This is a genomic window from Aurantimonas marina (assembly GCF_017183135.1).
Taxonomy (GTDB): domain Bacteria; phylum Pseudomonadota; class Alphaproteobacteria; order Rhizobiales; family Rhizobiaceae; genus Aurantimonas; species Aurantimonas marina.
Window position 1 is genome coordinate 57672 of sequence record NZ_JADDXW010000014.1, and the last position, 49523, is coordinate 107194.

Annotated in this window: 56 protein-coding genes and 3 pseudogenes (1 of these 59 only partly in view); 36 read left to right on the forward strand and 23 right to left on the reverse strand. The window is 63.4% G+C overall.

Annotated elements, in window-relative coordinates:
- The 8 genes from ING15_RS15145 to ING15_RS15180 form a co-directional block, all read left to right on the forward strand.
- Positions 1–1268, forward strand: the 3' portion of a protein-coding gene (locus tag ING15_RS15145; RefSeq protein WP_206455677.1) for a relaxase/mobilization nuclease domain-containing protein. 502 nt of this gene lie to the left of the window's left edge; only the last 1268 of its 1770 coding nucleotides appear in the window; the start codon falls outside the window, past its left edge; its stop codon occupies positions 1266–1268.
- A gap of 235 nt (positions 1269–1503) precedes the next feature.
- Entirely contained in the window at positions 1504–2712 is a 1209-nt protein-coding gene (locus ING15_RS15150) for an IS256 family transposase (RefSeq protein ID WP_206455678.1), read from the forward strand.
- 183 nt (positions 2713–2895) lie between these two features.
- Entirely contained in the window at positions 2896–3492 is a 597-nt protein-coding gene (locus ING15_RS15155; protein WP_206455679.1) for a hypothetical protein, read from the forward strand.
- Positions 3493–3665: 173 nt separating this feature from the next.
- Positions 3666–4100: a hypothetical protein gene (locus ING15_RS15160; RefSeq protein WP_206455680.1), complete on the forward strand. Its 435-nt coding sequence runs from the start codon at positions 3666–3668 to the stop codon at positions 4098–4100.
- Between the two features lie 51 nt (positions 4101–4151).
- The gene (locus tag ING15_RS15165) at positions 4152–6497 is read left to right on the forward strand and encodes a heavy metal translocating P-type ATPase (RefSeq protein WP_206455681.1); all 2346 of its coding nucleotides are present in this window, start codon (positions 4152–4154) and stop codon (positions 6495–6497) included.
- Positions 6498–6531: 34 nt separating this feature from the next.
- Entirely contained in the window at positions 6532–6840 is a 309-nt protein-coding gene (locus tag ING15_RS15170) for a TFIIB-type zinc ribbon-containing protein (RefSeq protein ID WP_232845799.1), read from the forward strand.
- A gap of 70 nt (positions 6841–6910) precedes the next feature.
- On the forward strand, positions 6911–7837 hold the full coding sequence (locus tag ING15_RS15175; protein WP_206455682.1) for a cation diffusion facilitator family transporter: 927 nt from the start codon (positions 6911–6913) through the stop codon (positions 7835–7837).
- Between the two features lie 19 nt (positions 7838–7856).
- Positions 7857–8234, forward strand: a complete 378-nt coding sequence (locus ING15_RS15180; RefSeq protein WP_232845793.1) for a hypothetical protein — start codon at positions 7857–7859, stop codon at positions 8232–8234.
- Between the two features lie 20 nt (positions 8235–8254).
- On the opposite strand, the gene lspA is transcribed toward ING15_RS15180, so the two are convergent.
- The 5 genes from lspA to ING15_RS15205 form a co-directional block, all read right to left on the reverse strand.
- Complete coding sequence (lspA, locus tag ING15_RS15185; RefSeq protein ID WP_206455683.1) at positions 8255–8734, reverse strand: signal peptidase II; 480 nt, start codon at positions 8732–8734, stop codon at positions 8255–8257.
- Positions 8731–9087: a copper chaperone PCu(A)C gene (locus ING15_RS15190; protein WP_232845800.1), complete on the reverse strand. Its 357-nt coding sequence runs from the start codon at positions 9085–9087 to the stop codon at positions 8731–8733. Before ING15_RS15190 ends, lspA begins: the two co-directional genes overlap by 4 nt.
- 221 nt (positions 9088–9308) lie before the next feature.
- On the reverse strand, positions 9309–9629 hold the full coding sequence (locus ING15_RS15195) for a hypothetical protein (RefSeq protein WP_206455685.1): 321 nt from the start codon (positions 9627–9629) through the stop codon (positions 9309–9311).
- Positions 9626–10309 (reverse strand): cytochrome c oxidase assembly protein, encoded by a 684-nt coding sequence (locus ING15_RS15200; RefSeq protein ID WP_332873841.1) that lies wholly within the window; start codon positions 10307–10309, stop codon positions 9626–9628. The genes ING15_RS15195 and ING15_RS15200 overlap by 4 nt, the downstream gene beginning before the upstream one ends.
- A gap of 167 nt (positions 10310–10476) precedes the next feature.
- Positions 10477–11475: a cytochrome c oxidase assembly protein gene (locus tag ING15_RS15205; RefSeq protein WP_206455687.1), complete on the reverse strand. Its 999-nt coding sequence runs from the start codon at positions 11473–11475 to the stop codon at positions 10477–10479.
- Positions 11476–11838: 363 nt separating this feature from the next.
- Here ING15_RS15205 and ING15_RS15210 point away from each other — a divergent pair.
- Positions 11839–12161, forward strand: a pseudogene (locus tag ING15_RS15210) (hypothetical protein); the annotation flags it as partial.
- Here the strand turns inward: ING15_RS15210 and ING15_RS15215 are convergent.
- Positions 12159–12545, reverse strand: a pseudogene (locus ING15_RS15215) (IS110 family transposase); the annotation flags it as partial. The pseudogenes ING15_RS15210 and ING15_RS15215 overlap by 3 nt on opposite strands.
- A 323-nt stretch (positions 12546–12868) precedes the next feature.
- On the opposite strand from ING15_RS15215, the gene ING15_RS15220 reads away from it, so the two are divergent.
- From ING15_RS15220 to ING15_RS15280, 13 genes are all read left to right on the forward strand, one after another.
- On the forward strand, positions 12869–14857 hold the full coding sequence (locus ING15_RS15220; protein WP_206455688.1) for a conjugal transfer protein TraG: 1989 nt from the start codon (positions 12869–12871) through the stop codon (positions 14855–14857).
- Between the two features lie 10 nt (positions 14858–14867).
- Complete coding sequence (locus ING15_RS15225) at positions 14868–15314, forward strand: ribbon-helix-helix domain-containing protein (RefSeq protein ID WP_206455689.1); 447 nt, start codon at positions 14868–14870, stop codon at positions 15312–15314.
- Positions 15315–15488: 174 nt separating this feature from the next.
- Positions 15489–16499 (forward strand): P-type conjugative transfer ATPase TrbB, encoded by a 1011-nt coding sequence (trbB, locus tag ING15_RS15230; RefSeq protein WP_206455690.1) that lies wholly within the window; start codon positions 15489–15491, stop codon positions 16497–16499.
- Positions 16496–16828 (forward strand): TrbC/VirB2 family protein, encoded by a 333-nt coding sequence (locus tag ING15_RS15235; RefSeq protein WP_206455691.1) that lies wholly within the window; start codon positions 16496–16498, stop codon positions 16826–16828. The genes trbB and ING15_RS15235 overlap by 4 nt, the downstream gene beginning before the upstream one ends.
- The gene (locus tag ING15_RS15240; RefSeq protein WP_206455692.1) at positions 16828–17106 is read left to right on the forward strand and encodes a VirB3 family type IV secretion system protein; all 279 of its coding nucleotides are present in this window, start codon (positions 16828–16830) and stop codon (positions 17104–17106) included. The genes ING15_RS15235 and ING15_RS15240 overlap by 1 nt, the downstream gene beginning before the upstream one ends.
- Positions 17107–17125: 19 nt before the next feature.
- On the forward strand, positions 17126–19645 hold the full coding sequence (gene trbE, locus ING15_RS15245; protein WP_206455693.1) for a conjugal transfer protein TrbE: 2520 nt from the start codon (positions 17126–17128) through the stop codon (positions 19643–19645).
- Positions 19642–20403: a P-type conjugative transfer protein TrbJ gene (gene trbJ, locus ING15_RS15250; protein ID WP_206455694.1), complete on the forward strand. Its 762-nt coding sequence runs from the start codon at positions 19642–19644 to the stop codon at positions 20401–20403. The genes trbE and trbJ overlap by 4 nt, the downstream gene beginning before the upstream one ends.
- Before the next feature lie 5 nt (positions 20404–20408).
- Positions 20409–20723 carry a putative entry exclusion protein TrbK-alt gene (trbK-alt, locus tag ING15_RS15255; protein WP_206455695.1) on the forward strand — a complete coding sequence of 105 codons (315 nt, stop codon included), beginning with the start codon at positions 20409–20411 and terminating at the stop codon, positions 20721–20723.
- A gap of 4 nt (positions 20724–20727) precedes the next feature.
- Positions 20728–22080, forward strand: a complete 1353-nt coding sequence (trbL, locus tag ING15_RS15260; RefSeq protein WP_206455696.1) for a P-type conjugative transfer protein TrbL — start codon at positions 20728–20730, stop codon at positions 22078–22080.
- A gap of 3 nt (positions 22081–22083) precedes the next feature.
- Complete coding sequence (gene trbF / locus ING15_RS15265) at positions 22084–22764, forward strand: conjugal transfer protein TrbF (protein WP_206455697.1); 681 nt, start codon at positions 22084–22086, stop codon at positions 22762–22764.
- Entirely contained in the window at positions 22764–23780 is a 1017-nt protein-coding gene (gene trbG, locus ING15_RS15270; protein WP_206455698.1) for a P-type conjugative transfer protein TrbG, read from the forward strand. Before trbF ends, trbG begins: the two co-directional genes overlap by 1 nt.
- 11 nt (positions 23781–23791) lie before the next feature.
- Positions 23792–24994, forward strand: coding sequence for a TrbI/VirB10 family protein (locus ING15_RS15275; RefSeq protein WP_206455699.1), 1203 nt, complete (start codon positions 23792–23794; stop codon positions 24992–24994).
- Entirely contained in the window at positions 24994–25224 is a 231-nt protein-coding gene (locus tag ING15_RS15280) for a DUF2274 domain-containing protein (protein ID WP_206455700.1), read from the forward strand. Before ING15_RS15275 ends, ING15_RS15280 begins: the two co-directional genes overlap by 1 nt.
- On the opposite strand, the gene ING15_RS15285 is transcribed toward ING15_RS15280, so the two are convergent.
- The 5 genes from ING15_RS15285 to ING15_RS15305 form a co-directional block, all read right to left on the reverse strand.
- Entirely contained in the window at positions 25221–26126 is a 906-nt protein-coding gene (locus ING15_RS15285) for a LysR family transcriptional regulator (RefSeq protein WP_206455701.1), read from the reverse strand. The genes ING15_RS15280 and ING15_RS15285 overlap by 4 nt on opposite strands.
- Before the next feature lie 111 nt (positions 26127–26237).
- Positions 26238–26603: a SpoIIAA family protein gene (locus ING15_RS15290; protein WP_206455702.1), complete on the reverse strand. Its 366-nt coding sequence runs from the start codon at positions 26601–26603 to the stop codon at positions 26238–26240.
- 21 nt (positions 26604–26624) lie between these two features.
- Positions 26625–27539: a cation diffusion facilitator family transporter gene (locus ING15_RS15295; protein WP_206455703.1), complete on the reverse strand. Its 915-nt coding sequence runs from the start codon at positions 27537–27539 to the stop codon at positions 26625–26627.
- A gap of 360 nt (positions 27540–27899) precedes the next feature.
- Positions 27900–28328 (reverse strand): MerR family transcriptional regulator, encoded by a 429-nt coding sequence (locus ING15_RS15300; RefSeq protein WP_206455704.1) that lies wholly within the window; start codon positions 28326–28328, stop codon positions 27900–27902.
- Between the two features lie 95 nt (positions 28329–28423).
- Positions 28424–29038: a class I SAM-dependent methyltransferase gene (locus ING15_RS15305; protein ID WP_232845795.1), complete on the reverse strand. Its 615-nt coding sequence runs from the start codon at positions 29036–29038 to the stop codon at positions 28424–28426.
- Between the two features lie 72 nt (positions 29039–29110).
- On the opposite strand from ING15_RS15305, the gene ING15_RS15310 reads away from it, so the two are divergent.
- A complete protein-coding gene (locus ING15_RS15310) occupies positions 29111–29467 on the forward strand; it encodes an ArsR/SmtB family transcription factor (RefSeq protein WP_232845796.1) in 357 nt (118 codons plus the stop codon).
- 127 nt (positions 29468–29594) lie between these two features.
- Here the strand turns inward: ING15_RS15310 and ING15_RS15315 are convergent, their stop codons facing one another.
- Positions 29595–30011, reverse strand: coding sequence for a YbaK/EbsC family protein (locus ING15_RS15315; protein WP_332873842.1), 417 nt, complete (start codon positions 30009–30011; stop codon positions 29595–29597).
- A 126-nt stretch (positions 30012–30137) separates the two neighbouring features.
- On the reverse strand, positions 30138–30803 hold the full coding sequence (locus tag ING15_RS15320; protein ID WP_206455707.1) for an ArsR/SmtB family transcription factor: 666 nt from the start codon (positions 30801–30803) through the stop codon (positions 30138–30140).
- Between the two features lie 179 nt (positions 30804–30982).
- On the opposite strand from ING15_RS15320, the gene ING15_RS15325 reads away from it, so the two are divergent.
- Complete coding sequence (locus tag ING15_RS15325; RefSeq protein WP_206455708.1) at positions 30983–32503, forward strand: multicopper oxidase family protein; 1521 nt, start codon at positions 30983–30985, stop codon at positions 32501–32503.
- Between the two features lie 495 nt (positions 32504–32998).
- On the opposite strand, the gene ING15_RS15330 is transcribed toward ING15_RS15325, so the two are convergent.
- Positions 32999–33190: a hypothetical protein gene (locus ING15_RS15330; protein ID WP_206455709.1), complete on the reverse strand. Its 192-nt coding sequence runs from the start codon at positions 33188–33190 to the stop codon at positions 32999–33001.
- Between the two features lie 124 nt (positions 33191–33314).
- Between ING15_RS15330 and ING15_RS15335 the strand changes: the two are divergent.
- Positions 33315–34308, forward strand: a pseudogene (locus ING15_RS15335) (ISAs1 family transposase).
- Between the two features lie 48 nt (positions 34309–34356).
- Here the strand turns inward: ING15_RS15335 and ING15_RS15340 are convergent.
- A complete protein-coding gene (locus ING15_RS15340) occupies positions 34357–34566 on the reverse strand; it encodes a hypothetical protein (RefSeq protein WP_206455734.1) in 210 nt (69 codons plus the stop codon).
- On the opposite strand from ING15_RS15340, the gene ING15_RS15345 reads away from it, so the two are divergent.
- The 7 genes from ING15_RS15345 to ING15_RS15375 all read left to right on the forward strand — a co-directional run bounded on the left by ING15_RS15345 (position 34565) and on the right by ING15_RS15375 (position 39663).
- The gene (locus ING15_RS15345) at positions 34565–35155 is read left to right on the forward strand and encodes a cytochrome c oxidase assembly protein (protein ID WP_232845797.1); all 591 of its coding nucleotides are present in this window, start codon (positions 34565–34567) and stop codon (positions 35153–35155) included. The two genes, ING15_RS15340 and ING15_RS15345, sit on opposite strands and share 2 nt — an antisense overlap.
- A 9-nt stretch (positions 35156–35164) precedes the next feature.
- Positions 35165–35629: a copper chaperone PCu(A)C gene (locus tag ING15_RS15350; RefSeq protein ID WP_206455711.1), complete on the forward strand. Its 465-nt coding sequence runs from the start codon at positions 35165–35167 to the stop codon at positions 35627–35629.
- Between the two features lie 243 nt (positions 35630–35872).
- Positions 35873–36343, forward strand: coding sequence for a DUF411 domain-containing protein (locus tag ING15_RS15355; protein ID WP_206455712.1), 471 nt, complete (start codon positions 35873–35875; stop codon positions 36341–36343).
- A gap of 20 nt (positions 36344–36363) precedes the next feature.
- Positions 36364–36825 (forward strand): copper chaperone PCu(A)C, encoded by a 462-nt coding sequence (locus ING15_RS15360; RefSeq protein ID WP_232845802.1) that lies wholly within the window; start codon positions 36364–36366, stop codon positions 36823–36825.
- Entirely contained in the window at positions 36822–37445 is a 624-nt protein-coding gene (locus ING15_RS15365; protein ID WP_206455714.1) for an SCO family protein, read from the forward strand. Before ING15_RS15360 ends, ING15_RS15365 begins: the two co-directional genes overlap by 4 nt.
- 309 nt (positions 37446–37754) lie before the next feature.
- Positions 37755–38231, forward strand: a complete 477-nt coding sequence (locus ING15_RS15370; protein WP_206455715.1) for a copper chaperone PCu(A)C — start codon at positions 37755–37757, stop codon at positions 38229–38231.
- 772 nt (positions 38232–39003) lie between these two features.
- Positions 39004–39663, forward strand: coding sequence for a L,D-transpeptidase (locus ING15_RS15375; RefSeq protein ID WP_232845803.1), 660 nt, complete (start codon positions 39004–39006; stop codon positions 39661–39663).
- 97 nt (positions 39664–39760) lie between these two features.
- Here ING15_RS15375 and ING15_RS15380 read toward each other — a convergent pair whose 3' ends face one another.
- Together ING15_RS15380 and ING15_RS15385 are read right to left on the reverse strand one after the other, a co-directional pair.
- Complete coding sequence (locus ING15_RS15380) at positions 39761–40006, reverse strand: hypothetical protein (protein ID WP_206455717.1); 246 nt, start codon at positions 40004–40006, stop codon at positions 39761–39763.
- A gap of 90 nt (positions 40007–40096) precedes the next feature.
- A complete protein-coding gene (locus ING15_RS15385; protein WP_206455718.1) occupies positions 40097–40531 on the reverse strand; it encodes a MerR family transcriptional regulator in 435 nt (144 codons plus the stop codon).
- Between the two features lie 47 nt (positions 40532–40578).
- On the opposite strand from ING15_RS15385, the gene ING15_RS15390 reads away from it, so the two are divergent.
- On the forward strand, positions 40579–41502 hold the full coding sequence (locus ING15_RS15390) for a heparan-alpha-glucosaminide N-acetyltransferase (protein WP_232845798.1): 924 nt from the start codon (positions 40579–40581) through the stop codon (positions 41500–41502).
- Between the two features lie 54 nt (positions 41503–41556).
- Positions 41557–42324 carry a DsbA family protein gene (locus ING15_RS15395; protein WP_332873840.1) on the forward strand — a complete coding sequence of 256 codons (768 nt, stop codon included), beginning with the start codon at positions 41557–41559 and terminating at the stop codon, positions 42322–42324.
- Positions 42325–42482: 158 nt separating this feature from the next.
- Here the strand turns inward: ING15_RS15395 and ING15_RS15400 are convergent, their stop codons facing one another.
- On the reverse strand, positions 42483–42842 hold the full coding sequence (locus ING15_RS15400; protein WP_206455719.1) for a hypothetical protein: 360 nt from the start codon (positions 42840–42842) through the stop codon (positions 42483–42485).
- Positions 42843–42955: 113 nt separating this feature from the next.
- On the opposite strand from ING15_RS15400, the gene ING15_RS15405 reads away from it, so the two are divergent.
- A complete protein-coding gene (locus ING15_RS15405; protein WP_206455720.1) occupies positions 42956–43252 on the forward strand; it encodes a helix-turn-helix transcriptional regulator in 297 nt (98 codons plus the stop codon).
- Here the strand turns inward: ING15_RS15405 and ING15_RS15410 are convergent.
- Complete coding sequence (locus ING15_RS15410; RefSeq protein ID WP_206455721.1) at positions 43206–44462, reverse strand: tyrosine-type recombinase/integrase; 1257 nt, start codon at positions 44460–44462, stop codon at positions 43206–43208. The genes ING15_RS15405 and ING15_RS15410 overlap by 47 nt on opposite strands.
- A gap of 292 nt (positions 44463–44754) precedes the next feature.
- On the reverse strand, positions 44755–46311 hold the full coding sequence (gene guaA, locus ING15_RS15415; RefSeq protein WP_206455722.1) for a glutamine-hydrolyzing GMP synthase: 1557 nt from the start codon (positions 46309–46311) through the stop codon (positions 44755–44757).
- 166 nt (positions 46312–46477) lie between these two features.
- Here guaA and ING15_RS15420 point away from each other — a divergent pair, with 166 nt between their 5' ends.
- The gene (locus tag ING15_RS15420; RefSeq protein ID WP_206455723.1) at positions 46478–46966 is read left to right on the forward strand and encodes a YciE/YciF ferroxidase family protein; all 489 of its coding nucleotides are present in this window, start codon (positions 46478–46480) and stop codon (positions 46964–46966) included.
- Positions 46967–47031: 65 nt separating this feature from the next.
- Here the strand turns inward: ING15_RS15420 and ING15_RS15425 are convergent, their stop codons facing one another.
- Genes ING15_RS15425 through ING15_RS15435 form a run of 3 tightly spaced genes read right to left on the reverse strand, consistent with a single transcriptional unit; the run spans position 47032 to position 49485 of the window.
- Positions 47032–47694 (reverse strand): 5'-methylthioadenosine/S-adenosylhomocysteine nucleosidase, encoded by a 663-nt coding sequence (locus ING15_RS15425; protein ID WP_206455724.1) that lies wholly within the window; start codon positions 47692–47694, stop codon positions 47032–47034.
- A gap of 43 nt (positions 47695–47737) precedes the next feature.
- Positions 47738–48190, reverse strand: coding sequence for a TspO/MBR family protein (locus ING15_RS15430; RefSeq protein WP_206455725.1), 453 nt, complete (start codon positions 48188–48190; stop codon positions 47738–47740).
- Positions 48187–49485 carry an RsmB/NOP family class I SAM-dependent RNA methyltransferase gene (locus ING15_RS15435; RefSeq protein ID WP_206455726.1) on the reverse strand — a complete coding sequence of 433 codons (1299 nt, stop codon included), beginning with the start codon at positions 49483–49485 and terminating at the stop codon, positions 48187–48189. Before ING15_RS15435 ends, ING15_RS15430 begins: the two co-directional genes overlap by 4 nt.
- Positions 49486–49523: the final 38 nt, after the last annotated feature.

The following is a 49523-nucleotide window of genomic DNA, read 5'->3' on the forward strand; positions in this document are numbered from 1 at the left end:
AGCAGATGGAAGCCGATCTCGGCTCGCGGCTCGACTGGGTGGCCCTCGATCACTGGAATACCGACAACCCTCACATCCATCTGTTGGTGCGCGGCGTCGACGACGCCGGTGCGGATCTCGTGATCTCGCGCGACTATATCAGCCGTGGGCTGCGCTCACGCGCCGAGGAGTTGGTGTCGATCGAGCTCGGCCCCCGACCCGAGCGCGATGTCCGCAACGCGCTGGAGATGGAGATCAGCGCCGAGCGCTGGACGCGGCTCGATGTGGAGATCCGCATCGCCGCCGACGAGACGGGCTACATCGACCTGCGCCCCGAGGCGACCGGCGCCGCCGATCCCGAATCTCGCCGGCTGATGATCGGGCGGGTCCAGCATCTGGAGAAAATGGGTCTCGCCGCCCCCGCCGGTCCCGGCGAATGGATGGTCGGCCTGGAAGCTGAGCGCTCGCTCCGCGAGCTCGGCATGCGCAGCGACATCATCAAGACGATGCACCGCGCCTTCACCGAGCATGGACAAGATCGCGGCATCGCCGACTATGTGATCGACGTAGATGCGGCAGGCGCGCCCATCATCGGGCGGCTAGTCGACAAGGGCCTTCAGAACGAGCTGACGGGCGAGGCCTATGCCGTCATCAATGGTACCGACGGCCGCGCGCACCATTTCCGCTTCCGCGGCATCGAGGCGTTCGAGCATGCACCACCGATCGGCGGCATCGTCGAGGTCCGCCGCTTCGGCGGACCCGAGGACGAACGGCCAACGCTCGTGCTCGCTAATCGCTCGGACTTCGACCTGAACCACCAGATCACGGCGCCGGGCGCGACCTGGCTCGATCATCGACTGGTCGAACGTGAGCCAACGCCGCTCGCGATGGGCGGGTTCGGTCGCGAAGTTCGCGAAGCGATGTCCGCCCGCGCGGATCACCTCGCCGAGGAGGGTCTTGCCCGCCGGCAAGGCCAGCGCGTGATCCTTCAGCGCGATCTCCTGAACACTCTGCGCCGCCGCGAATTGGACGCGAGCGCGGCGCGACTCTCGGCCGACACCGGACTGCCGCATCTGAAGACGGCCGCAGGCGAGCATGTCTCGGGCACCTACCGGCAGCGTCTAACCCTCACGTCCGGTCGCTTCGCGATGGTCGACAACGGCCTCGGCTTCCAGCTCGTGCCGTGGTCGCCGCCGCTCGAGAAAAAACTCGGCCAGCACATCACCGGCGTCGTCAACGATGGCGGCATCGAATGGAGCCTCGGCCGCAAACGAGGACTGGCACTGTAAGTGCCCAGTGTCGCGAAGGGGTCAGAAGAGTCCATCGGCGGAGATCCGCTCGGCGCCAGGAGGGGAAGTTCGGTAGCCTCTCTCTGAAGACAGCAACTGCGCCCGAGCGGATCTTCGCAAGGGTAGTGTCCGCGCTGGTGGTGGAAAATCGGACGTCAGAAGGTGTGACGGAGGTGGCCACCGGAATGGCCGGCTAAGGTGGAGTTGCGAGACTTCAACCTGACCGGAGCACCCGATGACCGAGGACAGACTACCGCTAGCCGAGCTTTTGGCGAAAGCCGGAGACGGCGATTTCCTGAGGACGATTGCCGAGAGCGTGATGCAGCTTCTCATGGAGGCCGACGTGGAGGGCATGATCGGCGCCGGGCGTCATGAACGCACCCTTGAGCGGGCGACCTATCGCAACGGCTATCGCGACCGCTCGCTCGACACGCGGCTCGGCTCGTTGCAGCTTCGCATTCCCAAGCTTCGGCAGGGCAGCTACTTCCCGCCGTTTCTGGAGCCGAGGAAGCTCTCGGAAAAGGCGCTTGTCGCCGTCATCCAAGAGGCTTGGATCAGTGGCGTTTCCACGCGTCGGGTCGACGATCTGGTGCAGGCCATGGGACTATCGGGGATCGGCAAGAGCACGGTGTCGAAGCTGTGCAAGGACATCGACGAGCGCGTCGGTGGCTTTCTCGATCGCCCTCTCACCGGCGACTGGCCCTATCTCTGGCTGGACGCGACCTACCTCAAGCAGCGCGAGGGCGGGCGCATCGTCTCGGTCGCGGCTATAATCGCCGTGGCGGTCAACACGGACGGCAAGCGCGAGATCGTGGGCCTCCACATCGGGCCCTCGGAAGCGGAGACCTTCTGGTCGACCTTCCTCAAGAGCCTCGTGCGCCGGGGCCTTTCGGGCGTGAAGCTCGTGATCTCGGATGCTCACGAAGGGCTGAAGGCGGCCATTCGCCGGGTGTTCAGCGCTTCCTGGCAGCGCTGCCGCGTCCATTGGATGCGCAACGCCTTGTCCTATGTCCCGAAGGCGCAGCAGAGCATGGCGGCAGCGGCCCTGCGCCAGGCCTTCATCCAGCCCGATCGCGCCGGCGCCGCCCAAGCGTTGCGCCACGTCGCCGACCAGCTCCGGGCAAAGTGTCCCAAGCTCGGCACTTTCATCGACGACAGCGAGACCGACGTGCTGGCGCATCTGGACTTCCCCAGCCAGCACCGGACCCGGATTCATTCGACGAATTCCTTGGAGCGCCTGAACAAGGAGGTGAAGCGACGCGCCGATGTCGTCGGCATCTTCCCGAACGAGGGCTCCATCATCCGCCTCATCGGCGCCGTCCTCCTCGAGGCCAACGACGAATGGCAGACGCAGAACCGCTATATGCAGACCGAACCCATGGCCGAACTCATGGCCACCGACACCAAGCCAGAAACCGTCCGCATTTCCACCGCAGCCGCCTGAAACGGAGCCGCTTCAGTTACACCCCAATTTCCACCACGTTGACGGACGCGACCTTCGCAAGTTGGACGGCATCAAATGCCTTCTGACAAGAAATCACATCCGTGAGCCAGCTTCGACAGGCCCAGCTCTTAACCGTAGTCGGACTACGCATCATATTGGCGTAGTCCGACTACGAAGCAGGTTATGGTGGACCGAACGGTCGTTGCCCGGGTGAAGCGTCAGCGCGAGTACCGTGCGGCAGAAGGCTGGGAACAGGTAACCGTATGGGTGCCGACCGAAGCCGATGCCGAAGACATTCGAAAACTCGCCCGGGAGAGGCGAGAACGCGCCGAAGCGCTCCAAGGGCTCAGTCAGGAGGTAAAGATAGTGAGTCCCGAAACAGAAGCCCGCATCGCAGCGGCGATCGCGGAACACGGGTCGGCGGCCTACAACACACCTTCAGGAGCAGTGCTCGACCTGATGACCCAGCTTGCCGCTGAGGATGATCTGCCAAGTTTTTCGCGAGCAGTTATTATCCTCGCCCGGGCAAAGCCGGCAAACGCGGCCTTTGTCACGGCCGCTGTCCCGCCGAAAGTCTCGAACTTCCTTATCCGCCACCGTAGCATCAGTCCTGCGGCCCTGATGACGTGGACGAACGAGCACTCCGGCTGGGCGGATGAGTTGAAAGAAGCCGTTCGAAAGCCAGATCAGTTCGAACGTGTCGTTGAGGCTATGGTGGAGGCCATCAAGCGCGAAACCTCAAACATTGATGCCACAATGGAGGTGTCTGAACCTAATTAAGCGCTCTGCCGTGCAGGCTGGCGCTTTTTTTGCCATCAGAGGGATCGATGTTAGCATTTATCGATCTAATCCGAGACTGAGCAGGCATGTCCCGTTCAGAGCTTGTTTCGACTACTGGCGCGGGCTTAGGCTTCCTTGGTGGAGTTCTTCTCGCATATGCTGATTCCCGAGAGATGACGCAGGCCGAGAACCTGAACGCGCTGCCAGATGCGACCGACATGGTGATGGCGCTCGACCGGCTGCAGGCGATAGCCCCGGCGGTCGAACGCGTCAACCTCGTCGTCGCCTGGTTCCCGGCTCGGGAGACCGCCTTCGCAACTGAGTCCCCGCCTGCACGTGAAGTGCTGGCCGACAGCCGCACAGTGAAGGGCGGCGGAGCGGCCGGTGTCGCGACGCTGGGCGCGGCGGGCGTCGAGCTGGCGCAGAATATCCTCACCGAGACGCTGTCAGCCGGTCTGCCGCTCGTGCCCTATCTCGACACGCTCCGATGGGTGTTCGTCGCCGTCGCGCTCGCGGGCATCGCCGTGACGATCCACGCCCGCCTCGATGACTGGCGGCGGGGGCAGCGGCCGGGCGATTTTTTTTCGAGGATCCTCTTGAAGCTCTAGTTGCTGTAGCTCGCATGTTTCCGCACACAGACTGATTCTGGAGAGAAACCGATGGCGCAGGACGGACACGATCACACGCACGGGCACGACTCGCCCGGGGCGTGCTGCGGGTCGGACGGCGAGGCGATGTGCGGCGACGTCGGGCCGGTGGGCAACGTGAATGCCGCGGGCCGCAGTTTTCTGGTCAACGGGCTGGATTGCGCCGAAGAGGTGTCGATCCTGAACAAGGCGCTCGGCCCCGAGGTCGGCGGCACCGAGCATCTGGCCTTCGACGTGATCAACGGGCGGATGACGGTACTCGACAGCGCCAGGTCTCTTCCCGACGACCGTATCATCGCATTGATCGGCAAGATCGGGATGTCGGCATCGGTCTGGGATGCGGGCCGCGCCGAGGTCGACCGCGAGGTGCATCTGAAGCGGCAGAAGTTCTTCACCTCACTTTCGGGTGGCTTCTGGGCAGGCGGGTTTCTTTGGCACGCCGTGGAAACCGGCCCGGCCGGAGCCCTGCAGATATTTTCCGATCATGGGTCGACGGCGATGCCGTTCGTCGAGATCGCGGCGTTCCTGCTGGCGATCGTGTTCGGCGCCTGGCTGGTGGCCCCCAAGGCCTGGTCTTCGGCGCGGCGTCTGGCGCCAGACATGAACCTTCTGATGATTGTCGCGGTCGCCGGGGCCATCGGCCTTGGCGCCTATTTCGAGGCGGCGACGGTCGCCTTCTTCTTCTCGCTCTCGCTTTATCTGGAAAGCTGGAGCGTCGGACGGGCGCGCAATGCCGTGGCGGCGCTTCTTGACCTGGCGCCACCCACCGCGCGGGTGATCCGTGACGACGGAACCGAGGCTGACGTGCCCGCCGCCCAGGTCGTTGTTGGCGATAAATTCATCGTGCGTGGCGGCGACCGGATCGCGCTGGACGGCCAGGTCGTCGCGGGCGCCGGCGGGGTCGATCAGGCGCCGATCACCGGCGAAAGCGCTCTGGTGGCGAAAGAGCCGGGTGACGAGGTTTATGCCGGCACGATCAACGGCGAGGGCACGCTGACCGTGCGCACGACCAAACTGGCCAGCAACACGGTGTTGTCGAAGATCATCCGCATGGTCGGCGACGCCCATTCGCGCCGCGCCGATGTCGAACAATGGGTGGCAAAGTTCGCCCGTATCTATACGCCGATCGTGATGGTGCTCGCCATCCTGATCGCATTCGTGCCGCCGCTCGCCTTTGGCGGGGCCTGGGCGTTCTGGATTTACAACGCGCTGGTGCTGCTGGTTATCGCCTGCCCCTGCGCGTTGGTCATTTCGACGCCGGTGTCCATTGTCGCGGCGCTGGCCTCGTCGGCGCGTAACGGCGTGCTGATCAAGGGCGGCGCCTATGTCGAGGCACCGGCGCGGCTGACTGCGCTGGCGATGGACAAGACCGGCACCATCACCATGGGCGAACCCGAGGTAGCGAGCGTCCATCCCTTGGGCGGCACGTCCGCGCGTGATCTGATCGCGGCGGCGGCAGCACTCGAGGTGCGCTCGTCGCATCCGCTGGCGCGCGCGATCCTAGCGCGGGCCGAACGCGACGGCATCGCGGCGCAGGCCGCCGAGGGCACCCGCACCGTGCCGGGGCGCGGCGTCGAAGGAAACCATGATGGCCGGACGATCTGGCTCGGTTCGGACCGGTTCGCCACCGAGAAGAAGCTGGATGCTGCGATGCCCCGCGACGTCGTGGACCGGATCGAGGGCGCCGGCAGTACGCTGGTCGCGGTTGGCGACGACAACGGTCTTCTGGGCCTGATCGAACTGCGCGACCGGATCCGCCCCGATGCTAGGGGGGTCGTCGCCAAACTGCACGCACAGGGTGTGAAGACCATCGTCATGCTGACCGGTGACAACGAACGCACGGCGCGCGCGGTGGCCGCCGAGGTTGGCATCGACGAGGTGCGAGCCGGGCTTCTGCCCGAGGACAAGGTCGAGGCCATCGAGGAACTGGTGAACCGCCACGACATGGTGGCGATGATCGGTGACGGGGTGAATGATGCGCCAGCGATGGCACGGGCGCATTTCGCCATCGCCATGGGCGCGGTTGGCTCGGACGCGGCGATCGAGACGGCGGACATCGCGCTGATGACCGACGATATCGGCAAGGTGCCGTGGCTGATCGGTCATTCGCGGCGCACGATGTGGATCATCCGCCAGAACATCGGCCTGTCGCTGGCGACCAAGGCCGCCTTTGTCGGCCTAACCGCATTTGGCATGGCGACGATGTGGGGCGCGATCGCTGCGGACGTAGGCGTTTCGCTGATCGTGGTCGCCAATGCGCTGCGGCTCCTGCGGGCGCCGGGCGATGGCGCCGCGCCCAAGGGCGGAGAGGAGGTAGGCGAGCGAATGGCTCAGGGAGCGCTGGCGCATGGTCATTGAACTGAAGGAACCCGGAAAGGAGCCCGAGAGGAAGATGCCGGACAAGCTGACATCCATGCTCTGCCCGGTGTGCAAGGTGGCCCTGACGATGTCGGACCGCCAAGGGGTCGAGATCGACTATTGCCCGCAATGCCGGGGCGTCTGGCTGGACCGGGGCGAACTGGACAAGATCTTCGAGCGCAGCGCCGCCGAGACGGTTCCGGCGCAGCCGACACCTGGCCCCGACCGCCGCGATTATGACGATGAGAACTATCGCGGTCGCGGCGAACACGGCAAACATGGCGGGTATCGCAAGTACGGCGGCTATCGCCGCAAGTCCTGGCTGCAGGAACTGTTCGATTGATGCGGGTGCCGGCACTGCAGGATCAGGCGCTGTCAACCGATAATAGCCGGAGCTCAACGGAGGCTTGACGATGAGCGCGGGAGATACGGACGCATTGCCCGGCCCTGCCGGCACCGCCGCCGGACGGCACAGCAGCGGGCTGAAATGGGCGCTGGCGATGACCTCGACCTTTCTGGTGGTCGAGGTCGTGGGCGGGCTCTGGACCGGCAGTCTGGCGCTGATCGCCGATGCGGCCCACATGCTGACCGATGTCGGCGGGCTTTTGCTGGCGCTGGTCGCGATCCGGTTCGCGGCACGTCCCGCGACGCCGGAAAAGACCTTCGGCTATGTTCGGATGGAAGTCCTGTCAGCGCTGGCCAACGCGGTCGTGCTGCTGCTCCTGACGGTCTACATCCTCTACGAGGCCTATCAGCGGTTCCTTGCGCCGCCCGAAATACTGAGCGGGCCGATGCTGGTGGTCGCCGTCGTCGGCCTTGCGGTCAATCTCGTCTCGATGCGGCTGCTGCATGCGGGATCGAAGGAAAGCCTGAACCTGAAGGGCGCCTATTTCGAGGTTCTGGCCGACATGCTTGGCTCGGTCGGCGTGATCATGGCGGCACTGGTGATCATGCTGACCGGCTGGACGCTGGCCGATCCGATCATCGGCGCCGGTATCGGGCTCTTCATCGTGCCGCGCACCTGGATTTTGTTGAAGAGTGCGGTCAACATCCTGATGGAGGGCACCCCGCCCGAAGTCGATATCGGGCTTCTGGAGCGGCAGTTGGTGGACCTGCCAGGAGTTACGGCGGTGCACGATCTGCATGTCTGGACCCTGACCTCGGGCCTCGATTCGATGAGCTGTCATCTCGTCGTCGATGACATCGAGACCCGGCGCGACGTGCTCATCGCCGCGCAGAAGGCAATGCGCGAGGGCTTCGGCATCACCCATACCACGATCCAGATCGAGGATGCGGCACTGCGCGAGGCCGAGGGCGAGACGCATCGCCGAGCGAAGTAGCGGAGTTACAGGAGGCGAAATGGGACATCACCGAAAGCGGCGTGGCCACGACGAGCCGTGGTATTCCAGATCTCGCGGCGGCGAGGGCTGGCTCGCCTATGATGAGGCGCCACGCCGGAAACGACTTCCTCTGGGTTTGATCGTGATCGGGTTGATTGTCTGGTCGCTTTTGGCCTGGGGCGCTTACCTGCTGGTCGACCCGGTGCTGGGCTGGTTCGCGGGCTCAGTCCGCCCGCTGGCCGATGCCGGCACTGGCGTCGCGCGCTGGTTCGGGCTGGTTCACGTCGTGGTTGAACCCGCGGTCCTCATTCTATGGGTGCTGGGCAGCCTGGCACTTCTGGCCGCTCTGTTGGTCCTGTCGCGCCTTGGCGGCGGGCGCCGGACATCCTTGCACTGAGCGGGGCCACAGACGCGCCATCAAGATTTCACGGGGCGCTGGCGCCGTGAACGCCAGAGCTCCGACAGCAGCAGAAGACCGACGCCGCCGACCACCGCAACATCGGCCAGGTTGAACGCCGGCCAGTGCCATGCGCCGGCATAGATATCCAGGAAATCCGACACCCCGCCAAAACGCAGCCGGTCCGTCACATTTCCGAGCGCGCCGCCGATGACGAGGCCGTAGGCGGCGGCATCCAGACGGCTGCCGGTCCGCGCCAGCAGGATCCCCAGCCAGACAATGATGGCGAGCGCCGGCCCGGACAAAGCCCACCATGGCGCGCCGCCCAGCATCCCGAAGGTGACGCCATCATTGCGCAGGAAGATCAGGTTGAAGCCGGGCACAACCGGAATGCCACCCGTCAGTGTGTCACTGTAGGCGGTGGCTACAGACTTGCTGATCTGGTCGGCGGCGAGGGCGAATGTGATGCAGACAGCGCCAAGCGATCTGGCTGCGGTCATGGCATTGGCCCGGTCGCATCGGGTGCGAGGATCGGCACATGGACGGTCAGATCGTTGCCGCCGTAGAACTTCAGCCGCGATGGCAGGGTTTCACCTTCGACGAGGGGGATCTCCAAATCAAGAAGCATGATATGCAGACCGCAGGGCGCGAGAACGAGGCTTTCGCCGGCCTCAATCCGCAGATTCGGCGAGGTGCTCATCCGGGTGGCGCCCTGAGCGTCCGTTTCGGTCTTGTGCAGGGTCTTGATCGACGCCCGGTCTGTCCTTACGCCAATCAGGTCGATCCGGGTCTGATCGGGGTTGCTGATCGTAAAATACACAGCTGTGGTCCTGTTGTCCGGGGTGGGGTCCAGTCATCTTTGATGACCAGATCATCGTCCGCCGACGCCAGCGCCGGCTGGGCGTAAGCGTGAATCGTCGAGAAAGCCAGCACAACACTCGTTGCGATCCCCAGTGCGATTGTTCTTCATCGAGCTGCTTTCCACCCTTCGAATGTGCCGTCCTGCCTAAGCCGGGATCAGCGGCGATGGCGGCAATCTGCAACCTCCAGCAACTGTAAGTGCAAGCAGAATTTTTATATTGCAGTGCATTCTCCGCCCTTTCCTGCATCCCTGCGCGTCAGCCAAGCGAGACAATGAAAACGCCCGTCCCGATGGCAAGGCCGAACATCGTCAGGGCGGTGAAGCCGAGGAGAAGGCCAAGCCGCCTGCTCGATGCCAACACGCGTGCGATCTCCGTTCCCTTGCCCCTCGGCCTCGGGGGCGGCATACTCCGGTCCGGAGTAGCCGTACCCCTGGCGAAGGCGCTTTTCCTCCGTCAGGTTCCAGTCGTGGATGACGATGGCAATCGCGATGATCATCATCATGCTTGCAGGCACCCAGAGGATGAATTTCACCCGCGGTCTCGTCGGTGAGCGGCACGATGCCGAAGAGCCGCCCCTCGATGTCGTAGGCGGTGTAAAGAACGGTGGTCTTGAAGACTGTGATCGCACCCAGAAGGATGTTCGTTACGATCGTCGCGAAGAGTAGCAGAATGCGCAGAAGGTGCGGACGGAACGTCGCGCCTGCCGAAGACCATTGCGAAAAATAGAAGGCCTGTGGCCAGCATCGTCAGGTGCATCGCCCAATGAATCAACGAATTGAGTAGGGCGGCGTTGTGAACCGGCGGGATCTGCCAGACATAGAGCGACAATACAAACAGGACAAAGGACACTAGCGGGCGGGTGAGTAGATTGTATGCGGATGACAGGGCGCCGCTCTTCATCAGGGGAGCAGCCACTCGGCGACGCACACGTTTCGGCAGGCCTGCGACAGGCGCGCCCTGCGGGCGCGCCAGAACGACCAGCATCGGCCCTATCATGCGCAAGATCAGATGCTGGATCTGATGCGCCAAGAACAGCCGCTCGCCCATCGGGTCGATCGGCGATTGCAACGACAGAAAGAGTGTCAGCATGCCCATCATGAACAGGACGTGCCGGATGACCGACACCGGCCGCCTCACCGACCGCCGCCGAAACGCGCCGCGCGCGTAGACCGCCAGAATCAGCAGAATCGGGCCGCTGATTTCGGGCGTCAGGCTCCAGGCAAACCAGGCGGCACCAGCGTCATGCCTTCGCCGCCATGGGCAAGCGCGGCTTCAGGAGCCCGCGCGGCTGCCGCAAATGCGAGAGCGCCCCGCAACCGGCGAGGTGGCGGCATTCCGCCGGGAGGAGTTGAAGCGGCTCTCACGTCGAAATCCTGCGGTTAAAGCGCGTAAACGATCGTGGAAACAGTGATCATCACGGTTGCGAACATCGCCGCCGAAATCAGCGCCAGTGTCCATCCCATGCGGCGGTTGGGATCGGCGACCTTGAGGCGCAGTTCACATGCGGTTTCGGGAAACTCGAGCATTGCGGCGTTCGATCCGGTCCAGTTGTGGCGGTCGTTCCAGCGCCGGACCTCGGCTGCGTTCCATCCGTTAAAAACCAGCATGATCGCGGCGACGATGACCATCGACGAGGGTACCCAGATCGTATAGCCGCCCGCCATTTCGTCGGTCAGTGGCGCAAAATCCCAAAGCCGCCCGGCAATATCATAGCCGGAATAGAGCACGACCTCTTTCAACGTCGTAAGCGAGCCGAGCAGGATGTTCGACAGGATGACACCCACGAGCGCCAGTAGCCGCAGGCTCTGGGTCGCGCCCTCGGGCGCGTCGCGCCGGTCGAGCACGACGGCGAAGAAGAGCAGCCCCGCCAGCACCATGCCCATATGCGCCAACAGCGCCAGCGGCGGCGCTGCAAGGGCGGCGTTGTGCAGCACGGGCACCTGCCAGAGATAGAGCGAGGTGACCAGCAGAGCGAAACTGACGTCGAGGCGGGTCAGTACGCGCACCGCCCATCGGACGGCTGGGCGGTCGCCGAACCGCGTCAACCCGCGCCGAAAACCGTCAGGAAGCCCTGCGCGCAGGGCCGGCCAAGGGTAAGCCAGAATGATGAGCATCGGTCCGAGCAGCCGGATCAGGAGGTGCTGCACCTGATGCGCAAAAAACAGGGCATGCCCGGCGGTCGCCAGCGGGTCGTCGAAGGCAAACACCAGAAACGCCGCCCCGGCCGCGAACAGGGTATGCCGGACTACGCCGACGCGCTCGCGCATCAGCCTCGGACGGGCCGCACCGCGCAGATACAGCCAGATCGACCCGGCGAGTGTCGCCAGGACGACCGGCGAGAGCGCCGGACCGAAGGGATCGAAACTTGCCGCGGTCATGGCGCCTCCTGAATGGGGTTTCGAACGATCTTGGCAACATGCACTTCGCCACGCGCGATCGCCAGCCCGGGACCGGAAGTCGTGAGACTCCAGTCCCGGCTTCGGTCAATTGACCGAGATGATGAGCGAGGGCTTCGGCATCGCCCATACCACGATCCAGATCGAGGATGCGGCACTGCGCGAAGCCGAGGGCGAGACGCATAGCTGAGGGGAGCAGCCGAGGCGAGAGAGCTATGGTGGAATCTAGGTGATGGAGGTTTGAGAAGGGCGGCGTATCGAGGCGGGTGACGAGCCTGCCAGACCCTCCAGAAGGAGATGGTGTGGTTGCCGCCCTTCTTGAGGCGGCAACGCAATGTGCCATTGTTGTGGTATCATGAACATCAGTCGGAGGACGACAACCATGACAAAGATACGACGATCGGTGTCGATCTTGCCAAGAACGTTTTTCAACTCCACGGCGCTTCGATGAATGGAGATCTGCGGTTCCGCAAAAGGCTTTCCCGTCGGCAATTCTGGGACTTCATGACTGGACAGCGGCCTGCGGTGGTGGCGATGGAAGCCAGCGGCAGCGCCAATTTCTGGGCGCGAGAGTTGGCCAAGCCGGTCACGAGGTGAAGCTGATCCCACCTCATTATGTGAAGCCATTCGTCAAGCGGCAAAAGAACGATGCCGCCGATGCAGACGCGTGCCGTGACCAGCGTGCGGATCAGCATGCTGTCGAAGCCCTTCACTCGGACTTCCCGGAAGAAGCCGATCTCGGCCAGATGCGACAGGCCGTCGGCATCGTTCGCATCGGTCTTGTTCGGCGCCATGTCGAGCGCGGCTTTGGCGTGGCGCGCATCGATGCAGATCGCGGGCACACCTTCCGCCATCAGGGCGTGATAAAACCAAACCGACTACGGCCCCGTCTCGAACACGACACGTTCGGCATGGGGAGCGCGCTTGCGGATCAACGCCGCAAGAAGCCGAGGGTCGGAGGCGCACTTGCCGCGCCAGACCCTCTTGCCGTCCTGCCGGATTGAGACCGCGGTCTCTTTCATGGAAACGTCGAGACAAATATACTGCTGCATGGCTGTCCTCCGTTCGATGACTGGGCCCGGTGCCAATCGTGAGCCCGTTTCTTCATCCTATCGGGGGACAGCCAACCAGACATTCGAACAGTGCCGCAGAGCCAACTTCCGCTGGCTGTCGCTCCCGCGATTACATCAAGCTCGTTCTTCGTACGCCTCACGGCGCCGGAAACCCTTCCTGAAAGCAGCCGCCACCATCTCATACGCTTTCCCCTGTGTTTGTCCTCCAATCTCGCCGGGGCTACGACCCGCGATGGGGACGCCTTGTAATTATCAGCCCTGACCACCGACCTTGATGGCATTTGCTATCAAGGAGCCACGACGTGTCCGCCACGAAAATCCTCTGGGGCCAGATCACCATCGTCGTCCTGATCGTGCTCGCCACGACTTGGGCGGCGACCCAGTGGACGGCTTGGAGACTCGGTTTCCAAACGCAGCTCGGTGCGCCCTGGTTCGAGTTGGCAAGCGTGCCGATCTACCATCCGCCGGCCTTCTTCTGGTGGTGGTACTTTTACGACGCCTATGCGCAGGAGATCTTCGTCGAGGGGGCGTTCATCGCAGCCTCGGGCGGATTCATTTCCGTGGCCGTGGCAATCGGCATGTCGGTCTGGCGGGCGCGCGAGGCCAAGAACGTCGAGACCTACGGCTCGGCACGCTGGGCAAAGCCCGGTGAGGTCAAAGCCGCCGGCCTGCTCGTCCCGGATGGGGTGGTGCTCGGCAAGCTCGATCGCGATTATCTCCGTCATGATGGACCTGAGCACGTGCTCTGCTTCGCCCCGACACGATCCGGCAAGGGGATCGGCCTCGTCGTGCCGACCCTGCTGACCTGGTCTGGCTCGGCGATCGTCCACGACATCAAGGGCGAGAACTGGCAGCTCACGGCAGGCTTTCGCGCCAGGCACGGGCGGGTGCTGCTGTTCGATCCGACAAACGCGAAGTCCTCCGCCTACAACCCGCTGCTGGAAGTGCGACGTGGCGAATGGGAAGTGCGGGACGTCCAGAATGTCGCCGACGTGCTGGTCGACCCCGAGGGCTCGCTGGAAAAGCGGAATCATTGGGAGAAGACCAGCCACTCACTCCTCGTCGGCGCGATCCTGCATGTCCTCTACGCCGAGGACGACAAGACGCTCGCCGGCGTCGCCGGATTCCTGTCGGACCCGAAGCGGCCGATCGAGACCACGCTCGCGGCAATGATGACGACGCCGCATCTCGGCAAGGCGGGACCGCATCCCGTCGTCGCCTCGACGGCCCGCGAGCTCCTGAACAAATCCGACAACGAGCGCTCCGGCGTGCTCTCCACCGCGATGTCGTTTCTCGGACTCTATCGCGATCCCGTCGTCGCGGAGGTGACGCGACGCTGCGACTGGCGGATCGCTGACCTGACCGCCGAGCGCCGACCGGCAACGCTCTATTTGGTCGTGCCGCCTTCCGACATCTCGCGCACGAAGCCGCTCATCCGGCTGGTGCTCAACCAGATCGGCCGCCGCCTGACCGAAGATCTTCATGCGAAGGACCGCCGCCACCGCGTCCTGATGATGCTCGACGAGTTCCCGGCGCTCGGGCGGCTCGACTTCTTCGAGAGTGCCTTGGCCTTCATGGCGGGATACGGATTGAAGGCCTTCCTCATCGCGCAATCGCTCAATCAGATCGAGAAGGCGTACGGCCCAAACAACGCAATCCTCGACAACTGCCATGTCCGCGTGAGCTTCGCCACGAATGACGAGAGGACGGCCAAGCGCGTTTCGGACGCCCTCGGCACCGCAACCGAGATGAAGGCGATGAAGAACTATGCGGGGCATCGGCTGTCGCCGTGGCTGGGGCACCTCATGGTCTCGCGCTCGGAAACGGCGCGGCCTTTGCTCACGCCCGGCGAGGTGATGCAGCTCCCGCCCAGCGACGAGATCGTCATGCTGTCCGGCACGCCGCCGATCCGGGCGAAGAAAGCCCGCTATTACGAAGACGGGCGGTTCAAGGAGCGCGTCCTGCCGCCGCCCGATCCATCGAAGAGCGGCCGGTCGTCGCGCCAGGACAACTGGTCGGCGCTCTGCTCTCAAAAACCTTCGCCGGCGGCCCTCACCGTGGCCGGAAGGACAGGGCAGGACGCAGCCAATAGTGGCCTGCGCCGCGAACCCGAGTTGCCCGATCACGTCGCCGTCGCCAAGGAGATCGACCAACCGAAGCCGACGCAAGAATTCGCGATGGTCGACGACGAGCCGGAGGACGCCGCCCGCCAGGGCCGCATCCTGCGCCAACAGATGCGCGGGGTTGCACGCCAGGTCGCGCTCGACCCCAACGACGGCATCGAGATGTGAGGCAGGACCCATGCGCGACCGGATGAATGTCTATTTTCCACCCGAGATGCTGAAGCAGATCGCCGAGCTTGCCGATCGCAAGAAGCTCTCGCGTTCGGCGATCGTCGAGGCGGCGGTCGCCTCCTTCCTGTCGCCAGACGGCGCCGACCGGCGCGAGGCGGCTTTCACCCGCCGCCTCGATCGGCTCTCACGACAGGTGCAGCGCATGGAGCGCGATCTCGGTGTCACCGCGGAAACGCTGGCGCTGTTCGTCCGCTTCTGGCTGACCATCACGCCACCCCTGCCCAACGACGCCCAGGCCGCCGCTCAGATCAAGGGCCGCGAGCGGTTTGAGGGGTTCATCGAGGTGCTGGGCCGGCGCCTGCAGAAGGGACAGAGCTTTCTGAGGGAAATCCCCGACGATATCGGTGGCATCGCCTCGACCGAAGAGCCTGACGAATCGCCTAAAAACGGCTGAGCCGTCTTCCAAAGGCCGGTCGGAAGCGTTCCTGCGTTCCGTCCTTTCCCTCTATTTGTACGCCACGGTGCGACGACCCCCTTGAACTTGTTGCCAGGCCCCATTTTCTGCCCCTTCTAATCATCCGCGATCCAGGGCCGCCCATCGCGCGGTCCCGCAAAGGACGGGGACGACGTGGCGACATCTCACCAGCAATCCGAGGCGATCTCACGCGGCGCGCGCATGCTGCGCACGGCGCTCGGCCCCGCCATCGCTGGGTTCCTGGAAGATCCGCAGATCGTCGAGGTGATGCTCAACCCCGATGGGCGGCTCTGGATCGACCATCTCTCCGAAGGGCTCGCTGATACGGGTGAACGGCTGTCGCCGGCCGATGGCGAGCGGATCGTCCGCTTGGTCGCCCACCATGTCGGCGCCGAGGTCCATCCCGGTTCACCGCGGGTCTCGGCGGAGCTGCCCGAGACGGGGGAGCGGTTCGAGGGCCTATTGCCGCCGGTGGTGGCCGCCCCGGCCTTCGCTATCCGCAAGCCCGCCGTCGCCGTCTTCTCCCTCGGCGACTACGTCGCCGCCGGCATCATGACCGACGGTCAGGCCGAGGCGCTGCGTGCGTCCGTCGCCGCGCGAAAGAACATCCTCGTCGCCGGCGGCACTTCGACCGGCAAGACGACCCTGACCAATGCGCTTCTTGCCGAAGTCGCCAGGACAAGCGACCGCGTCGTGCTGATCGAGGATACGCGCGAGCTGCAATGCGCCTCGCCGAACCTCGTGGCGCTGCGCACCAAGGATGGCGTCGCGTCGCTGTCCGAACTGGTGCGCTCGTCGCTCCGCCTTCGCCCTGACCGCATCCCGATCGGCGAAGTGCGCGGCAGCGAGGCGCTGGATCTTCTGAAGGCGTGGGGCACGGGGCACCCTGGCGGCGTCGGCACCATCCATTCCGGGTCGGCGATCGGCGCGCTACGCCGGATGGAACAGCTGATCCAGGAAGCCGTCGTCACCGTGCCACGCGCCCTGATCGCCGAGACCATCGATGTCATCGCCGTCTTAGCCGGACGCGGCTCCATGCGCCGCCTCGTCGAGCTCGCCGCAGTCGATGGCGTCGGGCCGTCCGGCGACTACCGCGTCGGCCCGGTCGCAACGCCCGACGCCACCCTCTTCGACAACCAGATCCTCGCAGGAGATCCGTCATGATCCAAAACGCTTCAACCATCCGCCGTCGCATCGCGACCGCGGCCGTGGTGACCTTCGTCACCTTGTCCCTCTCACCCGCCGCCCAAGCCGCCGGCTCGTCCATGCCATGGGAGGCGCCGCTTCAGTCGATCCTGGAGTCGATCGAGGGGCCCGTCGCCAAGATCATCGCGGTGATGATCATCATCATCACCGGCCTGACGCTGGCCTTCGGCGACAGCAGCGGCGGGGCTCGCAAGCTCATCCAGATCGTGTTCGGCCTGTCGATCGCCTTCGCCGCCAGCTCCTTCTTCCTGTCGTTCTTCTCGTTCGGCGGCGGGGTGCTCGTCTGATGTCGGACTTCGCCTCGGAAGCGCCCGTCGGCGGGTTCTTCGCGCCCGTCCATCGCGCTCTGACCGAGCCGATCCTGCTCGGCGGCGCGCCGCGTTCGATCGCCATCCTCAACGGCACGCTGGCGGCGGCGCTCGGCCTCGGTCTGCGCCTCTGGCTGGTCGGCCTGGCGCTCTGGGCAGTCGGCCACTTCGCCGCGGTCTGGGCGGCCAAGCGCGATCCGCTGTTCGTCGATGTGGTGCGCCGGCATCTGCGCATCCCCGGCCATCTGAACGTCTGAGGCCAGGGAGAACCGCGCCATGATGAACCTTGCAGAATACCGCCGCACCTCGACCCGCCTCGCGGACTTCCTGCCCTGGGTCGCCCTCGCCGGCCAGGGCGTCGTCCTGAACAAGGACGGCTCGTTCCAGCGCACCGTCCACTTCCGAGGCCCCGACCTCGACAGCGCCGTGCCCGCCGAGCTGGTCGGCGTCGCCGGGCGCCTCAACAACGCTTTCCGCCGCCTCGGCTGCGGCTGGGCAATCTTCGTCGAAGCCCAGCGCCATCGCGCCGGCGCCTATCCGACCAGCACCTTCGCCGAGGCCGCGTCGGCCCTCGTCGATGCCGAACGGAAGGCTGACTTCGAGGAGGAAGGCGCGCATTTCGAGTCGAGCTATTTCCTCACGCTTCTCTATCTGCCGGCTGCCGAGGACGTCGCCCGAGCCGAGAGCTGGCTGTACGAGGGCAAGGCGCAGAGCGGCGTTGACGCGCGCGAACTCCTGCGCGGCTTCGTCGACCGAACCGACCGCCTGCTCCAGCTTATCGAGGGCTTCATGCCCGAATGCGCATGGCTGGATGACGCCGAGACGCTAACCTACCTGCATTCGACCATCTCGACGAAGCGGAACCGCGTCCGCCTCCCCGAGATCCCGATGTATCTCGACGCGTTGCTGGCCGACCAGCCACTCACCGGCGGGCTCGAACCGCGGCTGGGCAGCGCGCATCTCCGAATCCTCACCATCATCGGCTTCCCGACAGCGACGACGCCCGGAATCCTGGACGAGCTGAACCGGCTCGCCTTTCCCTATCGCTGGTCGACCCGCGCCGTGATGCTCGACAAGACCGAGGCGACGCGCCTGCTGACCAGGATCCGCCGGCAGTGGTTCGCCAAGCGGAAGTCGGTCGCCGCCATCCTGAAAGAAGTGATGACCAACGAGGCGTCAACGCTCGTCGACAGCGACGCCGCCAACAAGGCGGCGGATGCCGATCTGGCGCTGCAGGAACTCGGCTCCGACCTGATCGGCCAGGCCTATGTCACGGCGACCGTCACGGTCTGGGATGAGAACCCGGCTATCGCCGACGAGAAGCTGCGACTCGTCGAGAAGGTGATCCAGGGCCGTGACTTCACCGCGATGACCGAGACCATCAACGCAGCGGATGCCTGGCTCGGCAGTCTGCCGGGCCATGTCTACGCCAATGTCCGGCAGCCGCCGGTCTCCACCCTCAATCTCGCCCATATGATCCCGCTGTCGGCGGTCTGGGCGGGTGAGGTGCGGGACGAGCATTTAGCAGCGCCCCCTCTCCTCTTCGGACGGACCGAAGGCTCGACACCCTTCCGTTTTTCCCTGCATGTCGGTGATGTCGGCCATACCCTCGTCGTCGGCCCGACCGGCGCCGGCAAGTCGGTTCTGCTGGCACTGATGGCCTTGCAATTCCGCCGCTATCAGAACTCGCAGGTCTTCGCCTTCGACTTCGGCGGCTCGATCCGCGCCGCCGCTCTCGCTTGTGGTGGCGACTGGCACGATCTCGGCGGCGAACTGACCGATGGTGCGGCCGCCTCGGTCTCGCTCCAGCCGCTGGCCCGCATTCACGAGACGCCCGAGCGCGCCTGGGCCGCCGACTGGATCGTCGCCATCCTGATGCGCGAGGGCGTCACCATCACGCCGGACGTAAAGGAGTTGCTCTGGTCGGCGCTGACCTCGCTGGCGTCGGCACCACTCGCGGAGAGGACGCTCACCGGCCTCTCCGTCCTCCTGCAATCCTCGGCCCTGAAGCAGGCGTTGAAGCCCTATTGCGTCGGTGGGCCCTATGGCCGGCTGCTCGATTCCGAAGCCGAACGGCTCGGCGAGGCATCGGTCCAGGTCTACGAGACCGAGGGACTGATCGGCACGGGGGCGGCGCCTGCCGTCCTGGCCTACCTGTTCCACCGCATCGAGGACCGTCTCGACGGGCGGCCGACCCTCTTGATCGTGGACGAGGGCTGGCTGGCGCTCGACGACCAGGGTTTCGCCGGCCAGCTCCGCGAGTGGCTGAAGACGCTGAGGAAGAAGAACGCCTCTGTCGTGTTCGCGACGCAGTCGCTCTCCGACATCGACAGTTCGGTGATTGCGCCGGCGATCATCGAGAGCTGTCAGACCCGTCTGCTGCTGCCGAACGAGCGCGCCATCGAGCCGCAGATCACCGCCATCTATCGCCGTTTCGGCCTCAACGACCGGCAGATCGAGATCCTCGCGCGGGCAACGCCGAAGCGCGACTATTACTGCCAGTCCCGGCGCGGCAACCGGCTCTTCGAGCTCGGCCTCGGCGAGGTCGCGCTGGCGCTCTGCGCCACCTCCTCGAAATCCGACCAGGCCGCCATCGAGCGGATCCTCGCAAGCCAAGGCCGCGACGGCTTCCTCCCCGCGTGGCTGCGCAAGCGCGACGTCGCCTGGGCGGCCGACCTCATCCCCGATCTCATCAATCTCGACAGGGCGGAACCGCCCTCCGAGCGCAAAGAGCCGATCGGACCGAGCGCCACGACCGACCCGACGCCACCCACGGAAAAGGAGACGTCCCGATGACCCGTAAACCCTTGTCGAAGCTGAGCTTCGCCGCGCTGATGCTGGCGACCCCTGTCGCGATCTCGCCGATCCTGACCGAGCCAGCCCATGCCTGGCGCATCGTCTACGATCCGAGCAATTACGCGCAGAACGTCATCCAGGCGGCCCGGGCGCTCGAACAGATCAACAACCAGATCACCTCGCTCCAGAACGAAGCCCAGGAGCTGATCAACCAGGCCCGCAACCTCGCGAGCCTGCCCACCTCCTCGCTGCAGCAGCTGCAGCAGTCTGTGCAGCGGACGCAAGCGCTGCTCTCCGAGGCCCAGAACATCGCCTTCGATGTCGGCGACGTGGATCGTGCGTTCCAGACCACCTATGGCGACACTCCGATCTCGGCCTCAGACCAGGACTTGATCGCCAGTGCGCGCGAGCGCTGGCGGAATACGCTCAGTGGGCTGCGGGACGCCCTGCGCGTGCAGGCCGGTGTCGTCGGCAACATCGACAGGACCCAGGCCGAGATGTCGGCGCTGGTGGAGGCAAGCCAGGGCGCCGTCGGCGCGCTTCAGGCAACGCAGGCGGGCAACCAGCTCCTCGCTCTTCAGGCGCAGCAGCTCGCCGACCTTACCGCGGTCGTGGCGGCGAACGGGCGAGCTGACGCCTTGTCCGCGGCGGAACAGACCGCTGCCGCCGAACAGGGTCGAGAGCAGCGTCGCCGGTTCCTCACTCCGGGCGCCGGCTACCAGCCGGGCAACGCCCGCATGTTCCCGAACGGGAACTGAGAACGATGGACGGAAAGATACTCGCCCGGCTCGCGGCCGTGATCGTCGTTGCCGTCGCATTGACGGCAACGGCGGTCGAGATGGCCCGCGAAGAAGAGCCGGTAATCCCGGCGTCCTCGGTGAGACCCGCGGAGCATTTGGCGTTCGGTCCCCTGCGGATCGAGCTGACCCGCTGCCAGGCGCTGGGCGAGGCGGCGGCGCGCGAGCCCATGTGCCTTAGCGCCTGGGCCGAGAACCGCCGCCGCTTTCTCGGCATCGAGACCGGACCGACCGCGCGCCGACCCGACGCATCAGTCATGCCGACGACGGAGGCGCGTTAGAACCATGAGCGGCACCGGCGTCATCGACCGCTTCCTCGAGGTCTTCACTCGCTACATCGATTCCGGCTTCGGCCTGCTCGGCGGCGAGATCGCCTTCATCGCGACCACGCTGATCGTCATCGACGTGACGCTCGCGGCGCTGTTCTGGTCCTGGGGCGCCGATGACGACATCGTCGCCCGGCTGGTGAAGAAGACCCTGTTCGTCGGCGTCTTCGCCTACCTCATCTCGAACTGGAACAACCTCGCCCGGATCATCTTCGAGAGCTTCGCCGGCCTCGGGCTCCAGGCGAGCGGCACCGGCTTCACCACGGCCGATCTCATGCGTCCGGGCCGCGTCGCTCAGACGGGGCTCGATGCCGGACGCCCGCTGCTGGAATCGATCTCCGGCCTGATGGGCTATATCTCGTTCTTCGAGAACTTCATCCAGATCGCCTGCCTGTTCCTTGCCTGGGCGCTGGTGCTGCTCGCCTTCTTCATCCTCGCCGTCCAGCTCTTTGTCACGCTGATCGAGTTCAAGCTGACGACGCTCGCCGGCTTCGTCCTCATCCCCTTCGGACTGTTCGGCAAGTCCGCCTTCATGGCCGAGCGGGTCCTTGGCAACGTCATCTCGTCGGGCATCAAGGTCCTGATGCTCGCCGTCATCATCGGCATCGGCTCCACCCTGTTCGGCGAGTTCACCGCCGGCTTCGGCGATGCGGAGCCGACCATCGACGATGCGATGGCGATCGTGCTCGCCGCGCTGTCTCTCCTCGGCCTCGGCATCTTCGGTCCGGGGATCGCCGGCGGCATCGTCTCGGGCGGTCCGCAACTTGGCGCCGGCGCGGCCGTCGGCACGGGACTTGCCGCCGGTGGAATGGTGATGGCGGGTGGCGCCGGCGCGGGCCTCGCCGCAAAGGGCGGAGCGGCGGCGCTCTCCGGCGGAGCAGCCGCCTTTCGGGGCGGCGCGGCCGTCGCCGGTGGCGCCTCGACCGCCTACGGCCTCGCCTCGGCCGGACAATCCGGCGCCGCCGGCGTGGCATCGGGCCTTGGCGGCGTCGCCCGCGCCGGCGGGAGCGCGGCGATGTCACCGCTCCGCCGGGCTGCGTCGGGCGCGACCGGAAGCCTGAGGAACAGCTTCGCCGCCGGCGGCAGGGCCGCATCCGAGTCGACCGGCGGCGCATCATCTATGGGCTCGCCCAGCAGCGGAGCCGCCGAGATCGCCGGCTCGCCATCTTCCGATACCCCGCCGGCGTGGGCCCGGCGCATGAAGCGCTCCCAGACACTCAGCCATGGCGCCACGGCCGTCGGCCATGCCGTCCGCTCCGGCGACGCGCATGGCGGCGGCTCCTCCGTCAACCTCTCCGAAAGCGACCGCTGACCCATGTTCAAAAGAACGTCGACCCACTACGGAAAGACCCCCGAGCCCGAGACGCCCTACCAACGGGCCGCGCAGGTCTGGGACGAGCGCATCGGCTCGGCCCGCGTTCAGGCCAAGAACTGGCGGCTGATGGCTTTCGGCTCGCTCCTCCTTGCCGGTGGCTTCGCCTCGGCCCTCGTCTGGCAGTCGGCGCGCGGCACGATCGTGCCGTGGGTGGTGCAGGTCGACCAACTCGGCCAGGCCCAGGCCGTCGAGCCGGCCGTCGCCGACTACAGACCGACCGATCCGCAGATCGCCTTTCACCTGGCGCGCTTCATCGAGCAGGTCCGCTCGATACCGGTCGATCCCATCATCGTCCGCCAGAACTGGCTCCGCGCCTACGACTTCACGACGGACCGCGGCGCAACGGCGCTGAATGAACATGCCCGCGCCAACGACCCGTTCGGGCGCGTCGGCAAGGTCCAGGTCTCGGTCGAGGTGTCGAGCGTGATCCGGGCGTCCCCCGACAGCTTCCGGGTCGCCTGGACCGAGCGGCGCTACCAGGACGGCAGTCTCGCCGCGACCGAGCGCTGGACGGCCATCCTCACCATCGCGGTGCGGCCGCCGCGTGACGCCGAGCGGCTGCGCGAGAACCCGCTCGGCATCTTCGTCAATGCCATCAGCTGGTCGCGGGAGCTTGGCTGATGGCACGACGCCCCTCCACCTCCGCCCTCCCGGCGCTCATCGTCACGACATCTCTTCTCGCTGGCTGCGCGACCGTCAAGCCGCCGGAGATCGCCTACGACAGCGACGTTCCGCCACTGCCGGCGGCGCCGACGGCCGTGATCGATGAACGGTCGCGCCCGCTGCACACGCCGCCGGCCTGGACGCCCAGTCACGGTGGTGCTGCCAATGCGCGGCAGCCGACAGCGCGTGTCGAGAACGCCAACGCGGCGGCCCGGGTCGAGCCACGGCGCGAAGGCTACTACAACGCCATCCAGATCTATCCCTACAGCGAGGGCGCGCTCTATCAGGTCTATGCCGCGCCCGGCCAGATCACCAATATCGCCCTCGAGGCCGGTGAGCGCCTGACGGACACCGGACCGATCGCGGCCGGCGACACCGCCCGCTGGATCATCGGCGACACGACGAGTGGGGCCGGCGATACCGCCCAGGTCCATGTCCTCGTGAAGCCGACCCGGCCGGACATCTCGACAAACCTCGTCATCAACACCGATCGCCGCACCTACCTCGTCGAGGTGAGGTCGGGCGAAACGCCCTACATGCCCTCGATCGCCTGGTCCTATCCGCAGAGGCGGGCGACGCGGATGCAGGCCGTGCCAGCGGCTCCGATCATCCCGCCGGCGGCGCAGCGGAACCATCGCTATGCCCTCGAAGGTGACCGCCCACCGTGGCGGCCGGTCTCCGTCTACGACGACGGCAGGCGGGTCTATGTCGAATTCCCGCGCGGCATCGTCCAGGGCGAGATGCCGCCGCTCTTCGTCATCGGCTCCGACGGCGAGCCCGAGCTCGTCAACAGCCGCGTCCATGGGAACATCCTGATCGTCGACCGCCTGTTCGCGGCCGCGGAGCTCCGTCTCGGAGCCAAGGACCAGCAGCGGGTGCGGATCATCCGAACCGATGGGATGAGGCGTGGTCCCCTTCAGCGGATGCGAAGCCCCGGTGGAGCTTTCGCAAGCAACGAACGCCCAGAGCCATAGCGGAGGCAGCGATGAGCGACACCTCGCACAGTGACGGCCGCGACGGAGAGGTGCGGGATGACCGCCGGTCACCAGGCCCGGCGGAGGCGTTGCGCCTGCGGCCCGCGCCGCCGCGCGTCACCCGACTCTCGCGCAAGGTGCTGGCGGGCCTCGGCGTCGCCGCCGGCCTCGGCATCGGCGCCGCCCTCATCTTCAGCCTTCAGGGGCGCAACGGCGGGGACGCCCCGACGGAGCTCTTCACCACGGACAACCAGCCCACCGCGGACGGACTCCGCCGCCTGCCGTCCGACTATTCGGACGTGCCGCGCGATGTTCCAAAACTTGGCCCGGCGCTTCCGGGGGACCTCGGCCGGCCGATCGTGCGGGCGCGCGAAGAGGGTCGCCCGGTGCCGGCCCAGCCGATGCCAGGACCCGACCCGGAAGAGCAGCGGCGTCTTCAGGAACAGGAGGCCGCGCGCACCAGCGAACTGTTCTTCAGCGCGGGAACCCAGACGGCTGTGCCCGGCGCCTCGATACCTGGACAGACCTCGGCGGGTCTAGGCGGCCCCTACGGTGGCGATGGCACATCTTCGCGGGACCGCCACGCCGCGTTTCTGAACGGTCTCGTCGACCGCGGCACTGTATCGAGCGACCAGTTCGTGCCGCCGGCGAGTCCCTATGTCTTGCAGGCAGGAGCCGTCATTCCGGCGGCGCTGATCACCGGCATCCGCTCCGATCTGCCAGGGCAGATCACCGCCCAGGTCACGAGCCACGTCTATGACAGCCCCTCGGGACGCTACCTTCTCCTGCCGCAGGGGACCCGGCTGATCGGCCAGTACGACAGCGGCGTCGCGTTCGGACAGCGGCGGGTGCTGCTTGTCTGGAACCGCCTGATCCTGCCGAACGGGCGATCGATCGTGCTGGAGCGCCAGCCGGGCGCCGATCGACAAGGCTTCGCCGGTCTCGAGGACGGCGTCGACTACCATTGGTGGGATCTCGCCAAGGCCGCCGCGCTGTCGACCCTGCTCGGTGTCGGCGCCGAGCTTGCCGCCGATGATGAGGATCGACTGATCCGCGCCATTCGCGGCGGCGCCCAGGACACCGTCAACGACGCCGGCCAGCAGATCGCCAAGCGGCAGCTCGATGTGGAGCCGACGCTCACGATCCGGCCGGGGTTTCCGGTGCGGGTCATCGTGACGCGCGACCTCATTCTCGAACCCTACGGAGCCCACTGATGACGAAGCTGAAACTCGGAGCGATCGCCGACGACAAGCCGGTGAAACTAACAATCGAGCTGCCGGCCTCGCTTCATCGCGACCTCGTTGCCTATGCCGAGGTGCTGGGACGTGAAACCGGCCAGCCGGTCGGCGAGCCGTCGCGCTTGGTCACGCCGATGCTGGAGCGGTTCATGGCGACCGACCGCGCCTTCTCCAGAGCCCGCAGAGCACGAGGCGGTTCGATCTAATCGACGGGCGGCGGCGGTTGACCGGACGCCATCGCCCTCATCACCGACAGAAACCTGCGCAGTACCGGATTATCCCTGTCGGGCGACCAGGCAACCGAGAATGGCAGGATGTCGTCCGGATCGCCGACCGGCCTGAAGACGACATTGGGATAGGCAACACCAACGCCGGCCCGGCTGACGACGCTTAACCCAAAGCCTAGACCCACCAGGACGAAAAGCGTCTCTCGCGCCACAGCGTACCGTACGATCCTTGTCCGTTCGCCGAGCCCGCCGAGGCGGGCAACCAGCCAATCGTGGATCTCCGGACCGGGCTCTTGCAGGCTGACGATGAAGCGCTCGTCGCGCAACTCCGACCATTGCAACCGCTCCGCATGTGCCGCTGGATGATCTTTAGCGAGCGCGAGAGCGACGGCTTCCCACCACAAGGTCTCGCAGTCGAGATCCCGCAGATCGCAGTCGCCGGTCACGAAAGCGACATCAAGCTTGCGCTCCCGGATGCCGCGCAGCAGCACATTCGGCTCGCCTTCGGTCACATCGATCTCGACGCCTGGGTACTGCGACCGAAACAGCCGGATGGCCGCATAAGAAAAGCCGCTAGCGATCGAGGCAAAGATGCCGATCTGAAGGTTACCGCTGGCTCCCTTCGATGCCGCACGTGCCCGTCTCAGTCCGAACTCAAGATCGCGAATGGCGTTCGACGCGGTATCGAAGAAATCGCGACCGGCTCGGGTGAGCCTCACGCCCGAAGCGTGGCGCTCGAACACCGACACGCCCAGTTCACCTTCGATCCTCGCGATGCGCCGGCTCAGCGTCGACGGTCGCACGCCGGCAGCCATCGCGGCGCGCCGTATGTTGAGCCTCTCCGCAACGTCAACGAAGGATCTCAGGTCAGACAGCTCCATGGCGTCACCTAGCCCTCCGTGGGACAGCGCGCGTTGCCTGCGCTCTCGATCGCGCGATCAGCGCCGTAGTTGGACGACAAAAATTGCCAGATTCAGCTGCGGCGCGCAGACCTACGATCCTCCGCGCGCCCAACGCAGAGCCGCGTCGCGATCACCGGGGTCGAACGACTTCAAGTCAGCGCCTGTGAACAAGTCGGCCAACGATGTTCCCCATTTCAACCAAACCTTGTTGGCGACAACAGCTACGCGAGCCAGGTCGTCGTGGTGCTTCATGTCGATTCGTACATCCGCCAAAACGGCCGACGCATCTTCGTAACTCTCAAAGTCCTCCATGAAGATGACGAGCGACGGCTTGTGCATCCGCTCCAGCTTGACGTCGAGAACAGCATGCAAGCCCTCCAGATCGGCTTTCGTCAACGTGCCGCTGCACTCGAAGCCGATGACGTTTTCGCCTTCGACGGGAACTTCCTTGAACATGTGCCTTCTCCTTTCATGGTGTCAGCCATGGCCATACACCTCCGCATCCTGGTGAGCGTGATCCGAGTGCTCAAATTCCAAGGTCGAGTGCCGGATGCCGAACTGCCCTTCCAGGACGTCCTTGATCGCGCGCTTGATCTGCTCCAGCCGGCCCCACGCCGCCTTCTCGATCACGACATGGGTGTCGAGCGCCGCCTGATGCTCTTCCATCTGCCAGAAATGAACGTGATGAACATCGGCGACGCCATCGACCTCGGCCACGGCCGCGATCACCGCATCGGTGTCGATGCCCGGTGGGCTGCCCAGCATTAGGGTGCGAATCGTGCCGCCAATCTCGCTGAAGGCGAGATAAAGGATGTAGACGGCGATTCCGATCGTGATCGCCGGATCAACCCAGCGGATGTCGTAGAGGAGGATCAGCGCGCCGCCGACGATCACCGCGACGGAGGCCAAAGCATCGGAGAGATTGTGCACGAAGAGCGCGCGGATGTTCACACTGCCCTTCTGCATCGAATAGGTCAGCAACGCCGTTGCCGTGTCCACTACCAGCGCGATGCCGCCCAGCCAGACCACCCACCAACCCTTTACCTCTGGCGGATCGATGAAGCGCATCCCACCCTCGTAGATTAGGTAGAGGCCGATCACGATCAGCGTGGTGTAGTTGATCAGCGCCGCGACGATCTCGATCCGACCGTAGCCAAAGGTCATGCGCGCGTCTGCCGGACGGCGGGAGATCTTGCGTGCCCCAAACGCGATCACCAGCGATGCCATATCCGAAAAGTTATGCAGAGCGTCGGCGATTAAAGCCAGACTGCCCGCGATGATCCCTCCGACGATCTGCGCGACGGTCAGGATACCGTTCGCCCAGATAGCGATGCTGACCCGGCGATCGCCGGACTTGGCGTCTATATGGGCGTGGCCGTGGTCATGAGGCATCAGCGCCGTCCTTGTTCTTTTGAAAGGAATGAAGGCCGCTCTCGCCGCCTGTACTCGAACCGCTGCTCATCGCGGTTTCAAGGCCGGCGGATACGAGCAAAAAAGGGGGAAGCCGCCGACGAACGCCAAAGGCTAGGCGCATGTGGCGCCCGCGGCGTCATGCGCCTCTTCCAGCATGCTCTCAACCGCTGTTACGGTCAGCAGCCTTTCCGCTCCGCGCCGGTCGATGCTTGGCAAATTCGATTTCCTTCCGATCCGAATCGGAATGTAATACCTACAGGAACTATAGCTTCAAGCTGAATCTGGCGAACGCACATCGCGCGCTTTGGTACAGGATCAAGTCTGGGCCGTTTTGGCGGTCTAGGCACCGATCTCGTTATGCGCTGTCAGACACTCGGAATGATCGCGCAGGACTTCCAAGACCCGGCACTCGGCGACGCTGCCACCGGAGCATTCCGCAATCATCCGTTTTAGTTCCTTCTTGAGCGCCTGAAGCCGCAAGATTCTCTGTTCGACCTGTTTCAGTTGCCTTTGCGCGATAGAATCGGCGTCAGTGCACGACTGTTGCGGATTATCCGCCAGTTCCAGAAGTTCCCTAATTGCGCCTAGCGGAAAGCCGAGTTGCCGGGCGTGGCGGATGAAGGCCAGACGGTCAAGTTCGTCCTGGCCATATCGTCTCTGCCCGCCCTCGGTGCGCCCGGGTTCGAGCATCAGGCCGATCTGCTCGTAGTAGCGGATCGTCTGGACCTTAGTGCCCGTCTGGCGGGCCAGGGTTCCGATCGTCAGCATGGCACCTCCAAAAGCTACTGTTATCCATCATGCTCAATGCTCATTTGCTTTTCTTCCTTTCGACTCACCCGAAGCACAGGCGTCGCTCTATGGGGTTATGGCTTTCGAAATATTGCGCCGTAATGGTACGGAGGAAGCTCAACCAGGCCAGCCAATTGGAACCCTGCCGGCTCGACAACCGCTCGAACCTGCTCCGGCGACATGCGCATTTCGGTCTTGGGTCCGCGTGGCTTGTCGAGCACGGTGGTCTGCTCACGGGCGATCTGGTGCCAGTTGACAATGGCGAAGCGACCGCCTGGCCTAAGCACCTGCGCCACGCCCTCGGCCAATGCGGTCTTGTCCGGAACGCCGTGGAACGTATTGGCAATCAGGACGTAGTCGATCTCGTGAGGGATCAGTTCGGCAATGTCGCGCGCGTCAGCGCAAAACCACTCAGTAACGGACGCCCCCCGCCGCGCGACCTCTGAACGCGCCTGGCTCAGCATTTCGGGGTCGATGTCGAGGGCATAAACGTTGCCTCTTACCGACTTGGCCAGGGGCGCAGTAAAGTAACCAGCGCCACAACACAGATCCACGACCGTCATTCCGGCTTCTATCCCGAGCGTCCGAACAATGCCGTCAGGGTCGGGCCATAGAGCCGACCACCATGCGTTGTCCGGCATTGCCGTGGCCGGGAAGAACTCTTTCTGGAAGGCCGTGGGTCTATTCATTTCGATGTCCCGCCGATATCGGCCTTGACGAGGGTCAACAATATCTCATATTTTGCATGAGCTATGACACATATGAGTAATGACGCATATCAAAATGTCAAGAGGCTAGCGCCGATCTTGAAGCTGCTCGGCGAGCCGAACCGGCTACGCATCCTCTACAGCCTCGGACTTGAATGCCGTCCTGTGACTGAGGTAGTGCAAGCAACCAGCATGAGCCAGACCAATGTCTCGTTTCATCTGCGGGCTTTGCGAGAAGCTGGCCTGGTTCGCCCGGAGCGGCGCGGCCCCTTCGTGTATTACTGTCTGCCTGACCCGAAGCTCCTCGACATCCTTCACGAACTTGCCAGGTGGTTTGACGAGCAAGAACAAGAGATCTCAGATTCTGCTCTGTCTTCGGAGACTCCCGCATCACATCCGAGATCGAAGTAACTCTGAGTTTTACGAATTTGTCCGACTGGCAACTGCGTCAATCGACAACCGCTGCACTTCCAACATCTATAGTGTGAGATCGTCATTGTGTCTCGGTGGGCGATAGGCTTGTAAACGTGGAATGTGATCACTGCACCACAGCGTCGCCAGCAGCGCTGCCCAAGTCCGAGATCACAGCCTCGCGCCCACAGGAGGCGATGAAATTGAAAAGATCTGCGGGTTGAAGGCCGATGCTCTCGGTGTTGATCAGCGGATGGAAGTTCACCTGCTCCGCGTCCATCAGGCTGGCCTCGACCACCACTGTCACCAGACCGTCTTCGTCGTTCAGCAAGGCCAGAGGCGTCAGCGCGCCGGGTTCGATCCGCAGCACTCCTCGCATCTGGTCAGAAGATGCAAAGCCGAGGTGGCCGGATGCTCCTATGTGCCTGTGCAAAGTCTTGACGTCCACGGCTTTATCTTCGTGGCACACAATCAAAAATAGCCGCCCCTTCTTATCTTGCAACAGGAGATTCTTCGTGAAGATTCCCAGTATATCGCCGCGCAGAGTTTTCCCCTACTCGACCGTATGGTGGGGCGGATAGGGCACCGTGGAGGTCTCGATTCCGAGTTCCTCAAGTCGGTGAAAGAGTCGCTCGCGCGAGAGTTTCGTATTTTCAGTCTCTCTTAATCGCTAGGCGTTCGCTTCGACGGGAAGGCCAGCGGCTCGCCACTCAGGATAACCGTCCTCCAACCGGCGCACACGGAAGCCGCGGCGCCGTAGCTCGGCGACTGCCTCAAACGACAACACGCAGTATGCGCTGCGGCAATAGGCGACGATCTCATGGTCAGGGTCGAGCACGGCAAGGCGCGCCTCGAGTTCGCTTAGAGGGATGTTGACGGCGCCAGGCAGGTGGCCGACGGCGAACTCGTCCTCGGGACGGACGTCCAGAACAGTGACGAGACCGGTTCTCGAGCGTTCGAGCAGTTCCTCCCGCGACACCGGCTCCATGCTGTCACGATCTGCAAAATAGCCGCGCACGATCCGATCCACCTCGGCGACATTGCGCTCGGCTACTTGGCGTAATTCGTATAGCAGCGACAGGACAGTCTCGTCGGCAAGGCGATAAAGAACGAATTTGCCATCTCGCCGCGAGGCGACGAGGCCAGTTCTCCGTAGTTGCTGCAAGTGCTGCGAACCATTGGCGATCGAGAGGCCGACGCGCTCGGACAACGCCTCCACCCCCCGCTCGCCTTGTGCCAAGTGTTCAAGCATCTCAAGTCGATGCGGATGACCGAGCGCCCTGGCCACTGACGCGAACTCCGCGAACAGAGCCTGTTTGGGATCACCAGTTGACAAGGCAATGCACCCTTTGTATTTCATTCAATATATTAATTGAATAATGGAATGTCCATCCCGGGTCAAGATCGGAGCACGAACCTGCGGGGGTTGAGAAACTCAGCCCACTCCGGATGACCATTCCCGTTTCACGGCGCCAAAGGAGATGGCGATGACCAAGCAGCCTTGTGGAGTTTTGGATGATTTCGCGTAGATCCGCACTAACGGGATTGCTTATGGGCGGCGCTGGTCTGGCCGCAGCTGGAGTTTTGTCAAGCCGGGATGCGCGGCACTGGTTGTTTGGCGCAACGGCCTTCGCCGCGTCCCCCAAACCGCTTGCAATTCCGGAGATTATTGCGGGCGAAGTGCGCGATGGCGTGCGCACCTATGCTCTTGGCCTGCAGAAGGGCATTTCCCAATTCTTCAACGGTGTAGAGACCCCAACGCTTGGTATCAACGGCGCTTACCTAGGGCCGACCTTGAAAATGCGCGCGGGCGAGCTTGTGCGCATGAACGTCACGAACCGGATCGGCGAGCCGAGCACGCTGCATTGGCATGGGTTTCATCTGCCCGCCAGCGCCGATGGCGGCCCCCATCAAGTGATCGCTGACGGAGCAACCTGGTCGCCGCAATTTACCGTGAAGCAGCGCGCCTCCATGTTTTGGTATCACTCACACATGGTCCCGCGCACCGGCCCGCAAGTCTACCAAGGCCTGGCCGGCCTCATCTATGTGGATGACGACGAAACCGCGCGCCTCGATCTGCCGAGCGACTATGGCGTGGACGATATTCCCCTGGTCTTGCAGGACCGCGCCTTCGATAGTAACGGTTCGCTGATATACAGCACCTCCATGCCCAGCGTGATGATGGGCATGCGGGGCAATGTCCTGCTGGTCAACGGAACGGTGCGCCCCTATTTCGAGGCCCGCACGAGCAAATTGCGGTTGCGCATACTCAATGGCTCCAACGCCCGGTTCCACACCATCGGATTCGCCGACCGACGGACGTTCCAGCAAATCGGTACGGACGGCGGCCTGCTGGAGCGTCCCTTTGAAACGTCGCGCATCACGCTCGCCCCCGCTGAGCGGACGCAAATCGTCGTTGATTTGGACGATGGCCGGCCTGCCCTGCTGCGCACCTTCGCGACGCCCAATACCGGCATGATGGGTGGTGGTGGCATGATGGGCGGGATGATGGAGCGAATGATGGGCGACGACCTGTCATTTGATGTTCTCGACATCAGACCCGGCGCGCAGCGCGGCAAATCGGCGGGGCTGCCCGATCGTCTCGTCAGCTTGGACCGTCCCGACCCGTCCCGGGCGGTGGGCACACGCCGCTTTGTCCTACAAATGGGCATGGGCGGCATGATGATGGGTGGCGGTTCCTTCACAATCAATGGCAAAGCGATGGATATGAACCGTATCGATGAGGCCGTGCGCGTCGGCACGACGGAGATATGGCAAATCGAGAACGCCTCGATGATGTCCCATCCCTTCCACATTCATGACGTGCAGTTCCGCGTACTCGACCGCAATGGTGCACCGCCGGCACCCGGAGAGATGGGCCTGAAGGACACGGTCGTTGTGGCACCGAGCGAGCGCGTGCGCCTGCTTCTCAGTTTCGCCGACTACAGCGACCCGGACAGTCCCTACATGTACCATTGCCACATCCTGGAACACGAGGATGCTGGCATGATGGGCCAGTTCTTGGTCACAGCCTGACACCCAACTGTGCTTGCAGTTGTCGCGTTAAGTTCGAAGAGCGGCGAACGGCGAACCGGTTCGCTGAACGAGATCGCCAACCTGGTTGACTGGGCCGAGATCGATCATCATCTCAAATCGTAGACATCATTGGAATTAGGCCGCTTTGCTTGGTCGACGACGAGAACGGTGGCGGGCAACATGCGAAGGCGAGAGCAGACTCGATGGATATTTGATCAGGTTCATCTTCAACGTGGCCAACGTGTACTGCTGCTCGGTTGTGGGTCAGGCGCCGATCTCTCCATGTGTTTCGCTCGCGGCGTGTCGCAGATCGTCGCGGCTGAGCGATCCCTGCTTAAGCTTTTGCTGGCCTGCCACTTGCATCGAGGGCCTCGCCTATTGGGAAGGCTTGATCTCCGGTGGGGCGATTTTCAATTGGTAACTCGTGAGGGGGCACCATTTGACCGTGTCGTTGCAAGGATTTCGGCCCCCCCGTCAACTGAATTTCGAATTCTGCTACGCAATATCCGCTGCAAGATAAAGGTTGGCGGGGTCATCGGTGTCGCGGTTAATTGCGGAACCATGTGGCAGAATGCCACGGCTGCGGGCGAGGATCTTCGCCTCGCCTTGATCGGCTCCGGCTGGGTCGGCACCAACGTCGAGCAACGCCTGTTCCAAGGCGAGTGCGTAGCCCTCGTAACGGGTCACTCGATTTGAATGAGAGCTGCATCTCCAGGAGAATCGCATTCATAGAATAATCTTGGCGTTTTGGGTTGAGAGGGGTTCTGTGATCGGTTTTTAGGCGGGGACCGATGATGGATTTAAAGTCGCTCTGGCGGGATGTGCCGATCCTCGGCGTGGCTATGCGCAAGTCATGATTTGCTTGATATGCTGACGATCGCGCTGGTGGCGTCGATCTGCGGGGCGGAGAACCGCGTGGATTTCACGGAGTTTGCCGAGGATCGCGAGACGCTGCTGCGGGAGTTTCCGCCGCTGGCGAACGGCTTGCCGAGCCACGACACCTTCAATCGGGTGTTCCGGCCTCTAGACCCGGACGCCTTTTGCGCCTGCTTCGGCGGTTTGTGGCCTCAGCGCCGACTGAGCGGAGGTGGTGGCGATTCGACTGGCTTGGGGGCAAGACGCTGCGACGCTCCTTCGATCGGGCGGCGCGGCGGCTGCTCGAATTCTTGAGGCTCGACGGCGCCCTGGTGACGCGGGACGCGCTCCACTGCCAGAGCGAGACGGCGGCACGGGTGCTGCAAAAGGGCGGCGACTATCTGTTCGCGCTGAAGGCCAACCGGCCGGCAATGCATCGCGACGTCGCGGCGTTCTTCGCAGATCCGCCCGCTCCGCTCGCCGTCTTCGAAACGGTGGATGGCGATCATGGGCGTGTCGAGACGCGGCGTCACCGGGTGAGCCACGATGTCGAATGGCTGTTCTCCGAGCGCCGTTACGCCGGCGAGCCTGCCATGCCGGGTCTGGCCGCGATCGCCTGCGTGGAGTCCGTGCGGACCACAGGCGCTCAGACCACCCGTTCGACCCGCTATTACCTCTGCTCGGCGGACCTCACGCCCGAGCGCTTCGCCGCCGCCGTGCGCGCCCATTGGCGCATTGAAAATTCCCTGCACTGGGTTCTCGATGTCGTCTTCGACGAGGACCGCGCCCGAAACCGCAAGGACACCGGCCCCGACAACCTCGCTATCCTGCGCAAACTCGCCCTCAATGTGCTCAGATCCGCACGACCGAAACTCGCCGTCAGCCGAAAACGCAAGCGTTCAGGATGGTCCGACGCCTTCGCCCGATCCATCATCGACCAAATGCAATAACCCTGTAGCGGCGCGTCAGAGCCCTTGCTCCTACAGCCGCTAGAGATCCTATGATCCGAATCGATGCGGCAGACTTTGGGAACGGAGCACCCACGGAGAGTACGTGATTTCGCCGTGCGGGATGTTCCTCGACGCCATCGAACGAGCAACAAGATGCAAAGCCAGAATTTTCAGGAAGTGATCTTCTGAAATGACGAGAGCAAGCCTGTCGAGGAACACCCGCGTCGTGGCTGCGCTGAGCGTGATATTGGCGTTCATGACAAGCCTCGTTGCCTACTCTCCCACGCTGTATCAGCTGTTCTGTCAGGTCACAGGCTATGGCGGTACGGTGCAGCGGGCCGACGCCGCCACTCGCCCAGTATCCACGTTAAACGAGGTCGTGACGGTTCGTTTCGATGCCAATGTCGGTGCGGGACTTGATTGGGAGTTTCGCCCTGAGCAGCGCGAGGTGAGAGCCCGCTTCGGCGAGCCCGTCAAGGCTTACTATTATGCGAAGAACCTCTCCGACGAGACTCTCGTCGGTCGAGCCGTCTTTAATGTCACCCCCTATCAGGCCGCCCCCTTCTTCTTCAAGATCGAATGCTTCTGCTTCACGAATGAGAAATTAGGACCTGGCGAGAGCGCGCGCATGCCGCTCGTCCTTTATGTCGATGAGCAAATGCTCAAGGACGACGACACGAATGGGCTTCGCGAGGTCACCCTCTCCTACACGTTCTACAAGCAGGAGGATCTAGCGCCGGAGGAGGTCGAATCTGCCCGTGACCTGAAGGCCGGGTCGCAGTCTCTCGATGCCGCTCTGGAGACCAGCAGCACAGCCGAATTCGACAACGATGCGCCGCGACGGTGAGGAAGAGGCATGGAGAACGACCGCGCCCATAGTATCCGGAGGCGGCTTTTCGCAGTCTTCTCAGTGCTCTCTTTGCTTTTTGCTCCAATCGCCGCAGTTGGGCACAGCTATAAGCTGGGCGATATCACTGTCGGCCATGTCTGGGCATCCCCATCCGAGAGCGGCGAAGGCATCGCCGTGTATGGCCCGATCATGAACCAGGCAGCCGCCGCCGTTCAACTGACGGGCGCCTCTACGCCGGTGGCCGACGAGGTGCGCATTCGGATGACAAACGAGGAAGGCGAACATTGGATCGATATGGTCAATCTCGAACCCGGCAAACCGCTCGCCTTGGCGCCTTGGCGCCAGCATCTTTATTTGACGGGCATTAATCGTGAACTGGAGGAAGGCGATACGTTCGAACTGACGCTCGATTTTGCACAGGTAGGCACTGTGACGGTGCAGGTCGAAATAGAGCCCGAAGGTGGCCATTGATCCGCCGCCTCTCGCTCTGCGCCGAAACAGGCAGTCTTGCGATGATCTATGACAGCGCCTCGCGGGGCCAAGCCGCGCGGATCGGCTGTGCAGTAGGCCGCATTGGCGTTCTGGTTTGCCTGCGAAATCTCAGTGGCGGGACGAGGAGGCCTCTCTCCAAGACGCCTTCGGAGCCGACTACGCGGCCTGTGGCAATTGATCCAGCGTTGGATCTGAAGCGATGAAAAGGAAAGGAAGAGCAATATGAACGCATTCCAAAAGGTGCTTCTGGCTGGCGCATTGAGCCTGCTGTCGGCTCCTGTACAGGCAGTTGGTAGCGACAAGGTCGAGGTCTTCTCCACTTCCGGCTGCGGCTGCTGTCTCGGCTGGGTGCGGCATCTGGAAGATGCCGGATTCGAGGTCACGAACGAGAATCTCGCTATGGCGGACCTCTACGCCAAGAAGATGAAGGCTGGCCTGAAACAGGATCAGACATCCTGCCACACCGGCTTTGTGGAAGGTTATGTCGTCGAAGGTCATGTGCCTGCTGTGGAAGTCACCCGCCTGCTCGCCGAGAGGCCAGAGGCGATTGGCCTCACTGTTCCGGGGATGCCGGCCGGGTCGCCTGGAATGGGTGAGAGTGATGAGCCGTACGATGTACTGCTCGTTCTGAAGGACGGCTCGACCAAGGTCTTCGCCAGCTATCCCGAACCGAAAGGATCTATTGCGGAATGAGACTACCGATCGCGATTGTCATGGCGATCGCCCTAGCCGGGGCGGCGGCCGCGCATGACTTCAAGGCGGGAGATCTAGTCATCGATCATCCCTGGTCTCGGACAACGCCACCGGTCGCGACGACCGGCGCCGGCTATGTGACCATCACCAACAATGGGACCGAGCCGGACACGCTTGTTGGCGGTTCGGCCGAAATCTCAGGCGGCTTTGAGCTCCACACCTCGGAAATCGTCGACGGCGTGGCCAAAATGCGACCGCTGACGGAGGGTGTCACCATTGCTCCAGGCGAGACGATGACACTGGAGCCGGGCGGCACGCATATCATGCTGACCGGCTTGAAAGGTCCCATTCGCGAGAGCGAGCCTTTCACCGGCACTCTTGTTTTCGAGCAGGCAGGAGAGGTTCCGATCAAGTTCGTGGTTGAGGGTTTCGGCAGCCGTCCTGAGCCGGAAGCGTATGCACATGAAGGACTTCAACAATGAACCTTGGCGCCACCCGCTGGATCCTCTGGAGCGCTTTGGCCGTGCTCTTTCTCGTGCTTGGCACTGCCACCGGCCTAAGGGTTCTGCAAGGCTTATCTAGCCAACCGCGGCCGCTTGGCTCAACGTCATCCGGCGTCGCTGAAATTGGTGGCGAGTTCTCCCTAGTCGATCATGAGGGACAGCCGAGGACCTGGTCCGATTTCCGAGGCAAGCCCGTAGCCCTGTTCTTCGGCTTCTCCAACTGCCCGGATATCTGCCCTACAACTCTGGGCAAACTCACTGTGCTGCTTGATAACCTCGGGCCGCAGGCTGACGATCTCCAGGTATTGCTTATTACCGGGGATCCGAAGCGCGACACGCCGGAGAGGCTGAACGCGTACCTACAATCCTTCGATCCTCGCATTGTCGCCCTGACCGGGACGGAGGGAGAGGTCGAGAAGGCTTTCTCGGCCTTTAAAGCTTACCGGGCAATCGTGCCGCTGGAGAACGGCGACTACACCATCGACCATTCCGCCGGCGTCTACCTGTTCGACCGGGAAGGCGGTTTTTTTGGTACCTTGGATGCCCACGAAACAACCGAGGTCCAGCGGCAGAAGATCGAGCGCCTCCTTGCAATTTAGGGTGCATCAGAAACAAACCACAATCCAACGGCTTTAGACGACGGATCAGGGACGTGATGGCCAGTCAGGTGTTAGGCGCACCCGTTATGCCTCGCTAAATAACAAGCCAACGCAGCAACTCCAAGTGCACACAGAAGTGAAAGGTGAAGCCGAGAATGCCGAAGTTGTTCAGGATCGCATTGCGGGGCGTCATAAGCGTCTTTACCGCAAGTGCACCACGTCCACCGATAGCTCGACAGACGTGTCGCCCATAGCGCCGCTGAACTCATCGTGAGGTATCCGCTCATGCTTCCCCGGAATTTATCGTTGTTGGCAACCGCTGCCGCCCTTTTCCTTAATAGCGGTGTCGGATTGGCCGCCGCTGCGATCGAAGCGCAGCTTCCGGACGAGATTGTCGTCGAACAAGCGGACATCCTGGTCTCCGCCAGCCCCGACGATCCATCGCTGGAGGGTTACTTGGTGATCTGGAACGGGACAGGCCAAAGCACGAGCATCACAGACGTGCGCAGTAGCGCCTTCAAGAAGGTCAGGTTCATTCAGACGGTCAGGACGGAGACCGAGACACAGGGAGTTGTTCAGAAGAACCTGTCGATTCCCGCCCATTCTGAACTGTTGATGCGGCCCGGAGGAGTATTTCTGTCGATCGATCCTGGTAAAACGAGGCCTCGCGTGGGCGAACAGGTCGATCTGGAAATCGTCTATGCGGATGGAACATCGGATGAAGTTACTACGAAAATCGAGTCCAACGTGGCGGCGCTCAAAGATCACCATCATGGCATGCAGTAGACTGAATGACGCTGCGCCTCCGGACCTTTCACAGCGACGCCACTGCGCTTTTGTCAAGCGAGATCGACGAACCTCGTCGAAGTATTAAGCGAAGGGCAACAACCCCGCTGCTAAGAACTCAACGATGAAATCCTTTATTCAGCTCATACTGCTGGCCAATCTCCTGCTCGGGTCGATGACCCACGCCCAGATCGTACCCAGTTCCTGCAACAATCTACTTTTGCTGAAGCCATGCGCCGTGGCGCTCGTCGCCACGGCAGGCGATGCTGCCGATGGAAGAATACCGTCACCGTCCAATCCCGGCGACGCCTTTCCAGCCGATAATCCGCATTGCAAACCGGCCGTCGTTCAAGCTCCCCCGCCTGTCGTTAGCAGCATTCTCCGATCAATTTCGTCTCCTCGTCCTACCGCGACAAGCCATGGACCCGGACAAACCTCCGGCCGTATCGATCGGCCGCCGGATCGCTCCTTGGGAAGATCGAGGCGAGTGCTCCCGTGGCGCCTCCAGGGTTGAAGGCGCCAAAGCCGAGCCCTCGCCAGCAGCAGCAGTCCATCCGAAGCACCGTTCCCCGGTGCGCCACCCTTAACGAGCGACGAATGCAAGATCCAGGTCCGTTGACCCCCTCGTGCTTCGTGGCGAATTCCGTTTCGAGGAAATCCCATGATTAATTTTGGAAAGCGGCAGCGCGCAGCGGACATTCCGCTGCCTGCTTATTCACCTCACCGCAGCCCCTGCGCCTTCGCCGGCAATGTCCATCGCCGCGCCTTCCTGATGGGTGTGGCAACCCTCGCCCTTTCGGGGTGCGTTGCAACGCAAGAGCCGGCGCCCATCATCGTTCCGGAACCGGAGCCGGAGCCAATTCGCCCCGCGATGTACCGTGCTATGCCGAACGAGCGTTTTCCGGTCCCGCCCGTGAACATAAAGAGGCTAGAGCCGCGCCTCTGGCGGCAGGTCGTCGATTACCCGACGCAGGAGCGAGCCGGAACACTCATCGTCGACACGCCCGCCAAGTATCTCTACCTGGTGAGGGAAGGCGGGAAGGCCATGCGATATGGGATCGGCGTCGGCCGCGACGGCTTTTCCTGGTCGGGGCGTGCGGTCATTGCCTACAAGCGCAAATGGCCGACCTGGACTCCGCCCGCCGAGATGATCGAGCGGCAGCCCGAGTTGGCGCCTTACAGCGCCGTCAATGGGGGAATGCCGCCCGGTCTCGATAATCCCCTAGGGGCCCGGGCACTCTACATCTTCCAGGACGGACGGGATACCCTCTACCGTGTTCACGGGACCAACGAGGCATGGTCGATCGGAAGAGCCGTTTCCTCGGGCTGCATCCGGCTCCTGAACCAGGACGTCGTCGACCTCTACGGCCGCGTCCCGGACGGCACACCCATCGTGGTCATTCCCGATCCATCGACGGCGATTCCGGCATAATTCACAGCAAGCCCCGGCCTAGCAGAATTTGCTTAGGCCGGGTCACCGGCGCCGATCCTGCGACCAAGCCCCTCAAGGTGCGTGTTCCCGAGATTAGTCACGCCTCGCGACGACGGTCGCCTGCCGACGACCGGAGATACGTGACGGGGGCAAGCACGGCGAGAAAGAGCGCCCAGCCCGCCAGCCCAAATTGAATAAAGGTCGGAGAGGCGTTGCCGAGACCAAAGATGCTCCCTACGAGCGTCAGGGTGAGGAAGCCGGTTGTGACGCCAAGGAGGAGGCCCAGAACGGCATAGACGAAGGCAAAGATGCCAATCACCAGACTTTGCAGGGCTCGTCTCATGAGCGTTTTCCATTGAAAAGATCCTTGAAGGAGGCTGATAGTTCCTCCAGCCGCTGTAGGAGCAAGCGATGTTCCAGGGCGTTGCCGGACTCAAACATGGGTCAGGTGGTGCTGACACTGGGAGTGGTCGGCCAGCGTCTGGATGACGCGGCAGTCACAGACGCGGCCGTGCCCGCATTCATCAATCATTCGTTGGAGCTCCCTGCGGAGCAGATTCAATTGATTAATCCGGCGATCCACTCCCTTCAGGTGATGACGGGCGATCCGATCGGCCTCCTGGCAGGAGGCATTGGGCCTTTCCGCCATGTCCAGTAGTCCTCGGATGTCCTCGATCTCGAACCCGAGCTCGCGCGCATGTCGAATGAAGGTAATGCGCTCAACCTCCTCTTCGCGGAACTGACGACGGTTCCCGTCCGTGCGGATCGGAGGTGAGATCAGTCCGATGCTCTCATAAAAGCGAATGGTTGTGACCTTCACCCCGCTGCGCTCTGAGGCCTCGCCGATAGAATATCCGCGTTCAACCATTTTTGCTTGCTCCTCTAGTCACTGGAGGACTTAAGGCGCGTAATTCATTGCGCAAGGAGTTCAGGGATGACTCTCTTCAATTTGGAACGTTCAGTTGCGGTGCGCTCTGCCCGTCCCGCCGAGAAGAAGGCCTGCTGGGTCGCAAGCTGCGCGGCGTCCTCTTCGCGGGCCATCGGGTGGGAAAACTGATGTCGGTGGCCCTTGGGAATGCGAACGCCGCCGCGACAGGTGCGATCAGTGTACAAATCCGGTCCGCCTCACCAGCGCGGTACGTCTTCCTCGACGTGTGGCGCGGCTTGGCCATCATAGGCGTTGTCATCTACCATTTCGGCTGGGACTTGAACTTCTTTGGCTTCATCTCACCCGCTGTGATGTTCAGCGGGCCGGTCACGATCTTCGCGCGCGCTCTTGCCGGCTCCTTCATGTTTCTCGTCGGCGTCAGCCTCGTCGTGGCCAACGAGAACAACGTTCGCTGGCGCAAGTTTCTCATACGCCTCGCCAAGCTCGTCGGCGCCGCTGCAGCGATCTCGATCATCACCTATATTCTGTTCCCCGAAGGGTTCATCTATTTCGGGATACTCCATTCCATCGCGCTTGCATCAGTGCTCGGACTTGCCTTTCTGCCGCTCCCGACGGGGCTGATCTTCCTTGCCGCCGTGGCGATGCTAGCAGCACCCTTCTTCTTTGATTTACCCGCCTTCGACACGCGAATCCTCGCCTGGATCGGCTTTGCCGCAAATCCCCCAGTCGCAAGCGACTTCGTTCCCGTATTCCCGTGGTTCGGCGTCACGCTCGCAGGGATGGGCTGCGCTCGACTCTTCCTGTCCAGGCAGATGATACGGGAGGCCGCGCGGGAGCCTGCGGAAGGAGCTCTTATCAGGGCGCTGGCGTGGATCGGCCAACGGACGCTGCCGATCTACCTGCTCCACCAGCCTCTTCTGTTTGGCGGCTTTGTCGTCTTCACCCGCTGACAGCGACCTAGGCGGCCAGAGCCAGCACATATCCTCAAACCACGGAGATTAGCGGTGATCGGGATCAGTCAGTACAGTCGTCAGAAAGCCATATCCTCACGAGCATCTCGCAAATTGAGAGGGCGCGGCTTCGGCCTTCTTCTTCTCGCCCTGCTCGCATGCTCGGCGATTGGAAGCACGAGTGCGGCAGCACAATCGGCAACCGATGCAGAAACTGGACAGACGGACGCTTCATCAGCACCGGCGGGCGCCGAGGCGCCGGAGCCCACTGCGTCTGTGGACATCACCGAGCTCATGGCCGAGGGTTCGCTGCCGGATATAGTGATCGGCGACCCAGACGCGCCCGTCACCATCGTCGAGTACGCCTCGATGACTTGCGGTCATTGCGCCAATTTCCACGAGAATAGCTATCCGGCGATCAAGGCAAACTACATCGATGCCGGCAAGGCGAAGCTGATCATTCGGGAGTTTCCCTTCGACCCGCGCGCCCTCGCCGCCTTCATGCTGGCGCGCTGCACTGGTGACGACGCCAAACGCACGGCCATGATCGACATCCTTTTCGACAAGCAGGATGAGTGGGCTCGCGCGGAAAATGCGTCGACGGCGCTCCTGAACATCGCCAAACTGGCCGGATTCTCCCAAACGAGTTTCGCCGCCTGCCTGAACAATAAGGAACTCCAGCAGCAGATCACGCTGACCCAGGAACGCGGACAAGAATTCGGGGTCGACGCCACCCCGACCTTCTTCGTGAACGGCGACAAGTATACCGGATCGCTTCCCGCCGACCAGATGGCGGCCATCATTGAGCAGAACCTGCAGTGATCGGGTATTAACGTGCGCTCGCCATTGTCAAAATACGGCACCGGACGGCTGCCGCACTGCCGTCTCCGTATAAATTTGGAAGCGATCATAGAGATCGACCACGCGGCTGTTGATCGTTTGAATGCAGTTGTTCGACACGGCCTTTCGCCGGAGGGGATCTAGTGCACGGTGATGCCCGCCGCGACCATGCAGACGTAGAGCAGCCCGGAGAGATAGAGGACATAGCGCCAGCCGTAATATTTGGCGTGGATCCAGATGACGGTGGCGGCGAGCGCGTTCTCAAGCACGATGAGAAACCCGGGGCTCTGCTGCGCGCCGCCATCACCGATGAGGAAGATCGCGTTCCAGAAGCCTGCGGAACGAATACCGAGATGAAGCCGGCGATGGTGAAGCCAAGGAGTATCTCCTTCCATCGTCGCCACCTCAACGGAGCGCGCTTCCATATCGGCGAGCCGGAAGAGAAACCCTGACCCTCGGATTCCATTTAAACAAAAGGTGGTGCGGTCGTCGGAATCCAACCCGTCCTATTTATATCCGTCGGCGCGCCCTAGCCCTATCCTGTGCTGAAGGGCCTTCCAATCTCCAAGCGCTATCGATTTCTATTGGGACATCAACGCTCAAGGAGATCAAAATGCACAGGGAACTAGATACCGCGGTTGCGAAAACCATCCGGCGGCAACAGCTTCGCGAGATGGTGCCGCTTGCCGACAGCACAATCTATGAAATGGAACAGCGGGGAGAATTTCCGCGACGCTTCGCTTTGACCCCACGATGCGTGGTTTGGGATCTGGGCGAGGTTCAGGCATGGCTCGCGGCCCGTCGCTCAAAACCAATTCTCCGTGCGCCCGGCCCCGACGTGAAGCAACGCCGAGCCCGTCCGGTCAAAGAGCGGGATCGGGCTCAAAGATCGGCATCGACGGCGGGATAAGAGTCGGCATGTACTTTTTGCCGTCGACCCACGCGTCCAAGATGTCCGACCACTCCTGCATCATGTGTCGACGCTGCACCTCATATTCAGCCTTGTTATAGACGCCACGCGACGAGCGCCCGTCCTCATGCGCCAGGCACTTTTCAATCCAGTCGCTGTTGAAGCCAAGTTCGTTCAGCAGGGTCGAACCTGTCCGCCGCAGGTCGTGAACCGTAAACGGCTCCAGGGGCAAACCTTCCGCCTTCGCCCGTTCGACGACTGCGTAGGTCACCCGGTTGAAGGTGGCGCGCGACATCGGAGCATCTGCGTCGTACCGCGACGGCAGAAGGTATCGTGAATTGCCTGCACAGGTCTTCAAGGCGATCATGATGTCGAGCACCTGATGCGACAGGTAGACGTTATGCGCCTTCGAGCGCTTCATCCGCTCCTTCGGAATCGTCCAAACCGCATTCTCGAAGTCGACTTCGTCCCACACTGCGTCCTGCAACTCGCTCTTTCGCACCATCGTGAGCAGATAGAGCCGCATTCCCAAACGGATCGTGGGAAGCGTGGAGATGTGCTCGAGCTGCTTCAACATCACTCGAATTTCGGAAGGCGAGAGCGACCGATCTTTCGGCACGAAAGTGGCGATCGACGCTGGTCCAACTTCGTCGGCCGGGTTTGCGACCTTCTCGCCGTGCAGGATCGCGAATCCGTAGATCTGCTTCAGGATGTCTCGCACGTGGATAGCCGTCGCCGGAGCACCGCGTTCAACGATGCTGCCGCAGTGGGCCCGTAGATCGTCGGGCGTAATTTCCGTCAGGAGACGATTGCGCCAGACGGGGAGCAGTTCGCGCTCGAAGATGGAACGCCGCATCGCGCGCGTGCTGTCGGCCATGGGCCCGGCAGTCAGCCACTTCTCGCCGAACTCGCCAAAGATCTTCGCTTCCTTGATACGGCGCTTTTCCCGCTGTTTTTCGATCGCCGGCGATCGTCCGTCGCCAATGGCGCGCCTGGCGTCGATGCACTTCTCTCGGGCCCGGGCAAGCGAGATCCCGTCGCGTCCGTATCTGCCCAGATAGACGGTCTCGCGACGACCGTTGAGCCTGTAATCCAGGCGAAACGAGATCGCGCCACTGGGCATGACGCGAACATACATGCCGTCCCGGTCCGCGATTTTGTAAATTTTCTCTTTTGGTTTCAATGCCTTGATGGCGGCATCCGTCAACATTCCAACTGCCTCCTGAAAAGTACCGTCAGCACATTTTCGAGGGTTCGTGATCGGGAATCGCCTTTATCTTCAACGTGTTAAAGAAACAAAAGTACCGTCACGAGCCTCATTGACCGTGACGGTACTTTGAAAAATTTGTCCGAGCAATATACCGGAGGTCCGTCACGCAGGTCGCCAGAGCCAAACTCTTCCGACCGATAGATACCGATCGTCGTAGGCATAATCTATTTTTGTTTTCAATGACTTGCGTCGTACCGCAGCGTGGTTTCGGGTACGTCCGGATGGGTTTGAATCATTCCCACTCGATCGTGCCGGGGGGCTTGGAGGTCACGTCGTAGACGACCCGGTTGATGCCGCGCACCTCGTTGATGATGCGGGTCGCGGCGTTGCTGAGGAATTCCATGTCGAAGGGATAGAAGTCGGCGGTCATGCCATCGACAGAGGTCACCGCCCTGAGCGCGCAGACGAATTCATAGGTGCGCCCGTCGCCCATGACGCCGACGGTCTGCACCGGCAGGAGCACCGCGAAGGCCTGCCAGATCGCGTCGTAGAGCCCGGCCTTGCGGATTTCGTCGAGATAGATCGCGTCCGCCTGGCGGAGGATTTCGAGCTTCTCCCGGCTGACTTCGCCCGGACAGCGGATGGCGAGCCCCGGTCCCGGAAACGGCTGCCGCCCGACGAAGCTTTCCGGCAGGCCGAGTTCGCGGCCGAGCACCCGGACCTCGTCCTTGAACAGCTCGCGCAACGGCTCGACGAGTTGCATGTTCATGCGCTCGGGCAGCCCGCCGACATTGTGGTGCGACTTGATCGTCACCGACGGCCCGCCGGTGAAGGACACCGATTCGATGACGTCGGGATAGAGGGTGCCCTGCGCCAGGAAATCGGCGCCGCCGAGCTTCTTGGCTTCGGCCTCGAAGGTTTCGATGAACAGCCGGCCGATGGTCTTGCGCTTGACCTCCGGGTCCGCCTCGCCCTCGAGCGCGTCGATGAAGAGGTCCTGCGCCTGCACATGGACGAGCGGGATATTGTAGTGGTCGCGGAACATCGCGACGACCTCCTCGGCCTCGTTCATCCGCAACAGGCCATGATCGACGAAAATGCAGGTCAGCTGTTCGCCGATCGCCTCGTGGATCAGCACCGCCGCGACGGAGGAATCGACGCCGCCCGAGAGGCCGCAGATCACACGACCCGTGCCGACCTTCTTGCGAATCTCGTCGATCGCCTGGTCCTTGAAGGCGGCCATCGTCCAGTCGCCGGCCAGTCCGGCGATCCGATGGACGAAGTTCGATAGCAGACGCGCACCGTCCGGGGTGTGGACCACCTCGGGGTGGAACTGCACACCGTAGAACCGCCTTCTCTCGTCGGCGATCGCGGCAAAGGGCGCGCCCGGCGAATGACCGATGACGTCGAAGCCCTCCGGAAGTTCGGTGACCCGGTCGCCATGACTCATCCAGACCTGATGACGGGTGCCCTCGGCCCAGATGCCCTCGAACAGCGGCGAGGCCTTGCGGACTTCCACGAAGGCGCGGCCGAACTCGCGGTGCAGTCCGCCCTCGATATTGCCGCCCAGCTGAGAACACATGGTCTGTTGACCATAGCAGATACCCAAAACCGGAATGTCGGCCTCGAACAGGGCCGACGGCACGTCCGGCGCGTTCTCGTCGGTGACCGAGGCCGGCGAGCCCGAGAGGATGACCGCCTTCGGTTTCAGTCGCGCCAACCCTTCGGCGGCGGACTGGAAGGGAACGATCTCGGAATAGACGCCCGCCTCGCGCACACGGCGCGCGATCAGCTGGGCAACCTGGGAGCCGAAATCGATGATGAGGATTGTGTCGGGGTGCGCTGTCATGGCGAGGCTTTAGGCAAGCAAGCCACCAATGTCCAGCATGTGCCAAGCCGCCGCCGCAGCCATCGCTAGCCGGCTTCGCAATCTCCCCGCCGATGGCGCGGAACGTGCATCCGGCAACGCCGTTCACCGGCATCGGCAATCATGCCGCGCCACCGGAGTCGATGATATGAGCGTCAAATCGCTGGACGATCTCTTTATCCATACGCTGAAAGACATCTACTATGCCGAGAAGCAGATCGTGAAATCGCTTCCGAAGATGTCGAAGAAAGCCACATCCGCGGATTTGAAAGCCGCCTTCGATGCCCATCTGGACGAAACGAAAGACCATGTGACGCGCCTCGAGAGCGTTTTCGAGGGGTTGGGCAAAAAGGCCTCGGCGGAAAAATGCGACGCGATCGAGGGCATCCTTGAGGAAGCAAAAGGGCTCATGGACGAGGTCGAGGATAGCGAGACCCTCGACGCGGCGATGCTGGCGGCAGCGCAGGCGGTCGAGCATTATGAAATCGCTCGCTATGGCACCCTGATCGCCTGGGCCGAGACGCTCGGGCACAAGGACGCCGCCAAGGTGCTGAAGGAAACCCTTGCGCAGGAAAAAGCGGCGGACGAGAAGCTGACCAAGATCGGCAGTGGAAAGGTCAACAAGAAGGCCGCGTAATCGCGAACCGCTCTGACGCGCGAACGGACCCCGCCCGCCAGCGGGGCCCGTTCGTGCCATCTGGTCTATTCCGCAAGGAGACCGCCAGCCAGCGCTGCGTCCAGTCGATCGACCGCGTTCGCCAGCTTCCCGTCGATGACCTGAAGCAGCATCGTCCAGTCGTCGTAGTGATGCAGCTCCGCCGCGCCGTCGGAAATGCCCCGCAGCCCAAGCATCGGCACCGCGAACCGCTGGCAGGCGCGCAGCACGGCGAAGGTTTCCATGTCGACCATGTCGGCGTCGATCGCCTCATAGCGCGGGCCGGAGACGATGTCGGACCCGGTCGAAAGCCTGGCCGCCGCGATGTCCGGTATCGGCGTCGGCAGCAACGTATGGATCGGATGGTCGACGAACGGCGTCACGCCCTTCTGAAATCCCAGCAGCGAGGCGTCGATATCGCGCCAGGCAACGGAAGCGACCTGATAGACCTCCCCCTGCTCCAGCGTCCGCGAGCCGGCCGAGCCGAGCGAGACGACCAGATCCGGCGGGTGGCCGGCCGCCTTCAGCGCGTTCAGGGCGACGCCGGTGCCCAGCGCCGCCTCGATCGGGCCGACGCCGGTCATCAGCGGCCGGATGCGGCGCCGCAAGGCCGGTCCGTACTCGGCCGCGGCGGCCATGACAAACAGCACCTTGCGGCCAGCCAGTTCGTCGGTGGCGAGGTCGCTTTGAGAGGGATCGAAATCGGTCATGGGCGGGTCCCCCGACAAGGCGCTCGATTGGCAGCCAACTCGCTCAGTTCAACCACCAGATCGCGCCGTTGAGAAGCAGCGCATAGGCGACCCAGGCGCCATAGGGCATGAACAAGAACGCCGCGGGGCGGTCATGGCGCAACGTGAGCGCGATGAAACCGACGATCGTCGCAAGCAGTGCCAGCATGACGAGGAGCGCGGCGCCGGGCCAATGCAGGACGAAGAACACCGGCGACCAGAGGAAATTGAACCCGATCTGCAGCCACCACACGCGCGAGGCCTGCAGTTCGCCGGCGTGCCAGACGCGCCAGCCGGCGATGCCGATCAGGATGTAGAGGATTGTCCAGGCCGGCGCGAACACCCAACTGGGCGGATTGAACCAGGCCTTGCTCAAGCCGGCATACCAATCGCCAGGGGCGGTGGCGACGCCGATCGCCGAGCCGCCGCCGACGGTGAGGATCAGGAACAGCGCCAGGACGAGATAGGGATGCCTCATGTCCGCTCCAGCACGGCGAAGAAGAAACCGTCGGTGCCGCTGGTTCTCGGCGTCAACGTCAAGGCCGTTCCGCCGCCGAGCGGCTTGGCCAGATACGCCCGCGGAGCCTCGGGAAGAGCCGTGTCCCATGCGGCCGTCGCGTCGGCCACCTTGAAGGTATCGTCCTGGCGATCCAGAAAGGCCGCGACGCGCGCCTCGTTTTCCGGGGGGAGCAGCGAACAGGTGACGTAGGCGAGCTGACCGCCCGGCTTGACGAAGCGCGCTGCCTGATCGAGCACCGCATCCTGCTCGGCCGTCCGCTTGTCGAGCTGCCGGTCGGACAACCGCCATTTGGCGTCCGGACGGCGCCGCCAGGTGCCGGTTCCCGTGCAGGGCGCGTCGACCAGAACGAGGTCCATGCGGCTTTCGAGGTCGGAAAGATCGTCGCGCGGCGCATGGATCTGAACGTTGCGGGCTTCGGCGCGCTTCAGCCGATCATGGATCGGCGCAAGCCGCTGGCGGTCTGAATCATAGGCATGAATCTGGCCGGTGTTCTCCATATTCGCGGCCAGCGCCAGCGACTTGCCGCCGGCTCCGGCGCAAAAATCCAGCACCTGCTGACCCGGCTGTGCTCCGGCCAGCAGCGACACGATCTGCGAGCCCTCGTCCTGGATCTCGAACCAGCCCTTCTGGAAGGCCGCCTCGACCTGGACGTTGGGATGACGGCCGGCGCCATCGACCGGCGCGATCCGCAGGCCATGCGGACTTATGGGTGACGGTTCGGCGGCAAAGGGCGCCAGCGCCTTCGCCAGTTTCTCGCGATCGACCTTCAGCGTGTTGACCCGCATGTCGAGCGGCGGGCGCGCGCTGAGGGCGGCGGCCTCGTCGGTCCAGCCCTCCCCGAATGCCGCCTCGAAATGCGGTGCCAGCCAATCCGGCACGTCGGCGCGCACGGCGCCGGGCGCGGTCGACAGGTCACGGGTGCGAAACGCCGCGAAAGCGTCGGCGGAGGGCATGTCCGGTGCGTAGCGGTCACCGTCGAGCGTCTTCGCCAAGTCTTTCACGTCCATCCGCAGGCCGTCGAGCACGGCGGCAAACACCAGCGCCCGGACGGAATCGTCCTCCATGCGCCAGCCGAGCGAGCGCTTCCTGCGCAGGACGTCGTAGACGATGTTGCCGATGGCGGCGCGGTCGCCGGAACCGGCGAAGCGATGGGACAGGCCCCAGTCCTTCAACGCGTCGGCGACGGGTCGGTGGCGCGCCGCGATATCCTCCAGAATTTCGATCGCCGCGGCGATCCGACCACCTAAACGCATGGCGAACTCCTATGGTCGGTGTGAGAATCGCTGCGGGC

Excerpts from the sequence above, each read along its gene's own strand:
- ING15_RS15150 (WP_206455678.1), top strand. The coding sequence starts at position 1,504 with ATGACCGAGGACAGACTACCGCTAGCCGAGCTTTTGGCGAAAGCCGGA.
- ING15_RS15155 (WP_206455679.1), top strand. The coding sequence starts at position 2,896 with ATGGTGGACCGAACGGTCGTTGCCCGGGTGAAGCGTCAGCGCGAGTAC.
- ING15_RS15160 (WP_206455680.1), top strand. The coding sequence starts at position 3,666 with ATGACGCAGGCCGAGAACCTGAACGCGCTGCCAGATGCGACCGACATG.
- ING15_RS15165 (WP_206455681.1), top strand. The coding sequence starts at position 4,152 with ATGGCGCAGGACGGACACGATCACACGCACGGGCACGACTCGCCCGGG.
- ING15_RS15170 (WP_232845799.1), top strand. The coding sequence starts at position 6,532 with ATGCCGGACAAGCTGACATCCATGCTCTGCCCGGTGTGCAAGGTGGCC.
- ING15_RS15175 (WP_206455682.1), top strand. The coding sequence starts at position 6,911 with ATGAGCGCGGGAGATACGGACGCATTGCCCGGCCCTGCCGGCACCGCC.
- ING15_RS15180 (WP_232845793.1), top strand. The coding sequence starts at position 7,857 with ATGGGACATCACCGAAAGCGGCGTGGCCACGACGAGCCGTGGTATTCC.
- lspA (WP_206455683.1), bottom strand. The coding sequence starts at position 8,734 with ATGACCGCAGCCAGATCGCTTGGCGCTGTCTGCATCACATTCGCCCTC.
- ING15_RS15205 (WP_206455687.1), bottom strand. The coding sequence starts at position 11,475 with ATGACCGCGGCAAGTTTCGATCCCTTCGGTCCGGCGCTCTCGCCGGTC.
- ING15_RS15225 (WP_206455689.1), top strand. The coding sequence starts at position 14,868 with ATGCGCGACCGGATGAATGTCTATTTTCCACCCGAGATGCTGAAGCAG.
- ING15_RS15235 (WP_206455691.1), top strand. The coding sequence starts at position 16,496 with ATGATCCAAAACGCTTCAACCATCCGCCGTCGCATCGCGACCGCGGCC.
- ING15_RS15240 (WP_206455692.1), top strand. The coding sequence starts at position 16,828 with ATGTCGGACTTCGCCTCGGAAGCGCCCGTCGGCGGGTTCTTCGCGCCC.
- trbE (WP_206455693.1), top strand. The coding sequence starts at position 17,126 with ATGATGAACCTTGCAGAATACCGCCGCACCTCGACCCGCCTCGCGGAC.
- trbJ (WP_206455694.1), top strand. The coding sequence starts at position 19,642 with ATGACCCGTAAACCCTTGTCGAAGCTGAGCTTCGCCGCGCTGATGCTG.
- trbK-alt (WP_206455695.1), top strand. The coding sequence starts at position 20,409 with ATGGACGGAAAGATACTCGCCCGGCTCGCGGCCGTGATCGTCGTTGCC.
- trbL (WP_206455696.1), top strand. The coding sequence starts at position 20,728 with ATGAGCGGCACCGGCGTCATCGACCGCTTCCTCGAGGTCTTCACTCGC.
- trbF (WP_206455697.1), top strand. The coding sequence starts at position 22,084 with ATGTTCAAAAGAACGTCGACCCACTACGGAAAGACCCCCGAGCCCGAG.
- trbG (WP_206455698.1), top strand. The coding sequence starts at position 22,764 with ATGGCACGACGCCCCTCCACCTCCGCCCTCCCGGCGCTCATCGTCACG.
- ING15_RS15275 (WP_206455699.1), top strand. The coding sequence starts at position 23,792 with ATGAGCGACACCTCGCACAGTGACGGCCGCGACGGAGAGGTGCGGGAT.
- ING15_RS15280 (WP_206455700.1), top strand. The coding sequence starts at position 24,994 with ATGACGAAGCTGAAACTCGGAGCGATCGCCGACGACAAGCCGGTGAAA.
- ING15_RS15285 (WP_206455701.1), bottom strand. The coding sequence starts at position 26,126 with ATGGAGCTGTCTGACCTGAGATCCTTCGTTGACGTTGCGGAGAGGCTC.
- ING15_RS15290 (WP_206455702.1), bottom strand. The coding sequence starts at position 26,603 with ATGTTCAAGGAAGTTCCCGTCGAAGGCGAAAACGTCATCGGCTTCGAG.
- ING15_RS15295 (WP_206455703.1), bottom strand. The coding sequence starts at position 27,539 with ATGCCTCATGACCACGGCCACGCCCATATAGACGCCAAGTCCGGCGAT.
- ING15_RS15300 (WP_206455704.1), bottom strand. The coding sequence starts at position 28,328 with ATGCTGACGATCGGAACCCTGGCCCGCCAGACGGGCACTAAGGTCCAG.
- ING15_RS15305 (WP_232845795.1), bottom strand. The coding sequence starts at position 29,038 with ATGAATAGACCCACGGCCTTCCAGAAAGAGTTCTTCCCGGCCACGGCA.
- ING15_RS15310 (WP_232845796.1), top strand. The coding sequence starts at position 29,111 with ATGAGTAATGACGCATATCAAAATGTCAAGAGGCTAGCGCCGATCTTG.
- ING15_RS15325 (WP_206455708.1), top strand. The coding sequence starts at position 30,983 with ATGATTTCGCGTAGATCCGCACTAACGGGATTGCTTATGGGCGGCGCT.
- ING15_RS15345 (WP_232845797.1), top strand. The coding sequence starts at position 34,565 with ATGACAAGCCTCGTTGCCTACTCTCCCACGCTGTATCAGCTGTTCTGT.
- ING15_RS15340 (WP_206455734.1), bottom strand. The coding sequence starts at position 34,566 with ATGAACGCCAATATCACGCTCAGCGCAGCCACGACGCGGGTGTTCCTC.
- ING15_RS15350 (WP_206455711.1), top strand. The coding sequence starts at position 35,165 with ATGGAGAACGACCGCGCCCATAGTATCCGGAGGCGGCTTTTCGCAGTC.
- ING15_RS15355 (WP_206455712.1), top strand. The coding sequence starts at position 35,873 with ATGAACGCATTCCAAAAGGTGCTTCTGGCTGGCGCATTGAGCCTGCTG.
- ING15_RS15360 (WP_232845802.1), top strand. The coding sequence starts at position 36,364 with ATGGCGATCGCCCTAGCCGGGGCGGCGGCCGCGCATGACTTCAAGGCG.
- ING15_RS15365 (WP_206455714.1), top strand. The coding sequence starts at position 36,822 with ATGAACCTTGGCGCCACCCGCTGGATCCTCTGGAGCGCTTTGGCCGTG.
- ING15_RS15375 (WP_232845803.1), top strand. The coding sequence starts at position 39,004 with ATGGGTGTGGCAACCCTCGCCCTTTCGGGGTGCGTTGCAACGCAAGAG.
- ING15_RS15380 (WP_206455717.1), bottom strand. The coding sequence starts at position 40,006 with ATGAGACGAGCCCTGCAAAGTCTGGTGATTGGCATCTTTGCCTTCGTC.
- ING15_RS15385 (WP_206455718.1), bottom strand. The coding sequence starts at position 40,531 with ATGGTTGAACGCGGATATTCTATCGGCGAGGCCTCAGAGCGCAGCGGG.
- ING15_RS15405 (WP_206455720.1), top strand. The coding sequence starts at position 42,956 with ATGCACAGGGAACTAGATACCGCGGTTGCGAAAACCATCCGGCGGCAA.
- ING15_RS15410 (WP_206455721.1), bottom strand. The coding sequence starts at position 44,462 with ATGTTGACGGATGCCGCCATCAAGGCATTGAAACCAAAAGAGAAAATT.
- guaA (WP_206455722.1), bottom strand. The coding sequence starts at position 46,311 with ATGACAGCGCACCCCGACACAATCCTCATCATCGATTTCGGCTCCCAG.
- ING15_RS15420 (WP_206455723.1), top strand. The coding sequence starts at position 46,478 with ATGAGCGTCAAATCGCTGGACGATCTCTTTATCCATACGCTGAAAGAC.
- ING15_RS15425 (WP_206455724.1), bottom strand. The coding sequence starts at position 47,694 with ATGACCGATTTCGATCCCTCTCAAAGCGACCTCGCCACCGACGAACTG.
- ING15_RS15430 (WP_206455725.1), bottom strand. The coding sequence starts at position 48,190 with ATGAGGCATCCCTATCTCGTCCTGGCGCTGTTCCTGATCCTCACCGTC.
- ING15_RS15435 (WP_206455726.1), bottom strand. The coding sequence starts at position 49,485 with ATGCGTTTAGGTGGTCGGATCGCCGCGGCGATCGAAATTCTGGAGGAT.